Genomic DNA, 57,671 nt, shown 5'->3' with positions numbered 1-57,671 from the left:
CTCCACTGTTGGCACAGCTCCACCAACTATCACCCTGTCAACATGAGTGTAGACCATGTTTATCTTGCCATATTCAAAGAGGTTTTCAATCAAAAACTCTTTCCTTATCTGTTCTGTTGTAAGAGTTTTGAACTGATTTGGATGCATTGCAAATCGAACTTCCATATTTCAAATAACCCTCCCTTGTTTATCTTCTCATCATACCAGAGCCATCTTGTAAAAGTGCCTGTTTTATTTCATCCTCAGTCACAATCAAACTGTCGCCTTCAACTGTATGTTTTAGTGCACACATGTACGTTGCAACCTCAAGCATCTGAGTGCTTTCAAGGCCTCTTAAAATTCCATAAAGCACACCTGCCACAAAAGCATCGCCTGCTCCAACTCTGTCAACAATTTCTATCTCGCGCTTTTTAGAAAATACAATGTTGCCATTCTCGTCACTTGTATAGGCAAAAAAGATGTTTTTAGAAGCAGAGAGGCTTCTTCTTGCAGCAAGAACTACTTTGTTTAAGTTTTGGTACTTTGTTTGCAGCTTTTCAAACAAAACCTTTTGACCATCTGGGGTAAGGTCAATGCCTTGAAAATACTTTTCTTCCATATCAATTTTCAAAACTCTTCTCACATGCTCTTCGTTGGTAACCAGGATGTCCACATACGGCATAAGCTCTGAGATTACCTCGTTTGCCCTGTCATAGCTCCACAGTTTTGACCTATAATTGATGTCAAACGCCACCTTTGCACCTGCATTTTTTGCAGTTTTAAAAGCCATCTTTAGCTCATTTAGCACATTTTGTGATAAAGCAGCTGTAATTCCTGTTGAGAAAAATATCTTTGTTTTTTCCAAAATTTGCTTCCAGTTGATATCTCCAGGCTGTATTTCATTTATGGCAGAGTTTGATCTGTCGTATACAACAGAAGATGCTCTCTGCCCTACGCCTTTTTCAAGAAAATAAATTCCAAGCCTTTTACCTTTTCTTTTTATATAGCTTGTGTCAACTCCATATCTTCTCAAAAAGTTTACCGTAGTATCGCCAAGAGGATTCGGAGGAAGGAGTGTAACATAGCTTGTCTTTACCCCAACGTTTGACAGCGCAACAACAACGTTCGCCTCAGCACCACCAAAGTTGATGTCAAAACTTGTTGCCTGCACAATCCTTTGATATCCTGGTGGAGATAGCCGCAACATTATCTCGCCAAAACTCACAACCTCAAACATCCTACCTATACCTTCCCCTTTGCCATCTTTATTTTCTGGACAAACTGTCTGCAAACATCTTCTACCTTACTATAATCCTCATCCTTTGCATACTTTGTTATATTACTGCCCACACCTACAGCAAACGCACCTGCTTTTATCCACTCATCAACATTGTCAAGGTCAACGCCACCAGTTGGCATAAGCCTTGCCTGTGGAATTGGCCCTTTGTATGCTTTTATAATCTTTGGCCCGAAAAGCTCGCCAGGGAAAATCTTTATAACATCTGCGCCGCACTCAAGCGCCTCCACAACCTCTTTTATTGTCATAGCGCCGGGCATTGAAGCTATCCTGTACTTGTTACAAAGTTTTACCATTTCAGGATTGAGATATGGACTTACAACAAACTTTGCACCCGCCAAGATTGCAATTCGTGCTGTTTCGCTGTCAAGAACTGTACCTGCTCCTATTATAATCTCATCTTCCTTGTACGTGCTTGTAAGATACTTTATTATCTCGTCAGCGCCGGGCACGGTAAAGGTTATCTCAATTGCACTAGCACCACCTTTTATACATGCCTCTGTGATCTTGAGAGCCTTCTCTTTCGACTCTGCACGAACAACAACAACAAGTCCATTTTCGTTTATCCTTTGCAGAACCTGTTCCTTTTCCATCCTGTTACATCTCCTTTCCCCTATGTTTTTTTCTCCTCCACATGCCCAAGCCTGTGAGAAATCTTCTTTGCAGTCTCCACAACCTTTTGCGCATTCTCTTCATCCTTGTGAGGTGGTAGGACGCTCACAGGTGCTGAAATGCTAATAGCAGCAATCATCTCGCCTCTGTAGTCATATATGGGTGCTGCAATACACCTTACACCTTCTTGCAACTCTTCATTGTCAACTGCAAAGCCTCTCTCTCGAACACTTCTTATCTCATCGAGAAGCTTTTCTATATTTGTAATAGTGTTTTGTGTATATGATTGAAGAGAAATTGTAGATAGTATCTTTTCAACTTCTTGGTCTGAAAATTTGCTGAGCATCACTTTCCCCAGTGCTGTACAGTATGCTGGAACTCTTTTGCCAATTGAGGAGTAAAGCCTTATTGAGTTTACCTGCTCAATCTTGTCAATGTACACAACATCGCAACCATCAAGAATTGCTAAGTGCACGGTCACATTTAACATAGCCACAAGCTCACGCAAAAACGGATGTGCTTCGGTTCTGAGCTCAATGTTGTTAAGATAAAGGCTCGAAATCTCAACAAACTTTACACCAAGCTTGTAGCACAAGGTCTGTGGGTCTTTTTGAACATACCCTCTGTTAAGTAGTGTCTGCAAAATCCTGTGGACGGTAGTCTTGTGAAGTGAAAGTTTTTGAGAAAGCTGAGTAATTGAAAGCCCTTTTGGCTCAACAGCCAAAGCCTCGATTATTTCAAACGCTCTTTCAATTGACTGAACAGAATTTTGTGACATATCAGTCTCTCCTGTTTCGTATTGTGAAATACTGTTTCGTATTGTTCATAAAAATATTATAGCATTATTTTCTGGGCTTTAAAATTATCAATTTCGCTAATTTAAATGCTCCCTGCGGGAATAACTACCTTCCCGCAGGGAAATATTTACCAAAAGGAGATGCTTTATTACTTTTTGTTCAAAACCTCTTTATTGACAAGTGTTCTTGGAACTCTTCCTTCAATGAAATCTACTATATTGTTTGCCGCAAGCATTGCCATGTCAAGTCTTGACTCTTCTGTTGCAGAACCAATGTGAGGAAGCATTACAACATTGTCAAGTTCAGCCAGTTCTGGCTCAAACTCGGGTTCTCTCTCATACACGTCAAGCCCTGCAGCATAAATCTTCTTTTCTTTCAGCGCCTTTACAAGCGCCTTTTCATCGACAATTGGTCCGCGTGCTGTGTTAATCAATATTGCCGACGGCTTCATAAGAGAAAGCTCTCTTTCACCAATCATATGTCTTGTTTGTGGTGTGAGAGGCACGTGAATTGATATAAAATCTGCTTCTTTTAAAAGCTCATCTAATGCTACATACTGAGCGCCCATTTCCTTTTCAAAGTTTTCTTTTCTCTCAAAATCATAGTACAAAATCTTCATGTTAAAACCTTTTGACATCCTTGCAAAAGCCTGGCCAATCCTACCTGCACCAATTACACCAAGTGTTTTGCCTGTTATGCCCTTGCCTAAAAAGAGCATTGGACCCCAGCCTTTATAATGTCCGCCTCTCATGAACTTGTCAGCTTCAACTATTCTTCTTGCCGCAGCAAAGAGCAGCGCCCACGCAAGCTCAGCTGTTGCATTTGTCAGAACGTCTGGTGTGTTTGTTACATAAACTCCTCTTTTTGTTGCCTCTTCAATATCTATGTTATCGTACCCCACTGCATAGTTCGCAACAATCTTAACATTTGGGGCATGGTCGAAAAATTCTTTATCAACCTTGTCAACAAGCTGGGTCAAAACTGCGTCCTTGTCAGCTATAGCTTTCAAAAGCTGTTCTCTTGTCATCGGTCTGTCGTGCGGGTTTACTTCAACCTCACCATATTTTTTCAAAAGCTCAATTGCAGGTTCCATTATTCGTCTTGTCACAAGTATCTTCATGCAAAATTTCCCTCCCGTTACTTGCTAAGTATCTCTATTTTCCTAAATTATTTTGAAATAAAAACTTTTACAGTCTTGCCCATGCTTCGTTCAAAACCCTCTTTGAACTTGCAAGCACAATTTTGGGATCTTGACCTGGCATAGGTGATACCTCAAAGCTCAAGATAGGTCTTTTTTCTGGATTTAAAAATCCTATCTCTTTTAAGACTCTCAAAAATTCAATTACCTCTTCAACATCGTTCTCTCCGCCTTCAATTCCAAACATTGGATGCTTGTCACCATACGCAGGATGGTTTTTGTCTTTCACAACTGCATTTCCTATGTGAACATGTGTAAGATAGTCTTTTACTGGCAAAAGTGCCTGCTGTGCTGTTTCTCTTGTAAGTGGCAAATGGCTCAAATCCACAATCAACCCAAAGTTGTCGTATTCTTTTCTTATCTCGGCTGCGAATCTTGCTGCAAGCTCAGCAGGTCCAATCAAACTCATTTTGTCAATGTCAAAATCAAACACTTCAAGCTCTATCATAAAGTTACCTCTTGACTTTGCATACTCACAAAGCTCTTTTGTTGTTTCAACCAAAGCTTTATACGCTTCTTCCTTACGGTTTTCATCATACTGCCTTGATAAAAACCCAAGACCAACTGCTTCAAGTTCGCATGCTTCATCAATTCTCTCTTTTAAGAAGGCAACAACCTGTTTTCTCTTTTCACTGTCATAGTCATTCGGATTGAGCCCTGTTCTCAAAAGTGTTGGCTGTGCACCATACGCAACTGTTACATGTGCATCTTTTAACATATTCTTTACTCTTTTTCTTACTTCACTATCTTTTATCCATGTAATCTCTACTGCATTAAAGTAATCATCTTCAAGAACTGTTTTTAAAGTCTCCTCAATTGGCCCTTCTCCACCAATAACCTCTGGGAAAGACATGAAATGAATTGTCCCTATCTTAAGATATTTATAAATCGGCTCGTTCATCTAAAACACCTCCAAATAAGTTTATTAGTATCTATTATAATTGTTTTTAAATTATGTCATAGCTTCCAAAAACCTTTAACTTCTTCATGGCTTCCTCTTTGACAATCCTTCTAATTTCATCAAAGATTGCAGGGGTCAAATCACTTGTGGCTTTGACAAACTCAGGAAGTTTTTCATTTATCGCTAAAGTCAGATCAGTGAAAATATTCACCTTGTTAATTCCGTACTCTATACACTTTTTAAAATCATTATCTGAAAGCCCAGAGCCACCGTGCAAAACAAGATAACAATCAACTCTTTTTCTTATTTCCGCAAGTCTTTCAAAATCAAGCTTAGGCTCGCCCTTGTAGACACCGTGAACTGTACCAATTGAAACAGCTAAAGCATCAACACCTGTCTCATTTGCAAATACCTCTGCCTCTTCAGGTTTTGTATAAAACTCTGGATTTTTAAAATCCCACTCGCCTCTTCCAACAACGCCAAGTTCTCCCTCAACACTTACACCAACAGAATGCGCTATCTCAACAACTTCCTTGGTTTTCTTTATATTTTCCTCAAATGGCAAGTTTGATCCGTCAAACATGACAGATGTAAACCCGGCCTTTATTGCTCTGATGATATTTTTCAGGCTCTTTGCATGGTCAAGATGCACACACACAGGCACAGATGCCCTTTTTGCAAGGAAAATCATTACCTCTGCAAGCATTTCAAAGTCAAGCCTGTCGATGAATCTGTCTGCAATGCCAATTATAATAGGGGTTTTTAGCTCTTCTGCTGCGTCAATTAAGCCTTGATAAAACTCTGCAGAAAGGCCGTTGAACATCCCCACACCAAATTTTTTTACCTTTGTGTAACCCAAAACATCATTTAAATTTACAAGCAAAACAAAGACCTCCTAACCTTTTAGCTTGAAATCTTGGAAATCTTTGGATATATACTGGACACTGAATTATACAGTTCATTGTAAATTTCATACACCTTGTCATAAACTCGTTGGTTGTTTGGGTTTGGCATATATTCAAAGAGCACCTCGCGTTTTTCTTCAATAAGGCTTTCTCTTGCACCAATCGCCACTGCTGCTAAAAGCATTGCTCCTTTTGACGCAGCCTCTGACACCTTTTCAACAATCACTTTCTTCCCTAAAATATCAGCTTTTATCTTGCTCCACACAGTGCTCTTTGCCCCGCCACCCATTGAAACAACGTTTTCAACCTTCAAGCCCATACCTTCTAAAATCTCTATGCATGCACGAATCTCATATGATATTCCTTCCAATACACTTCTTGCTATATCTCCTCTTGAATGTGTAAGTGTCAGTCCAAACAATACACCTCTTGCATCAGGATTCCACCTTGTTGCACGTGACCCCATGAAAAATGGCAAAAGCACAATCCCATTTGCTCCAGGGCTTGAATTTTCTGCCTCTTTGTCAATTATCTCATAGGCGTTCTCGCCTTTTTCTTTTTCGCCTCTGTATAGGTTGTCCCGAACCCATCTTAGGATAGTGCCGCTTGTTGATATACCTTGTTCAATCAGGTAATAATCTCTTATTACATGACACGAACAAACAACCCTTGGATCAAGCAGCTCTGGAACCTTGTTTGATGACATTGACACGTTTGTTGCTGTGCCAGTCGACTCCATAACACGCGAACCAATAATGCCTGCACCAACTGCTTCTAAAGGCCTGTCTCCACCACCGCTTATAACAGGAATGCCACTTTTAAGTCCAAGCATCTTTGCAACATCATCTTTTAAGTACCCTATTATCTCATCTGCATAGCATAGCTTCGGAAACTGATTTTGTTTCACACCTACAAATTCAAAGATATCTTGCCACCACTGTCTTTTGTTTATATCAAACATCATTGTCCTGCTTGCCAGCGAATGGTCTGTTGCCGCCTCACCTGTTAGTTTATACCCGATAAACTCTTTTGGTTGCAAGAAAACTGTAGCCTTTTTTAAAACATCTGGCTCATACTTTTTAAACCACAAAAGCTTTGTTGCAGTAAAGGTTGAATCTGGAATAAGTCCTGTGATTTTATGTATAGTTTCTTTCCCAAATTCCTGTGAGATTTGTTCAGCTTCAAGCCGTGAGCGCCTGTCCATCCATGAAATAGCTCTGTACAAAATATTGCCGTCCTTATCAAGCGGAACAACTGTCTCTCTCTGAGATGAAAGACCTATGGCAACAATGCTACTGCCATCTGTCTGCTGAAGACACTCCTTAATCCCACTTACACACTCACTCCACCAATCGTTCGGGTCTTGTTCTGCCCATTCAATCTGGGGTGTGTAAGTGGGATATTCCCTATTTGACTTTGCCAAAATATTACCTTGTAAATCAAAAACTATTACCTTGCATGCTGTTGTACCTATGTCAATTGTAAGAATTTTGCTCATTGAATGTACTTTGCTCCTTTCAGAAAGACTCAAAGGTTATACAATGGTGAGCTTTACACCTTTTTGCCTAAACTTTTCAACAAGTTCACTGTCAATTTCTCCTGAGGTTATAATCTCTGTGACCTTGTTTAAACTGCAAAACGAAACCATAGCATTTTTCGAAAACTTACTACTGTCTGCAACAACTATTACCTCTCTGCTGCTTTCAATCATTGCCTTCTTTACCTCTGCTTCGAATATGTCAGAGGTGGTAAGCCCTTTTTCGAGTGAAATTCCACTTGTTCCAATAAACGCTATATCAGCACTAAATTGCGTAAAACTTTTTTGTGCCTCAGGACCTACTATGGAAAAATTTGAACTCTTTACTTTACCACCAACCAGAAAAAGGTTAATATTGCTGTTTGTTACAAGCTCGTTTATAATATTTACACCATTAGTAATTACAGTTATGTTTTGTGCTGTCTTTAAGTTCCTTGCTATTTGGTAGGTAGTTGTGCCTGTATCTAAGATTATTATCATCCCTTCTTTAATCCTCTTTACAGCTTCTTTTGCTATTTTTTCTTTTTCTTGTATAAATTCTTTTGCTCTTTGAGAAATAGGTGGAACAATTGTAAATCCTTCTTTTAGAATTGCTCCTCCATAATTCTTCTCGATTATTCCTTCCTGCTCAAGTTTTTTGAGGTCACGTCGGATAGTCTCATCTGATACATTGAAGATATTGCACAATTCTGTGACAGTCACACTCTTTTTTTCCATTAAGATTTCCTTTATCTTTTGCCTTCTTGTTGCAGAGAGCATACCTTTAATCACCTATTCTTCTATGTGGATTTGTGTGTCAACTTATATATATTCTACTCAATTTTTTGAGGAATTGCAATATGAAATTCAAAAGAATTACACAAGATTGGTCAAGACAAGTTGCTAAGATTGCAAATAAAAAAAGACTGCTTTCTTCTCTCGCAGCCTATTACAACAACTTCAATATTACTTAGCTCAAATTAGCATCAAAAATGATTTACTTCCTCTCTTTTAAGTCTTCGAAGAGCAACAATCTTGTTTCCTCTCTGATTCTGTTTTACCTTCTCACAAAGAGAAGAAACTATCATAAGTCCTCGTCCGAATTCATACAAATCCTCAATTTTCTCATCTTCCTCATAAGGTGTGTACTCTTTGAACACTTCTTCAATATCAAACCCTTCACCTTCATCTTCTACCACAATATAACTAAGTTTTTTGTCAACAACTCCTATCTTTACTTTCACGCTTTTTGAACTATCACCTTTGTTCCCATGAATAATGGCATTTATCAAAAGCTCATTTACTATAAGTTTGAATTCTAAAAGCTCTTCGGCAGTAATATCTGCCTCTCTCATCAAAAATGAAAGTATTTCCTTTTCAATTGTCTTGACAAGTTGAAGACTGCTACTAAAAACAAGCTGTAAAAACTTATTCTCCATTTCTTCCTCGCAACCTTTCTTCTTCTAAATTTTATTACTGCTTCTTTAAAACTACTTTTTTACACTACAACTACTTTTTTAACTTTTGAAGAATTCCTTCTATTACATATATACCCCTAAAAATTCAGCATTACACAACTTATCTTTTGAATTTCCACCTTTAAATCCTTCTTTTTTCAAAAAAACTCTTTAAAAGGGCTTTGCATTCTTCTTCGCATATTCCGCCTATTACTTCAACTTTATGATTTAGGTTTGGATCTTGAGAAAGCTTAAAACAAGATTCTGCAGCTCCCATTTTAAAGTCCCTTGCACCAAAGTAAAGCCTATCAATCTTACTTAGAACTATCGCACTCATACACATAGGACAAGGCTCTTTTGTCACAACCATCTCGCAGCCTCTTAAGTCCTTTGTAGATAGCTTTGATGTGGCATCAAGTATCGCAAGGATTTCTGCGTGAAATATGGCATTTTTGCTATCATTTTTTTGTATACTGATAATCTCACCATCTCTGAGCACTGCTGCCGCTATGGGAATGTCTTCCATAGAACTTACATAATCTATTAGTTTTTTCATTACATTATATATATACATCAACTTTTCACCCTTTTTCTTTATCAATTTTTAACAAATTTTTTTGAATTTTTTTGTAAGCCAAGTATGCAAAAACATGTTTATCCTACTTATCTTTAGTGATACTATTATTTATAGCAGTAAAAAGCTTATGGAGTGAATCAGATTGGAAAATGCAAATCAGTTTATAACAAAATATATATACCTTTTTGCAATAACAAGCTTAGTATTTCCAATTTTTATGATGTTTTCTTCGTTTGTCATGACCAAGAACCCATCTAATTTATTTATATCATTTTTGATAATGAATGCATTGTTTTTGTTGATTCCCTATCTTATCAAAAAAAGAAGCACAGGACTGTGGGAAAAGATCTTAAATATCTTGTTCATAATAATAATCCCGCAAGGCTTTGCTTTGATTGTCTTAAAACCTTATGGAATTTTGGAGATGTTCATAGGCCAAATCTTTTGTATGGGCCTTTATATTCACTCCTACTTAGTTTATGAAAAAGAAGAAGTTAACATTTCACTTGGCGCAATTTTAGCTGGGCTTTGGGCTATTATAATTGTCAGTGGACTTTCAACTTTTTTGAACGTCCCAAAAAATATTATAAACCAGTATTCTACCTACTCAATAATCTTTCTTGTTGCAAGTGTGTATCTTTCAAATAGGATAAACTTGGAAAATTTAATTAGCCGCAGATACAGACGTACAAACAGCATATCAACAAGTATAAGCTTTATAAATCTTTTTTTGAGTTTAGCATTTATTGTAATTTTACTTCTTTTATTCAAATTCAAAGGCTTTGCGCCCTATGTTGTTGCTTTCATTGTTGAGACAATAAAGTTTATCTTTAAAATAATAAAAAAGATATTAGAATTTCTAAATTCACTTTTTGCAACAACTAAACCTATGTCAAACTCTAACAATGACATTGCTGAACTTCTCAAAAACATGAAACCTGCTAAAAAGAGTTTGATTTCTCAAATACTTGATATAATCGGCTATCTTTTGGCCCTTGGAATACTTGGATTTCTCATTTACAAAGCACTTGGATTTATAAAGATTGCTATTGAAGAGATGATAAGAAATTTGCTTTTGTTTTTGGCAAAGGTTACAAATAACATTCAAATGGTAGAAAGAGGTCAAAACTATACTGATATTAAGACGTTTATACTTGCAAAAAAGAGGCCAAAAGCTAAACCGAAGCAGACAAAGATTAAAAAGATAAATCTAAAGAAAATTTCGGATTTGAACTTACGCCTAAGAATCATTTTCAAGCTTACAATGGAGTACTTTTATCAAAAGAAAAACTATAATCTAAAAACCTCTCTCACTCCACTTGAGATGGGAAGACTAATTGCAAGAGGTGAACTTGTAAACAATAGCACTATTGAAGATTTAATTGATGAATATAATAAAGTGAGATACCACAAAAAATATAGCGTTATCTCGACAGAGCAATTTGAAGAGTTTGTTAAAAATCTCAAATGACCATTTTTGGTGGTATATCAAAAAATCTGAATGAATAATCTATTATCAGAAACTAAAACTCTTTAAAAGTCATGAAATTAAGAAGATATATTCTCATTGTTATCAAGAAAGCAAAGCTAAGTCAATATTTCATCCCTTTACTTGCAATTTTTTGTTTTATTGTGCTTACACTTGTTTACATTTTTTACAATCCAAAACCACAAGCTGTTGAAACCTCGGCACAATCTCAAGCTTATGTAGCGTTGATATTCGAAGATGCAGGAATGGATGAGCAAGAGATTCAAAAACTTTTGGAGATTAATCTTCCATTTGATGTTGCAATCATTCCTTTCTTGCCTTTTTCCAATAAGATTGCTCTTATGTGCAGCAAAAATAATAAAGAGGTTCTGATGCACCTTTCAATGGAACCAGAAGACCAGAATACTGTTTGGCTAACTCCGCGCAGTATAATGAATAATACTCCTGATGATGAGGTGGAGAAAGTATTCAAAGATGCAATGTTAAATCTACCGCACAGCAAAGGCTTTAGTATTCATTTGGGAACACTTGTGTGTACAAATGAGAAAATAGTCAGCCACTTAGTGAACTTGGCAAAGGCAAACAATATGATAATTGTTGACTCAACATCATCACCAAGATCATTATTTCCAAAGATTGGAAAGCAAAAAGGTATTGATGTGATACCCCATGATGTCATCCTAGACTCAAAAAATGAGCTAAAGCCTATACAAGACAAATTTAGACTCCTTTTTAACAAAGCAAAGAAAAAAGGTTTTGCAGTGGGAATTGGACATTTGGGGCAGGAAGGTGGCCTTACAACTATTGAGGCATTTAAAGAAGTATTAAAAGATGCTCAAAGAGAAAACATAAAATTTGTATTTGTGTCAGATATTGCTAAATTAATTAAACAAACTGACTAAAATTTTTAATTGAATTTTAGAGAAGCTCAACATATAATTAATATTTGGAAACTACATGCGAAAAAAGAAGGGAGTCGGTAGCAGAAAAGATGACAAAAAGACTTGTAGCATTTGCAGTTATTATCATGTTTATATCAACTTTTTCTACAGCTATATTTGCAACAGGTATACAAAACCTTCCTGAAAAAGCACACTTTTCAATTGAACCAAAAGGAAATGCAGTTGAGATATTAAAAGGAAACCAGGTTGTGGCCAAGATTTTACCACCAGAACTTTTAAATAATACTTCAACAAAAAAATCGAAAGAGATTTTTACAATTGATATTCCTTTTATTGAAAATGGAGCTATCAAATGGAGGATTGAAAAGAGCGAACCTTCGGATATCTCGTTTTTAACAGAGGGCAAAAACAAAGTTTTAAAGCTTGATTTTCACACAATGAATGCCTTTTATAAAATAACTTCGCCTTATATTTCTCTTAAAGATGAATATCAATCTGTGATGCTATCGTTTGACTACAAAGTAGACTACCAAAACCTTATTCACTTTAAAGAAGAGGAAAATGTAAACGTCGAGATAGCAATCTTTGGTGAAAATAAAACAAAGATATTGTCATTGCCTGAAAAGCTAAAATTAACACCTGGTTGGGGAACGTTTAAGACATCATTTTCTCTGCCAATTGATGCAAGGTATATAACATTTGAAGTTTCTCAAAATGGCAAGAATGTTAAAACTGTGCAGTTTAGAAATTTCAAAATAGGTTTTGTAAAACCGTCAAAGTACTCCTTTGCGCTAAAGCGCGTTGATAAGTACAATAACTTAATAGAACAGGTGTTTGAAAATGGTTTCCAGAAGATAACCAGAAAAGTTTTTGTATCATCATCAGAGGATGTGATAAATGTTGAAGAGATTTTGAAGTCAAAAGAGGATCACCAAGTTTTTAAGGAATACTCACCTGTTGTGTTTGAGTCAAAGCCGCTTTTTATTCTAAAGCGTGATTATTCAATTTCAAAATTTACAAGCCCAATGTATGTAACAGATTCCCTTTCTGACTTTTATCTTAAGCTTTACAACTGTGCAATGGGCTATACTAATAATTACGATTCTATTGAAACTTATAACTTAAAAAATAAGGCAAATGTATTCCTGTTTTTTTCAAACTCTGATGATATAAAGTATTTCTTAATTGGGAAAAACAAAGAGCATATCTGGACAACAACACAGCTTTTCAAAAAGGGTTTTGAAAAAAGCTTCACTTATTCTATCTTTCCAGCAGACTTCGGTTATGCTATAAAATCACGCGCGCCTGATGGTAGAAAAGGTATTTTAGTATTTTCCAACCATGCTGATTCAAATATGATTTCAATTATAAAAGCTATAATGTTTGGCACAACAGATACAAAAGATAGCTCATATATGAAAAAAGGATTTGTGGGGTATAAAATCCCAATAACATGGGGATTTTTCTACAAATCTATAAAAGGAATACCTGGTTTTGACAATCCTGAGTACAAGAAACTCATTGAATTTCTTGCTCAAAAAGGCATAGAGGTTGTGCTTCACACAGCATCGCCTATTGCAAAAGAAAACACCCCGCAGCTTATCGAAAAGGCATTAAATGCTACAAGTTATTTAAAACTTGATGACTGGATTGACCACAGTTTATCTGATGGTACTCGTTGTGGAGATTTGAAAAGCGAAGGAGCTATAAAAACAAGCAAAAACTACACATTTAATCTTTTTTTAAAGCATGGTTATAAATACTGCTGGTCTTATTTGGATGTGAAGTTAGATGACCTCAATATGCTCGAACCAAACCAGGTAAACAAACATCCACAAATTTTCTTTAAAAATTATAATTTTGGTGAAGGTGATTCTTTATACCAATGGAATTCTGTAAGGTACAGAAATCTTTTGTCAATGCTGACAAAGCCGCGGCTTGAAAAGTTTGTAAACGAAAACGGAGTCTGTATTATACACGATTATTTTGCTCATCCTATGCAGAAAAGAAAATTTTTTATTGTGAAAAACAAAAATGTATATATAAGTCGGCAACTTGACAATAACCTGAAACTCGTAGCAATATTTAGAGACAAAAAACTTTTGTGGGTACCCACCGTAAAGCAGTTTATCAATTATGAAATCGCACTGAAAAATGTAATAATTACTCCCCTTGACAAATCAGCTTTGCTTGTTGACAACAAAAATGGCTTTGATATAAAGGGCTTTACGCTCATTACCATCTTACAAAATGGTCAAGAAAGAAGAATTGTAACAACACTTGTACCAGGAATAAATATAATTTCACTGCCACAATAACAAAAAAGGTTTCTACCTTTCTTTCTGTTACGGGTAGAAACCTTTTCTTTTTAAATCTTTATTCTCCAGCTGAAATAACAGCTTCATATTTTTCAATTACAGCTTTTTGAACCATATCGCGCATCTCTTGGTTTATGGGATGTGCAATGTCTTTGAATTCACCCTCTGGTGTCTTTCTGCTCGGCATTGCAATAAATAATCCATTTTGCCCCTCGATAATCTTAATGTCATGCACAACAAAACAGTTGTCAAATGTCACAGATACAATAGCCTTCATCCTGCCCTCATTTGTAATCTTTCTAATCCTAACATCTGTCACCTGCATAAGCCCATCCTCCATGTTAATTTTACTTTCTGTTTAGTTTATATAATTCTACATTTTTCTATCTTTCCCTTTAGTATTTCCAACAAATTTTCCTTTCAATTTAGTGCATTTTATATAAATTTTATGAAATTACTTGATTATTTATCGAAAATTCAATCTTTTTGTTTTCTGCATCAAGGGTATCTAAAATCAAAAGGCTTTTATAATCTATATCAATGCTTTTTTTATCCTTTGTGGCAATCAAAACCCCAACTCCCACCAATGTAGACTCAAATTCACTGAGCAAGTCTCTCATCCCACGAACAGTACCACCGCCGCGCATAAAATCGTCTATAAAAAGCACCCTTGAGCCTCTTTTTATAGCCTTTTTTGCCATTGTCATTGTCTCAATCTTCCCTGTTGTTCCTGAGATGTATGAGATATTGACTGTTGAGCCTTCTGTAAACTTGCTTCCACTTCGCGCAACAACCAATGGTTTGTTAAAATACTGTGCAACATAAGATGCAAGTGCAATTCCTTTTGCCTCAACAGTGGCAATATAGTCTATTTCTTTTTCTAAAAAAAGCCTCAAAAAAATCTTTGCAGCCTTTTTAATTATCTCTGGGCTGAATACAATGTCGTTTATATATACAAATCCCCCAGATACAATTCTCTCTGGGTTTTGAAGCTCATTTTTCAAAAAGTTCAAAAATTCTATCTCATCCTCTTTCTTCATAACCGGAATATAATAAACACCGCCAGCAGCACCGCTTATTGTCTCAAGCCTGCCTTGTCCTGTCTCAACAAATACCTTTGATATGAGGTCAATATCTTCACTCAAAGTAGATTTAGCACAGTTCAATTTCTCACAAAAAAAACTTAAACTAAAAATCTTCATTGGATTTTGCGTTAAGATATTAGTAATATATATAAGCCTTTCGGCCTTTCCTGCCTTTTCCATTCTAAACTTTGCACCTCCAAAATAAAAAGCCCCAATATTGAGAATAATTATATCACACTTGCCGAATGATATAAAGAAAAATTAAATTAACGTTCGATAAGTTAAAATTATTTTAACAATTCAAACAAAAAAGAAGTATAATATAAAATGTATGATAGTTTCAATATTGAAAAAATTTCTGTTGTTGGAGGTAAGTTTTTTAATGAATAAATTTTTTTTAATCGGCATTGGTGGAATATCGATGAGTGCAATCGCACTCATTCTTAAAAATCATGGACATATTGTAGAAGGTTCTGATATGCAAGAGAGTATAACCACCAGAATGCTTAGGGAAAAGGGAATTAACGTATATATAGGACATGATGAAAACCACATAAAAGGCGATGAGATAGTAATTTTCACAGCGGCCATTCCAAAAGACAATCCAGAACTTGTAAAGGCAAAAAGGCTGGGACTTAAAGTTTATGAAAGAGCTGAATTTTTAGGAATGCTCATGAAAGATTATAAAAATGTTATAGCGGTTTCTGGCACACATGGAAAAACCACTACTACTTCAATGATAGGATACATTTTAAAAAAAGCTCTTTTAAATCCTACAGTCTTGGTTGGGGCATTTGTAAAACAGCTTGGTGGAAATTTCTGTATTGGTTCCAGTGAGTATTTAGTTGTTGAGGCATGTGAATACGTCGATAGTTTTTTAAATTTCAATCCCAGCATTGGTGTAATTTTGAACATTGACAATGACCATTTGGACTATTTTAAGGATATAGAGTCAATCAAAGACTCCTTCAGAAAGTTTGCTCTCAAAATTCCCCAAAACGGATTTATTGTTGCAAATCTTGACGATGAGAATGTTTATTCAGTTGCAAGTTATTTAAAGCAAAATGTAATATATTTTTCCACCAAAACAAAGGCAGATTTTTGGGCAGACAATATAACTTCATGCAATGGCTATTATGAATTTGATGTTGTTAACAAAGATTTTAAACATCTTTGCCATATTAAACTTAATATCCCTGGATTTCACAATGTGTATAATAGCTTAGCAGCTTTTTCAGTTGCATACACATTGGGAATTGATAAAAATACTATCAAAGAAGCTATTTTTGAATTTTGTGGCGCATCTCGAAGACTCGAGAAATTAGGTAAAATTGACGGCATAGTCCTTTATGATGACTATGCTCACCACCCTACTGAAATAGAAGCAACACTTAGGACGTTGAAAAAATTAGCCAAAGAAAAAGTTATTGTAATCTTTCAGCCACATACATTTAGTAGACTCAAAAGTCTCATGGAAGGGTTTGTAAAAAGTCTTTCTTTAGCAGACAAAGTTATTGTCACTGATGTCTATGCTGCGCGGGAAAAGAACGTGTACGGTGTTAGCTCAAAAGATTTATATGAAAAGCTCAAAAAAGCAGGTGTTGACTGCGAGTATATAGATCAATTTGAAAAAATAGCAGAATATGTATTGAATACTGCTCAAAAGGGTGACATTGTTGCAACAATCGGTGCGGGTGATGTAAACAAGTGTATAGAGTTAATACTTGACAAATCACCTGTGAAATCATAAGAAAAAAGCTGCCTCAAAAACCCAAGAAAGTAAATGACCATGTGAGGCAGCTTTTTTATCTTACTATCAAAAGTTTTTGACCAGGAAAAATTTCAGCATTTTCTAATTGATTAAAACTCATTAGCTTTTCAACTGTTGTTTTATACTTTTTGGCAATTTTCCAGAGGGTATCACCTTTCTGGACCGTATAGATATACATTGAGGCAAGTCTCTCTTCTTCTTTTTCTATCTTTTCGAGCATCTGTACATCACTTATGATCTCCACATTTACAGAGCGTTTTGCCCAAAGTTCAGCCACCAGATGTGCCCTTATTTCAACTTCGTTTGCTGACAAGATAGAAAATGACAGGTTTTCAATATCAATGTCATCATAGACCTTGTCTTGTTCTTCAGTTCCATCCAAGTCAATCTTGATGGAAAATGGGATTTGGGTGGTTGCACTTTTTATAATGTCCTGCTCATCCTTTGAAATATAAATCAAAAAGACAACAAGTACACCTTTTACTTGAGCTGCATTCTTTTCAGCCTTTACCATGTCAATTTCAACTCTACCAGACAACGAAAAAATCTGCTCTGGTTCACTTGGAAGAACTACTACCTCTTTGATTGTGTGTACCTGCCGAGTTTTTCCAACAAACTGTTCTATGTTCAAAAACTTCTTAGACTCTTTTAGTTCATGCATTGTGGAATAAACATCTACAATAGGTTCAATTGTTTCAAGCTGATTGAATGCTATCTCTGCCTCAACCACAATGTCATATTCAATTCTCCTTAGCTCCCCTACCTCATCTGTCTTGGGAGAAACTTTAAAGCTCTTTATATAAAACTTCACAATAGGTTCTAAGTCATCTGGAATATTCGAAAGTTCAACAAAATGTTCAGCAAACATTTCATGTTCAACCGTCTCAAGAGGATTTTGACCTATGTCAGGAGAATAAAGAGTCTTGATATCAATCTTCAAATCAATAGCAAGCTTCTTTCTGTCAAACTTGATATTCTTATCAGATAGTCTTGCAAATGAGCGCAAAATCTCTCTGATTGAAGATTTTCCTTGTGGAATCTCTAAGATTTCCTTTTTAGTAATTTGCTCTGTAAATGTAAGTGGGTTGGAAATAGTAATTCTTTCTTTTAGGAACCTTAACGATTCATCTTCAATATGGTCTAAATACTCAATTGAGGTTGACGATTTGACTAAAAGGCAAATCTCAACTATTGCTTTTGCTGAAAGTTTTCTTTGGCTAAGTGCCGAGCAATAGCTGTATATAAGGTCATCTTTTACCTCATATGCCATACCCGGTCTTACTCCCAACATATCAAACACCTTAGAAAACTCGGCACAGCTTGAAACAAAGGAGATTTTCTTAAGCGGGTCATTTGAAAGGTAAATTATTCTAAAATCCACTTCACCCTGAACCACCACCCTATCATTTAAAACCTCTACGCTTGTGATAAAAACATCTGCATCTGTCTGCAATACTTTTAGGACATCAGGCTTTATCTCAGGAAGTAAAATCTCCCCTTCCACAATAACTTTTTGCGAGTCTGACCCATACACGTTCATGTACTCAATCTTTTCATACCTTTTATCCAATTTTAAAGTTAACCTCCATATAAACTCATCTTTTCTCTAATAAAATATATGCAGGGACGTCCGGATAATATGTAAAATAAAAAAAGAGCTTATTCTCACAACCTCAGAATAAGCTCTTTTTTAAAGTGTTGACAAATTGATATTTTTGGTTATAATTAAAACGTACAAGTAAAATTGATAAAAAGCCGTTTTTTACATAACATTTACCTTTGTATTTGTCCTACAAAGAATTATTTCAACTGTATTTGTTATAAGGTCTGAATAGGTATAGGTCACACACCTGAACTGTTTGCACTCTCTGTCAATCGGGAACTTGACAACAAAGATATTTGAATAAGTGTTCTCCAAGATACCTTCTACTTCAATCATTTTTTTGCGTCCTTTGTTTGCACGCACAAGTACTTTTTCGCCTTTGAGGGCCTCAATGTCCTTTTTGATCTGCTGAAGGTGTAGCTTATCAACCACCTTAACATCACTGCCCCTCTTAAAAAATTATTTAATTTGAAAGCTACATTGACATTATTCACCATTTTGCTACATCTAAAAACATAATTATTATATCACTATTCTTTTTTTTTGTAAATAGAGGGGAATAAATATTATAAAGTGTTTTTTTAAATATGTCAATAAGCCAAATGAGGCAATTTTTCAAAAATACCGGTTAATAACTCACTATTTTAGAGTTTTGACTATTTTTCTTATGAATTCTCTTTAAAAAGCCTTTTAAGCTTTAGAAATAGAATTTGATCTTAGTGTAAAATATTTATAGGATTTGAGATGGCAAAAAGCTCCCTCCTCTTGGCACAATAGAAAGAAAGATGTAAAATATAAGGTTGAAAAAAACAAAAAAGAAAAGGAAAAACAAACCAAAGGAGGGAGCAAAATGACTAAAAATATTGTATCAAAAATAGAAGAACTTTTAAAGACTTTTGAGGACGGATTAGAGAAGATAGTGAGAAGGGAGAAAGATTTAACAGAATATTCAATTGAGCTTAAGAAGCAATTGGACCAGATAGGTAAGGGGATGATAGAGGAGGCATGTAAATTTATAGATGAAGGAGACTTGTCAAGAATTTTGTGTATCCAATTCATAGCGTAAATTGAAGAGTTGTAAGATTTCGTAAGTGTAGTGTCTAATAAGAGGTACTCCATTTTTCCATTTACCTCGCTTAAAGTTCTCTCTTTGAAAATAAATATTAATCTCAAGAATCTCTGTTGATTGAAAATATCCGCCCGATTTCATTCTTATCTTTTCAATTATACTATTTATGCTCTCTACTGCGTTAGTTGTGTAAATATGCTTTCTAATCTTCTCAGGATATCTTATATGAGCAGAGTAATACTTAGCTTTTTCTAAAAGTCCTTTTAAAAAGCGAGGATATTTAGGAAGGTATTCATTGCAAAGTTGATTGAATCCAGAGACAGCTTCATCAACATCAGAAGAAGATAATCTTATTTTATCTAATTCTTTATTGAATTTTGAACTATCCTCTTTTGTCATATGTCGTTTTACATTACGTTGCAGGTGAACAAAAGCAAACTTAAGGTCAGCATAAGGATAAGCGATTTTGACAGCATCTATTATACCAGGGAAGTCATCGCTTACAATTATTAAGACTTTTTTAAGACCTCTGTTGATTAAGTCTTCAAAGACTTTCATCCAATCAGCTTTGTTCTCTTTGCCAAAGAAGGTGTAAATGCCGAAGATATCTTTTTTGCCTTCTAAATCGATGGACAGAAACGACATAGCAGGTAGCCTGTTTGACTTTTGAATTGTCCCTGATTTCACAGTGGTAGCCATCAATTTAAAGTAGCGAAGGCATTTTCGGGCAATTCACGTTGTTTAAAGAGCTGGAGTTCGTTTTTAAGGTCATTTTTGATTTTAGATATTTCCTCCTCTGAGTAAGGTAAGTCAAGGTTTTTAAGGGTTTGGATTAGCAAGCTTTCGGAGTAACCATTAGCAACTAAGGACATAAGCAAATCGGTGTAAGACGGATCGACTCTTTTATATGGCCGAGGCAAGACAGAGGGACGGAAATTGCTGGTCCTTGTTCGTGGTACGGAAAGCTCAAGGTTACCTACTGGAGTACCAAGCATGCGTTTATAAAAGCCGTTGCCTTTATCATTTTGATTTTTTTCGAGGTAGATTCTTCGTTCTGATAACATAATGCAGTTTAACAAATGTTCTAATAGTTGTTTGAGAGCTGGGCGATTAGGATCATCTGGAGAGCAGTACATGTTGAGTACTTGCTCAATTGCCATGTTCTTAGCTGTTTCAAAAATGATATCTTTTTCTATTGCAATCGTCCTCCTTCTAATTTTCATTATATTTTCATTATACAGTGGACACAATTTTATTTTAACTCCCGCCAGTTGATTATTTGATTTTTTAAAACGTTCAGCTGTTTTTGAAGCCTTTCATATATGTTCATCGCTACTCTCATCTCAGCATATATACCCTCAGGTATATTTGGCTCTGTATATCTTCCATCCTTCACAAGCATCGCTATCGTCTTCGGATCCTTTATATCGCTCTTAGTTTGCGTACTATCATCAAGCTCCTTGCTCCTCTTCACGTGAAAAGGATTCACTAAAACCACTTTTATGCCATTCTCTCTCAGATACTGCTCAAAGCACAGCCAGTAATGCCCTGTAGGCTCTATCCCTACTATCATGTTGTCTTTGCCATTTGCTTTCATTATCTTATTTGCCCAATCCAAAAATTTCTCCATACCTTCTTTCCTATTCTCAAACTCTATTCTCTTGCCAAGCTCCACTCCTCTAAAATCAAATGCTCTGCCTACATGCCTTTCCTTTGCTATGTCTACTCCTACAACTAAAGTTCTCTCTGTTACTTGTAATATCTTTTCATTTTGTGTATACTTCAAAGAGGGTACCTCCTTTGTTGTGTTTTGTCGTAAGTTGTACAACTTACATTCTGTATTTTACCAGGAGGTACCTTATCTCTTCAAATCTCATTTCTCTTCATTTTCACTCATTTTCGTTCATTACAGGAATGCTCATAGTTCAGATAAGACTAAATACTACTATGGTTCGTGCGGCATTTGTGATGATGTTTACATCCCTCATAGTTCAGATAAGACAGGATTGCTATTATTGATACACAAGCTTTTATATTCGTTTACATCCCTCATAGTTCAGATAAGACGGTTTGACGACAGTTGCAACTTTTCTGTTCATAGCAGTTTACATCCCTCATAGTTCAGATAAGACAAAGAAATGAATGAGCTGGGCAAGGCTGCATTGAACAGTTTACATCCCTCATAGTTCAGATAAGACACAGTGTTGGTATCTGTGCTGAAGGAAATTACATGAGTTTACATCCCTCATAGTTCAGATAAGACGTGAATTGAAGAAAAGCGAAGCTGTAAGGTTTTTAAGTTTACATCCCTCATAGTTCAGATAAGACAGAGTTAGGTGAAAGGATAAGACAATGGCTCAACGGTTTACATCCCTCATAGTTCAGATAAGACCTTGCACGTGAGGACGTGAAGAGACTAAGGGAAGAAGTTTACATCCCTCATAGTTCAGATAAGACCTCTTCCATCTCTTAACCCTCCATGTCGCTATAGCATGTTTACATCCCTCATAGTTCAGATAAGACTTCATTTGCACAGCTTCACACAAGGGCAATTGAAATAGGTTTACATCCCTCATAGTTCAGATAAGACTCATCGTAGCTGATGTTTCTAAACCTCTTGTTCATTGTTTACATCCCTCATAGTTCAGATAAGACCAGAAACGAAGTTGCCGACATCAAAAATACTTTTCACGTTTACATCCCTCATAGTTCAGATAAGACTCAGCGTCAGCGTCCTTTCTCTCAAGTACTTCTACGTTTACATCCCTCATAGTTCAGATAAGACAGTATATCAAACAATCAGGCGTTTTAAGGATTACGAAAGTTTACATCCCTCATAGTTCAGATAAGACAATAACCACAATTTCGCCTTGGGCGGTCAAATAAAAAGTTTACATCCCTCATAGTTCAGATAAGACCGTGAGGCCGTGAAACAAGCGAGCTTTCGTAATTCGCGTTTACATCCCTCATAGTTCAGATAAGACCTCTATGCTACCTTCGCCTTGCTGGATAAGCGCAAGTTTACATCCCTCATAGTTCAGATAAGACAACAAGGAAGCTACTTTGATACATGAGATAATCGAACGTTTACATCCCTCATAGTTCAGATAAGACAAGGCTTTCCCCAGCAGGCTAACCCCACAAAACCTGCGTTTACATCCCTCATAGTTCAGATAAGACAAATTTACAGAGAAGATTTGTATTCTGTTCGTAATGTGGTTTACATCCCTCATAGTTCAGATAAGACCTCCTTATTTATTAAATTGAGCTTTGAATTCGCTAAGGTTTACATCCCTCATAGTTCAGATAAGACCGAAGAAGACTTACCTTTCTAATCTTCCAACACAGGTTTACATCCCTCATAGTTCAGATAAGACAAACCTTGCAATCAGTTCAATTTGCCCTTTTCGCATGTTTACATCCCTCATAGTTCAGATAAGACTGTACCCGACGGTGCAGCTATGCCGTACGTTGTCTTGTTTACATCCCTCATAGTTCAGATAAGACAATGTGCTATCTTGTTTATAGTGCTACACTGCACGCTGGTTTACATCCCTCATAGTTCAGATAAGACGAAGCAACAGATTATTGCCTGAGTTGGGAGGGAAGAAGTTTACATCCCTCATAGTTCAGATAAGACGCAGTCTAATTTCTTTGGTGATACAATTTCTATTTTGTTTACATCCCTCATAGTTCAGATAAGACAGCTATGCTGCAGGTAGTTCTGATAGTGGTAGTGAGTTTACATCCCTCATAGTTCAGATAAGACACACTCTGAACTGCAAGCCCTTTTGTATCTCCCGAAAGTTTACATCCCTCATAGTTCAGATAAGACTGAGGCTTGAAGTGCATGAACGTGGTAAAATCATTAACGTTTACATCCCTCATAGTTCAGATAAGACCCAAAGCCAAAACAAATACCCCAACAAACCATGCTAAGTTTACATCCCTCATAGTTCAGATAAGACAGATACTGTTTTGGCACCGTCGACAGATATTCCAAAGTTTACATCCCTCATAGTTCAGATAAGACTTCTGTTATAATCTGTCTTGATAATAAATTCATAAATGGTTTACATCCCTCATAGTTCAGATAAGACTACCAGCATTGATGAGAAGCTTAGCACAGTCTAAACAGTTTACATCCCTCATAGTTCAGATAAGACGCCAAGTGGCACGGTAAGCACGTGGATACGATAACCATGTTTACATCCCTCATAGTTCAGATAAGACGAATCTGTTGAAGAAGAAGATGAAGAGGAAATAGACAGTTTACATCCCTCATAGTTCAGATAAGACTGATGAAGAAAAACTACACTCAGCAAGATGAAATATTGGTTTACATCCCTCATAGTTCAGATAAGACGCACCTGCTGAGCCCGGTATCTTTCTGTTCCCCGGAGGTTTACATCCCTCATAGTTCAGATAAGACTCAGAGTGTAGATTTAGGAGTGTTGGAGCAATATAGTTTACATCCCTCATAGTTCAGATAAGACTTTTTGGCGCGCTTTCGGCAGTTGTATTGGTTGTAGGGTTTACATCCCTCATAGTTCAGATAAGACAACTGTGTTCCTGCACCCATGTAAGTATATGGTAGAAAGTTTACATCCCTCATAGTTCAGATAAGACTATCTCTGGTGTTTATCGGTATTGGCTTCAAGTAGAAGTTTACATCCCTCATAGTTCAGATAAGACAAGTTTTTGCGATAAGAAGATATAAAAAAGAATCACGTTTACATCCCTCATAGTTCAGATAAGACTTGCAATGGGAAGACCCGAGCTTGACAATCGAAAAAGCGTTTACATCCCTCATAGTTCAGATAAGACTAATAATGATATTAGTTTAGATTATGAAGATATAAAGTTTACATCCCTCATAGTTCAGATAAGACTCCAGAATGAACCTTTGATTCTCTTGGTCTTTTTGTCAGTTTACATCCCTCATAGTTCAGATAAGACTATATAGAACAATTCAAAAAAGAGTTAACGAAATTTGTTTACATCCCTCATAGTTCAGATAAGACAACAAAACAAACAATGTTATATCTTTCTTAATAATGAGTTTACATCCCTCATAGTTCAGATAAGACTTCGGTACATTTTCCTCTATCCACTTTGCAGCGTTTGTTTACATCCCTCATAGTTCAGATAAGACTAAAATCTTGTCAATCAAATTGTATCGAAATAAGAGCAGTTTACATCCCTCATAGTTCAGATAAGACATTGCCCGGCGCCCTGGTGGTTCGAGGATCCCATTGTTTACATCCCTCATAGTTCAGATAAGACACGCTATTGTCTGTGCCATGCTTAGCGTCTGCACAAGGTTTACATCCCTCATAGTTCAGATAAGACCGCCAAACTTCGGCACAAGCCAGTTGTTAAGCTCATCTGTTTACATCCCTCATAGTTCAGATAAGACATATAACTATCTCTAAATTCAATCCCTAATGAACATAGTTTACATCCCTCATAGTTCAGATAAGACCTGTCCCATCTTTTTGTGCAACCTTCCCTCTGAGCCTGGTTTACATCCCTCATAGTTCAGATAAGACGCAAATCTTATTCTTGTCAATCCAAACGCTGTCTCCGTGTTTACATCCCTCATAGTTCAGATAAGACTCAGACCGGCTGGGGCATTCTCAAATCTCAATTACGAGTTTACATCCCTCATAGTTCAGATAAGACCAGTGGCTTTGGAGCTTGCACAGGCTTATGCAGAACGTTTACATCCCTCATAGTTCAGATAAGACGCAAAAAGCATTATGGATATGTGAGATGTTTAAAGTGGTTTACATCCCTCATAGTTCAGATAAGACTTTTAACTCAGCACAAAACCATCGAGCTATACGTGTGTTTACATCCCTCATAGTTCAGATAAGACCTTACTGGCCAGCCAATTTTTGTTCAGTACTCCCGCGTTTACATCCCTCATAGTTCAGATAAGACAGACAGTGAAAGAAGCAGATTCTTTATAGTAAAAGACGGTTTACATCCCTCATAGTTCAGATAAGACAGTGATTTTGAGTTTATATTCGAGCCTAACTTGCTTGTTTACATCCCTCATAGTTCAGATAAGACCTTATCGTGACCACCGAAACGACCTACGCTTATAACGTTTACATCCCTCATAGTTCAGATAAGACTCGCCTGGATGCCATTTTCAATGAGAGCCTTTCTAAGTTTACATCCCTCATAGTTCAGATAAGACGCGCATTAAGGTCCGCTGCGGCGCAGGTGGAAAGCCGTTTACATCCCTCATAGTTCAGATAAGACTTAATGTTGCACTCGTGTTGAACACTACAAAATCATTGTTTACATCCCTCATAGTTCAGATAAGACGCTTCAATCTCAAGTTTGTCTTGTTCATAATTGTAAGTTTACATCCCTCATAGTTCAGATAAGACTCATTAGCTGTGGCCCCGGAAGTGGTCACCTGCAAGCGTTTACATCCCTCATAGTTCAGATAAGACCAAACGACTGAGCGAGGCATAAAACTTGTGTTTGACGTTTACATCCCTCATAGTTCAGATAAGACCGGACGATGAAGGTAGACTGCAAGGTCATCCTGCATGTTTACATCCCTCATAGTTCAGATAAGACAAAGTGGATTTGTAAGAAGTTTAAAGATTTTTTCATGTTTACATCCCTCATAGTTCAGATAAGACTTGACGCTAGCAAAAAAGTGACATACTTACAACTAAGTTTACATCCCTCATAGTTCAGATAAGACAAATAGTCGCAGCTTATGCTGTTGCACTATACAAAGAGTTTACATCCCTCATAGTTCAGATAAGACAATAATTTTCTTCTGATTTACACCAGCTATGCCACCTAGTTTACATCCCTCATAGTTCAGATAAGACCAGCATATTCAAAAAACCTATGCTCGATATAGCTATGACGTTTACATCCCTCATAGTTCAGATAAGACCAAAAACGTTGAATATTCAAGAGCTTGGGAGATTATAGGTTTACATCCCTCATAGTTCAGATAAGACTTTTGTAATAAAAATCATAAGCGGACATATACTGATTGTTTACATCCCTCATAGTTCAGATAAGACTGTAAGTAACATTCCTCAGCGTTCTGACTATCCAGAGTTTACATCCCTCATAGTTCAGATAAGACTTATAAATCAACCTCCTATTTTTTATAGTAGAGTTTTAGTTTACATCCCTCATAGTTCAGATAAGACACGTAATTGTTACTAATCCTCTTCTTTTGCTTTTTGTGTTTACATCCCTCATAGTTCAGATAAGACAAACGCTGCTGTAAATCGCTGTATTACTTGCTCCTCGTTTACATCCCTCATAGTTCAGATAAGACTTCGGTTGACTGTAACATAGACACGTTGACATAAACGCCAGTTTACATCCCTCATAGTTCAGATAAGACGTATTTTTGTGTAATATCTTGTACGGCATTGTATAGAGTTTACATCCCTCATAGTTCAGATAAGACTTTGCAGCTTCAATCTCAAGTTTGTCTTGTTCATAATTGTAAGTTTACATCCCTCATAGTTCAGATAAGACCCTGCTTTGCTGATTTTCACAAAATAACTGTTGTAAGCGTTTACATCCCTCATAGTTCAGATAAGACCGGAAAAACAAAAAGGAGGGGGACGAAATGAATGTTACGTTTACATCCCTCATAGTTCAGATAAGACATGCCATTTATCATCCCACCTTGCAAATATGTAACAAAGTTTACATCCCTCATAGTTCAGATAAGACTTCGAAAACAGAATTTGTATTCGATTCAAAACCAGAAGTTTACATCCCTCATAGTTCAGATAAGACCACTCTCCTTTTATGATTTCAAAGTTACAGACAAAAGGTTTACATCCCTCATAGTTCAGATAAGACGAATTGGCTGATGAGGTAATACAAATAAGAAGAGTAGTTTACATCCCTCATAGTTCAGATAAGACCTTCATTCATCTTTAAACACATCCCCAAATACCAGAAAGTTTACATCCCTCATAGTTCAGATAAGACCAAGGCTGTAAGTTTTCTAAAGCGAATGAACAAAAAAGTTTACATCCCTCATAGTTCAGATAAGACACGGTTGCAGTGGCAGGCTATCTATTTTTTACGAAAGTTTACATCCCTCATAGTTCAGATAAGACAATTTTACAAACTGTTTGGTATTGACAGTAAAATATTGAGTTTACATCCCTCATAGTTCAGATAAGACGAGCGAACATTTCTAAGTACATCGCTAAAAATGTTCAGAGTTTACATCCCTCATAGTTCAGATAAGACTTTCTTTTTCGAATGCTATTTTCTTTAGTTCTTTGTATGTTTACATCCCTCATAGTTCAGATAAGACAATTTTAGAAGTAACAAAAGAAAGACTCAAAACCTTGGTTTACATCCCTCATAGTTCAGATAAGACTCAAACCACCATGACGCCGGGCAAGAAATAATACATACGTTTACATCCCTCATAGTTCAGATAAGACAATGTACGCAACCCAATCCCCCCTAAAGAATTCTAAGTTTACATCCCTCATAGTTCAGATAAGACTTGGTGAATGGTGTAAATTTTGGTAGAACGTATTTCGTTTACATCCCTCATAGTTCAGATAAGACGAGTTTTGTGGATGGGCTGAAGTCAGAGAGTTCTATGTTTACATCCCTCATAGTTCAGATAAGACACCTAATCAATTCCACAATTGCTTGTTTTTGTGCTGCGTTTACATCCCTCATAGTTCAGATAAGACAGTCCTTTGGTTGTTACTACATCAGGTTTGAATACACGTTTACATCCCTCATAGTTCAGATAAGACTTTATTTATGTTTGTTTAAGCAATGCAATTAAACGTCGTTTACATCCCTCATAGTTCAGATAAGACGTATGAGGTCAGACATATTAATATGAGAAATTACTTCGTTTACATCCCTCATAGTTCAGATAAGACTGGCGAAGATAGGTAATGTTAGTGAGTTAAATAGACGTTTACATCCCTCATAGTTCAGATAAGACCAAGTTGGAGGAGTAATGGTTTTTTAGCATATACAAGGTTTACATCCCTCATAGTTCAGATAAGACTGGCTGGGCTGGAATAGGATATCACTTCTATGTCAGAAGTTTACATCCCTCATAGTTCAGATAAGACACGTGTGTCGAATTATAAAAATAAAAATTTTTAGCAGTTTACATCCCTCATAGTTCAGATAAGACCGATGCTTCTAAGGCAAGCGTCTATGATATTCACAGAGTTTACATCCCTCATAGTTCAGATAAGACATGTCTATCATCTCACCCCAAACTTTTTTCCAGACGTTTACATCCCTCATAGTTCAGATAAGACCTCTTACCTTCACAATACATCACCTCTTTTAAAACCAGTTTACATCCCTCATAGTTCAGATAAGACAGGGAGTAGAAGGTGCTTTAATATATGCTGTATCTAAGTTTACATCCCTCATAGTTCAGATAAGACTTGTCTGCAATAAAACCAATTCGTTCTGAAGACATTGTTTACATCCCTCATAGTTCAGATAAGACATAGCTTGCTATGAGATAAGCTAAAATTGCATAAACAAAGTTTACATCCCTCATAGTTCAGATAAGACTATATCTGTCGACGGTGCCAAAACAGTATCCCTCAAAGCGTTTACATCCCTCATAGTTCAGATAAGACCCATATTTCATAAGCAATATCTTTTTGACCTCTTCAATGTTTACATCCCTCATAGTTCAGATAAGACGACGAATGGAGCATCGAAGGAACGTACGAATATAACGAGTTTACATCCCTCATAGTTCAGATAAGACCAACGTCAAACTGGATACCAAGTTCTTGAGCAAGTTTCTGTTTACATCCCTCATAGTTCAGATAAGACCCCTGCGTGAGATTGCGTTGCTGTTGCCTGTTTCGTTGTTTACATCCCTCATAGTTCAGATAAGACTAGTGAAAGAAGAGGCTCCACGGCTGGGGGGCACCGGGTTTACATCCCTCATAGTTCAGATAAGACCGCTGTACAAAGACACAAGCCGTTATCTTGTGTTATAGTTTACATCCCTCATAGTTCAGATAAGACTGACTTGGTGGAATCGCACGTGCTATTTTCGCCTTGCGTTTACATCCCTCATAGTTCAGATAAGACACATAAATTCAAATTAAGTTATAGGGGGTGTTATCGTGTTTACATCCCTCATAGTTCAGATAAGACTTGCAAAGAAAAATAAAAAAAGACCAGCCAAAATAGTTTACATCCCTCATAGTTCAGATAAGACTCATTTGTAACCATTTGCTCAATTAGCTGTATATCAACGTTTACATCCCTCATAGTTCAGATAAGACCGTGGGCGGGGCGGCTGAGGAGAAAATAAACAGAAAAGTTTACATCCCTCATAGTTCAGATAAGACTCTGAATTTTTAAATAAAGTTAAAAATACAATTAAACCGTTTACATCCCTCATAGTTCAGATAAGACATAAACCTCCAATAAATCAATTGTCAAGAAACAAAAAGTTTACATCCCTCATAGTTCAGATAAGACAAAGATTCATTCATAGCACAAGTGATCGAATTCGTCAGTTTACATCCCTCATAGTTCAGATAAGACGAGTAGGACGTTGCCCTACTCCATAGCCTACCATTTGTTTACATCCCTCATAGTTCAGATAAGACTAAAAATAGAGTTTTTCGACAAAACAAGACAAGAAAGTTTACATCCCTCATAGTTCAGATAAGACTCTAAAGCCAAGTGCGACATATGGTGCTACATCATCTTGTTTACATCCCTCATAGTTCAGATAAGACCAAGCTTTATTTTTTGTTCTGTTTACGCAAGCGTAGATGTTTACATCCCTCATAGTTCAGATAAGACAGGCTCATACCCTAATTCTTTAGCTTCCTTTAATGTAAGTTTACATCCCTCATAGTTCAGATAAGACAGCCAAGAGATTTTATGCAACTGGACCTGAGACTAAGGTTTACATCCCTCATAGTTCAGATAAGACTTATAAAGGTTCTGTAGACATAACAAATATTAAAGATGTTTACATCCCTCATAGTTCAGATAAGACTGGCCCATATGCCATGCAGTATGCACCAGCTGCAGTTGTGTTTACATCCCTCATAGTTCAGATAAGACAAAATAGCACTTCAACACTAAGCTGAAGTTCTTTTTTGTTTACATCCCTCATAGTTCAGATAAGACCACACCAAGAAAGTTCTTGGCATTGTTAAGAGTTCACAGTTTACATCCCTCATAGTTCAGATAAGACTTTTGAATGTTTGCAAAACTTTTCTATAAATTCTATGTTTACATCCCTCATAGTTCAGATAAGACCTTGTTATAGCCTTGATTCATATAAATTCAAATTAAGAAGTTTACATCCCTCATAGTTCAGATAAGACGGTGATGTAGCACCAGCGGTTCTTGATTTCTTTAAGTTTACATCCCTCATAGTTCAGATAAGACATAATTATAGATGAAGCGGCTGTTTATCTCAATAATGTTTACATCCCTCATAGTTCAGATAAGACTTCCTGACAAAAAAGAAAAAATTCTTGTCTCAAAAATTTGTTTACATCCCTCATAGTTCAGATAAGACATTAATTTACTCGGTTTTAAACATAAAAACATACTGCAAGTTTACATCCCTCATAGTTCAGATAAGACGAAGGGCAATAATGATGCAATGGTTTACTGATTTAAAGTTTACATCCCTCATAGTTCAGATAAGACTATTCACTAACTTCTCTAAACTGCTGTTGATAATTTGCGTTTACATCCCTCATAGTTCAGATAAGACCGTGTCCTTCTGGTATACAAACCAAATGTGTATTCCACGTTTACATCCCTCATAGTTCAGATAAGACGCCCAATTGAGCGAAACTTGTAGAACTGTTGTAAAGTAGTTTACATCCCTCATAGTTCAGATAAGACGCATTGCGTCCTATTAGAATTGCCGCCGAAATATGTAGTTTACATCCCTCATAGTTCAGATAAGACACTTACTCTCTGCATACCATTATATAATCCAAACACGTTTACATCCCTCATAGTTCAGATAAGACGTTGGTAAGGAATTACCAAATATGTTTTATGAACCTGTTTACATCCCTCATAGTTCAGATAAGACCCGCAGTATGTAGTCAAAGATGAACAGGGCAGAATAAAGTTTACATCCCTCATAGTTCAGATAAGACTATCAGATTCAATTATCCCTTTTGTTTTTACAAATTCGTTTACATCCCTCATAGTTCAGATAAGACCTATCCCTCGCTTTCAATAATTACTAATTTTGACTTGTTTACATCCCTCATAGTTCAGATAAGACGAGATAGACAAAAAAGCTATTTTAGCAGCTCTAAAAGGTTTACATCCCTCATAGTTCAGATAAGACAGACGTAGATAAACCTTTAGCAACTACTGAAATAGTGTTTACATCCCTCATAGTTCAGATAAGACCTTTCTGTCAAAATCACGGGATTCAAACTTGTAATGGTGTTTACATCCCTCATAGTTCAGATAAGACACCAGACAGCACCGACTCCATGAACTTTGTGCCGTTGTTTACATCCCTCATAGTTCAGATAAGACCACATTCAGGGTTGCAAGGTTCACATACACAGACTTAGTTTACATCCCTCATAGTTCAGATAAGACACGTAGACGCTCTAAATGATTGGGCCGTCGTACAGAGAGTTTACATCCCTCATAGTTCAGATAAGACTCACTACCGTTTTTGACTTTCAAAAGTCCTTCCTGCAGTTTACATCCCTCATAGTTCAGATAAGACGCCTCCGTCAATTGCCCTTTGTAATGAGTCAAGATAGTTTACATCCCTCATAGTTCAGATAAGACGAGAGAATTAGAGAAGAAGAAGAGGTCTTAGGGAATAGTTTACATCCCTCATAGTTCAGATAAGACTGCTTAGTATTAATAATTTAAAGCGTGATGTATATAATGTTTACATCCCTCATAGTTCAGATAAGACCTAGAAGAGCTCATGGATAAATTTGATTACTTAAGAAGTTTACATCCCTCATAGTTCAGATAAGACAATCCTTACAGAATTGCTTAGACTCCAACAAATCACGTTTACATCCCTCATAGTTCAGATAAGACAGGAGAAGAAAAATATGAAGTTAGAGAGTATTGTGAGGTTTACATCCCTCATAGTTCAGATAAGACATATAGTGGTAAACCAGGAAGTGGTAAAAGTTATCATAGTTTACATCCCTCATAGTTCAGATAAGACTTGTAATTGATGAAGCAGCTGTTTACTTAAATAGTGTTTACATCCCTCATAGTTCAGATAAGACGTGCCGATTAAGGAAGACTGGGAAAAGCGTTTTGATTGTTTACATCCCTCATAGTTCAGATAAGACACAGGTGGTTGCTGATGTCGGTAAACAAGTTGATATAGTTTACATCCCTCATAGTTCAGATAAGACTAGGGCAGGATATAAAGCTGTATGAAAAACATAAAGGTTTACATCCCTCATAGTTCAGATAAGACCTCTTTTCTTATACCTTCATCCTGTGACATTATCTCGTTTACATCCCTCATAGTTCAGATAAGACGCAGTGCTTCCTTGCCATAACTTGTTGCATTGTTGTTGTTTACATCCCTCATAGTTCAGATAAGACTATACGTCAGTGTAAAGGATATATACGTCACAGAAACGTTTACATCCCTCATAGTTCAGATAAGACTTTTTGGTTTTAACTGTAACTAACCTCTCTCTAATAAGTTTACATCCCTCATAGTTCAGATAAGACCAACTTCATATGTTAACAAATTTATTGTAAAGTTTCGTTTACATCCCTCATAGTTCAGATAAGACAATGAGGAAAGGACTGATTTTGTCGACAGCTATTATAGTTTACATCCCTCATAGTTCAGATAAGACCAGAATTCAACCCATACGGAATCAAGATTTCTTCATTGTTTACATCCCTCATAGTTCAGATAAGACGAATTGTGCCCGTACACATGTGCACCAACTACATTCAGGTTTACATCCCTCATAGTTCAGATAAGACCACAAACAATGCTAAAAAATTTTCAGAGTACAATAACGTTTACATCCCTCATAGTTCAGATAAGACCGGCGTCGGCAAATACTTTGAGCCTTTAATCACAAGGGTTTACATCCCTCATAGTTCAGATAAGACGACTGCCATATTGCTATCAATGCTACCAACTATATACGTTTACATCCCTCATAGTTCAGATAAGACCGCAGTTTTAGTATGGTATGGATTACGCTGGATATTGGTTTACATCCCTCATAGTTCAGATAAGACGATGACTTCTAACTCTTTTGAACTCAAAGGAGAGAAGTTTACATCCCTCATAGTTCAGATAAGACGATTTATCGAACGCAAGATTACAATACCGAGTTACATGTTTACATCCCTCATAGTTCAGATAAGACTCATTTGTAAGAATAGGCTGAATGGAATTAATTGAAAAGTTTACATCCCTCATAGTTCAGATAAGACTCGTTTCTCTGACGTTAAAATCTTTTGTCAATACAGTGTTTACATCCCTCATAGTTCAGATAAGACAAGGAAACTCATCAAATACAACTACAGTTCAAGAAATGTTTACATCCCTCATAGTTCAGATAAGACTTAAAAATTATGTAAGAAAAAAGCCACTCCAAAGAGGTTTACATCCCTCATAGTTCAGATAAGACAATAAGGTAGAAAACCGCAACCTCTCCCCTCTGTCAAGTTTACATCCCTCATAGTTCAGATAAGACGAGTTGTGCCCATACACATGTGCTCCTATTGTGTTGATGTTTACATCCCTCATAGTTCAGATAAGACCGGTAGACTATAAGTCTGTATCCAATCCGCACTGGAGTTTACATCCCTCATAGTTCAGATAAGACTGAACCTGACTCAAGTAATTATTCTGATGATATACTGTTTACATCCCTCATAGTTCAGATAAGACATATTGAGGAGTGATAAAGGATGAAGGGTAGGGTAGGTTTACATCCCTCATAGTTCAGATAAGACTTAGGTTAATTGATTCTAATAAAATTGATTTGCTTAAGTTTACATCCCTCATAGTTCAGATAAGACTGAACCTGACTCAAGTAATTATTCTGATGATATACTGTTTACATCCCTCATAGTTCAGATAAGACCATTTCTAAAATCTCTCACAAGACTTTTAACCTCCTCAGTTTACATCCCTCATAGTTCAGATAAGACTTGTTAATTAACAATCAAAACAACATGATCATTAAAATGTTTACATCCCTCATAGTTCAGATAAGACTGACGCTTCTAAAGCAAGTGTCTATGACATACACCGCGTTTACATCCCTCATAGTTCAGATAAGACTTTTTAATAACGTTAATTACAAAGTTTTCAAGCAAGTCCGTTTACATCCCTCATAGTTCAGATAAGACTTTATAGGACTCATGATATTTTTTATTCATATGATTAGTTTACATCCCTCATAGTTCAGATAAGACTATGTTAGCAATACAGTGCAAATTAGCTAAGCTCTAGTTTACATCCCTCATAGTTCAGATAAGACCTGGTAAAACACGTTTCACAACAGTTAAAAAAATCAAGTTTACATCCCTCATAGTTCAGATAAGACCCTTTGCACCATACACAACAAGACCTTTTACAGCGTGTTTACATCCCTCATAGTTCAGATAAGACAACATCTTCGTAAACTTGATACCAGTTTCTATTAAATGTTTACATCCCTCATAGTTCAGATAAGACTTTCAAAAATGCTGCTAAATCACGAAATTTTGCTTTTAGTTTACATCCCTCATAGTTCAGATAAGACCTTGAACTATTAGAGACCAAAAAGATTCAATACGCTGTTTACATCCCTCATAGTTCAGATAAGACAACAAAAAAAGATTTTAGAACTGATTTGATTTTTAAGTTTACATCCCTCATAGTTCAGATAAGACTATATATTGGTGAGTATTTGAAGATTTATGATAAATGTTTACATCCCTCATAGTTCAGATAAGACGAATTACACAGCGAAAAACTTGCAACGTCCTTGATTTTGTTTACATCCCTCATAGTTCAGATAAGACCACCAAACCTCTGTAGATGTTTTTTTGCAGCACAACAAGTTTACATCCCTCATAGTTCAGATAAGACCTGTTTCATATTTTGCATTTCTTCAAGCACTTTATCGTTTACATCCCTCATAGTTCAGATAAGACCCACTTTTATAAAAAACCTTGTAACTCAGTTACTACCTACAATTATACCTTATCCCATATTACTTTGCAATCAATATTATTTGCAGCAAAGGGGTGATAGGTTGTTGGAATAAAATACTAAATCGACTTCTCTTGCAGAATTGACAAGCTAGTTGCTCAGCTTGTTACTTTTTTAGGTTTGCTGCAAATTGGTTGTTTCTTGCAATACTTACAGTATCACAGAATCATAGTTCTTCTCCTGTCCAAGTATCTTCTTGCTGCATACAATTTTATACTCCATCTCGTAAAAATACACTGAATCCTCATCCTTTTCTATCACAGAAAAAAGTTCCCGTTTGCATTTTTCAAGCTTGCCATATGTTATTTCACCCTCAAATACAGAGTTTTGTACCCAAGTGAGGTACTTTTTCAAAATTTTTCGAACTTTATTCACACGTTTTTCATTAACGTCGTATGTAACTATTACAAATATTTTGCATCACTCCCTCATAGGAAGATAACTTCCAATACCAAAGTCTCTTATAAGAATATTAAAAAATTTTTTGTGAATAAGTCTTACTTAAACTTAACTCCAATTAAGGATAAATCCAATTTGGTTAACACATTGTCCACGTGCTAAATTCGTTTTTAGATATCACCCATTTAACTACATTTAGCACGCTGTGCCCGTAAAAAATGTCCCATAATTTGCTTTTTAACTTCTGTCAGGTGTCTTTGCAAGAGTTCTCACCACCACGCTTTTAGAGGTGAGTAAACTTGATCTCCTATAAAATGCTTTATAAGCTTATAACACTCAAGCCTTATATATCCTTTGTAAGATACATTTCTGTTAAGCTGTCTGTGGCGAACTGTCGTCTCAAGCTTGTTCCTCAATTCATTTATAAATATCCTTCTTCCCTCTTGATTCAAATAGCAATAATTCAAATCCTCATCAAAGTGTTCAAGTGTAATCTGGCGATTATTTAAAAGTTTGAAAATTACGCTATCTACAACAAGAGGCTTAAAAATCTCTGAGATGTCAAGGCTGAGTGAAAACCTCTTTTCGCTTGGTTCATGCAAAAAACTTATGCTTGGGTCAAGCTGGGTGTGGTAAATCTCTGTTAAAACTGTGCTGTAAATTAGGCTGTTTCCAAATGAAATCAAAGCATTTATCGGATTTGTCGGTGGTCTTTTTTCACGCTTTTCCATATAGAAATCTTCCGGCAAAAACTGATTAAAAGATGAATAGTAAATATTCCTCACTCTTCCCTCAAGCCCCATAAGCTCTGATATGCTTGAAATGTTAAACCTGCCATTTTCCCATTCATCTTCAATTGCATTCAAAAAAGCCTCTGCTTCTTTTCTTTCTCTTAAATTCCTCATCATATGATAAACCGCTGATTCGACAAAACAGTATGCCAAGAAGATTCTCTTTTCCCTATCAAGGTAATGGAGTGCCTGCCGAACAACAACATCTCCAGAAATGTTTTTCTTTCGTGGCATAAAACTTCCTGCATAAAAGCCGTAATAGTTGTAAAAGTGAAGAATTATGCCGTATTGAGAGATATAATTCAAAGCCTTGGTATTCAAATCAACCTCACCAAAGATGTGTATCTGTTCAATGTTTTCGATATCAATTGACCTCTTTTCAGTCTCTGTCTCAAAGTAAAGTGTGTTGTCTTTTCTTCTGAGTCTTCCATTTGAGGTTATGTAAAGTGTTTTTTGCATCAGACTTACCCCCAGCAAAATTCAAAGTATGCACAGGATTTGCATATCTTTTGCTTTGTAACCGGCGGTGGAATAGACCTTGTTGTAATTTCTTCTATTTCTTTTAAAGCGTGCTTTACCTTTTCTTCATACTCAGGGGTCAGCCTCAGCACCTCTTTCCTTTTTTCCTTTGGATAATTGATTATTCCTTGTTTTTGAATTCCTCTTTGCTTTAGATAGTAAAGATAGTACATAACCTGCATAATATCAGCTTCTTTCATTTTGCTACTATATTTTACTTCTCTGATACTGCCGTCTGATAAAATATCTATCATGATAAGGTTGTCAATCAGGACTTCTTTTTTGTTTTCTTTTGGATATGAATGCTCATGTAAGACTTTGCCCAGAAGCACTTTGTCAGACCTATTTTCAAAAGTTATGTTTTTGCTAAATAGCCAAAGTTTTCTTTTGCAAACATAAAGGTAGTTGATTTTTATGCTCTGAAATTTTAGATCATTGAACTCTTGATAATTTTCCATATCTAATTTTCACTCTCTTTTTTTAAATAATAAAACTATCTTCTTTATCTTCCTTCTTTATCTTCGTCATTAATCTTTATTAGTCCTTTGTCATAGTTGTAGTCATGTTTATCACTCAAATATATACCTGATAACCATCGCTTAAATCTTTGTTTCCATTTATTATCCATTTCAACCTCGGCTATAAGTTTTTTATAAGCTAATTCGAAGTTTGCTGAATAAAAATACATAACAACATATTTAGATAACACACTTTTCTTAAATTGTGTAAAGAGCAATCTTTTATTTTTATCATCATGCTCTACTGACTTTATAAATTCTTCAGTATCCTTCTTAAAATCTTCAAACTTGTTTTTAGTAATAATTTGCACGTCAGAAATATCTCTGAATATTCTTTCTGCTTCAACCTTTCTTTCAGACATTAAGCCACTGTTCAAAATATAAAGCGTATTGTAAAAGTCTTTTAAATAATCACCATCTTCTTTCAGGCTCGAATAAAACAATGTTACCAAAATGTACTTATCATATTCTGACAATTCAATTTCCATTTTATCTAATGTTTTCAACCAATCGGAATTAGAAAGGAGATACTTATAAACACTTTCTTTATTCTCATCTTTACTCTTTTTACTTTTCTTGCCACTGCTTTGCCTATTTGAAATCAAATCAGTAAATTCATCTGTAAAAAGTTTTTCAATTTCATTATTATTAAATTTTTGTTTAGTAATCTTATTAAATAATTCCTCCAAACTATTTTGGGTATTCTTTAGCTTCCATAACCATGCAAGTGAAAGTATAATAAGTTCTCTTGAATAAACTCTGTGTCCCCCAGATTGTAAATTATTATTGTTAAATATAAATACATTTACATTTACTTCACTATGTTCTTTTTCAAAAGCTTTAAATGGTTTATCTAAATTAAACTTATTGTTGTTACCTTTATTAATAACTTCTCCATCTTTATAAAAATATCTTCTTAAAACTCTCCCCATTCTTTGTACCAGACAATCAAGAGGACACATTTCTGTATATAAAATATCAGCATCAATGTCTAGAGAAGCCTCAACTACTTGGGTTGCAACAAGTATTTTGCCAACATCTTCGGTTTTAGGATTCTTAAACTTGTTGTTTATATAGTCAAATTCTTTATTTTCTCTATCTTTTAACGTATATCTGGAATGAATAAGAAAAATTCTTTCTTTCAATTGTTCATCTGCACTATTTTTCAATTTATCATACACACTCTGCGCAAAACCTACAGTATTCAATATTACAAGCACTCTTTTGTTATCTTTTGCTTTTTGTAAAACCTCTCTAATTATTTCATCAGGAATATCAAATTGTTTATCTTTTGTTTCAATTAAGTTCAATCTTATCTTGTGTTTGTAAAGTTTACTGAATGCATCTTTTTCTTTTTCATAAATGTTTACAAAATTTACCTTTTTACAAAAGTCAGGAATTACATCTTTTAAATAATCTATTACAAACTTTGGCATAGTAGCAGTCATTAAAAGAAATTTCCCACCCATTTTGTGTATCCATTCTAAAAATTTTACAATTATAGCGCAGGCTTTTGGTGAATATGCCTGTATCTCATCAATTGCAATTCGTGAATAGGAAAGAGAAACAAATATCCTTTCAAATCCAGGAGGCCTCAATGCATATGGGAAAAACTGGTCGCCTGTTGAGACTATTACAGGATATGATAGTTGTTTTGCAAGTTCATACAACTTTATTGAACCAGTTTCATCAGAACTTTTATCCAGCAAATATACATCAGCATCCGAATGCAAAAGCCCTGTCTTATTACACCCAAATGCATTTTTAGCTCTTTCAAAAGTGTTATTTACTGAGGCTCTTAGTGGTAAAGTGTAAAAAAGCTTTTCTCCTGATGACCATAAAAACGCAAACTCTGTTTTGCCATAGCCTGTTGGTGCTATTAGAATAGTGTTTTTTTCTGAACACTTCTCTAATTCTTTGAATTGCCAAGCATTATCTCCAATTTTACTTGAAATAGTTTTAACTATATATTCCCTTTCTGGTGCATTAATTTCAACATTTTCTAACTCTTCTTCCGTTTCCTCTTCTTCACACCACGAAGCAAAATGGTCACAGCGTTGCAAAACTCCCGATATAAAAATCCATTCTTTTTTGACTTCACCCCTGAGTGGATGATAGTCAAATTTGTATGGAGGCACTGCTAAATTTACAAAAAGTCTATGACTTAAAATAGCTTTTAGCCATGTTATATTAACATCAATTAATTCTTTATATTCATCATAACTTGAAATTTTACCGAATTCTTTGTCAAGATTTTCCTTTAATTCATCTTTCCATTCATAAATTACCTTTTCACACACCTGTTTCAATTGCTTATTCTCTAAAGAAATTATTTCGTCAAAATTATCTTTCCAATGGTGGTACGCAATTGCTGAAATTATATAATTTAAATATTCTTCACTATTTAACTTTTCCTTTAGTTTGTCTATATTAATCCAAAAAACAGAAAATAATGAATGTGGAATTTCATAAACTACATCCCTTGGATAATATCCAATATTACCTAAAGCTTTTATTTGAAAAGATGGCAACACTTTCCCTAAATCATGAAAAAATATTGCAATTTCAGCCGCATTCAAGATAAATTGATTATCTGAAAATTTCTTTTTAAAAAACTCAAAAACCTTTAGCACATCAGAGACATGATTTGATAAAGTAACTCTTTTGTTATTATTTTTCTCATTCACTGACTTTGCCCAAATTTCACTCATCTTTATCCTCCTCAAAGTCAGCTAAAAATACAGGAATATTATCCTCTGTATCAAAATAAGCAACAATATCACCAAAATCTCCATTATTTAGTTTTGCTTTGATACACCTAAAGTTTCTAACTCCATTCTGAATTTTATAAAAAGAGGTCATGTTGTAAGCCAAACCATTAACCTTTTTAAAGTCAAAATTACCATCAAATCCGAAAACTTTTTCAGGAACCCAGAAGAAATTTTTATAGTTTCCATTAATTTTATCAATTATTAGATTAACATAACTTATATCTTCAATTACTATCCAGTCTTCAGCTCTGCCTAAATGCATAACAGAAGTTTTATTGACAGGATTTTCAAAACTACTTTTTATAACCTCCAAGAATTCTTTGTCACAATGATACAAATAAATTAAAATTCTTGCATTATGCAAAACATCGACAATACATGGCATCTGCCCACCTATGTGTTCAATGTGCCCACCAACATATCGATTTGTTATTGAACCAAACCTTCCAATATGACTTTCTGCCTTCAGGTTTCTCAACCAAAAGTATTCTTCAACTTTGGTTTCAAAGTTTCCACAAACTCCTATTTTAATTTGTTTCAATTTGTGATACAAACAGTTACAGTTGTCCTTTACACATGGTTCCTCTTGTCCTGGCAAATTTTTAATACCAAGAATATTCGCTATCAAACCTAATACCGTTGAATAAGGTGGAATAGGGTAAGTATGCCTTCTTTGATAACTAAATGGTATTCTAAAGTGTGCTTGCGGCTGATATATCTTTATTTTTAAAGCATAAATAGAATTTTTAGTTTCTTTCATTTCTCTTCCCTTCCTGATTATTCGCCTATGGATGGACTACTTGTGGTATATTCATCATCCAAGACTTTTAAAAACTCATCCCAATTTTCGGTTACCTCAAACTTGCCCAAATTGTTTTTATTGAAAATCAATTCTTCCTTTCTTTCTACCTGCATTCTTTCACAATCCATCAAAAATACTTTGTCTACTATCCAGCTATTTTTTAAACAATCATTAACACCTATAACTCTGCATTTTTTTACACCTGAAACTGGTTCTATCTCAATATATGGGTGAAATACTGGCGAAGGAACTTTTACATAACCTGCAATCAAAAATAGTGGCACTAAAGTATTTGCTTCTCCACTTGACTGAGCATAAAGTCCATCTTTAATAGCTTCAAGGATTTGTTTGATACGGGTTAGTTTTTCTTCTTTATTGATTTCAAAAACTATTTTATATTTTGGCCTTTTACCAACTAATTCTATTTTGTCATATCTAATAATACCTTTCTCAACCCTATATACTCTTTCATCAAGTTGTTCAATATATGATACTTGCTTTGTTTTATCTTCTGAAAGTATAATCTTTATAATTCCATCTTCAACTTTTGGCTCATTTTCAACAATCCATTCATCCTTACCCAATACATCTGCATCTATAGTAAAACTCAATTTATAAAAAGATATATGTTCTTCTTTGCTATATGGATTAGGTGACATATCATCAATACCTTGTTTAATTCCTCTATTAACAAGATCATGGTTTGCATAAAAAGACATATCTCCATAATATAAATTTAATCCTATAGCTTTTGTTATTCCCAAGGGTGCTTTTCGAGTAATTGAGGCTTGTCCTTTTATAGTATACATATATCCAAATGCGTCAAGCTCTGGACTTGACAAAATATCATCCTTTGTTACATCAAATTGGATAACTTTTGTTTCATCCTGTTGTTTAGTTACAGTTACAAAAGTCTCTTTCCATCCAAATCCTTTTTTTAATGTTTCAAAGAGATAATGTCTTATTCCAGGTTTGCCTATATAACTTACTGTTTCTAAATCTCTTTTTAATTTCTTAATGGATAATATATTACCACCAATTTTTTCGTCTCTGTTCAAAGCCCAAGCTTCAAAAATAGCTGTTACAGTTACATGCCTTATGTAACTTTTTTCATTAAAATACATCTCTTAACCCTCCTTATTTTTTTCCATTTCTTTACCTAACAGAGCACTTAAAAATGAATATACCATTACTTTAAAGCCTTCAACAGAATACTTTGGATTAAAAGCTTTAACAAAATTTTTGCCAACTTCTTCTTGTGCATTTACAAATTCTCTTAGAATAATATGAAAAACTTCTTCCCTCTTTCCTAACCTTGTTAATTCAAGGACTCTAAAAGTTATTGCTTTGGGAACTTTTTTTTCTTTATCAAAAAACCTCTCATAAACTTTGCTATTTCTTAAACTTTCTCCATACCATCTTAGCCATTCACAAAGCTCACTAATATTCTGTAAAGAGAATTCCTTATACAAACCCCAAAGCTTAATTTTATCTTCTCCTTTTGCGTTATTTACTGCCCATTCTAATATTTTTTCCAGCTCAAACCCAAGTTTTTTATAAGAGCTAACTGCCTGTGCAAATGTCTTAAATTCAATTTGATTTTGTAATATTGCTTCTTCTAAAGTTTTCTTAATCTCATCAAAATTAAATTTTTCATTCATATCAGAGCCTCCTTTTTTGTTTTTTCCATTATCAATAAATAAAGTTCAAAAAGTTTTTGAGATATTTTTACTAAATCACTCTTTTCTTTAACCAACTGAAAATAATGAGCAATAAACTTATCATCTTCATCTGACTTGTCATTTTTAGCTTTGTTACTTTCTTTTGATAGTTTTTTCAAGGCTATCTTAAAAACCTTTTCTCCAATTTCCATAATTCTTTCATAATTTTGACTTAAAACTAAATTTAAAATACTTGTTTCTCCGATTTCAGTCAGTATGCTTGAAATTTTGCGATTTAAAAGTAATGAAATTACCTCATGAGGTAAGCTATAAAACCCTATTTTATAATATTCTTTCTTTCCTTTAATCCTAATCTTTAATTTACTAACCACTTCTATGTTCATCATTGTCCATTTCCCAAGCTGAATATTTGTTTTTAATGCCATCTCCATTACAGACATTCCTAATAACCTTCTTACTCTATCTGTTTTTACTTTCTCGTTAATAGCTTTGATATACTTATTCAAATACCACATAACTTGAAATGATGGGGCATTTATAAAAATTTCCCAACCATCTTCAAGTTGAGTAAGCGCTAAATGATGATGAATGATAAAATATGAACATATGGGACAGATTCTTAACGATGCACTATTATTCCAGAATGAGTTTGGAAATTCTCCTGCCGAAGCTCCTAATAATGAAGAATGCATTAAGTCAAATTTGAAAAGTCTTTTTTCTAGTTTGCTGGTTTCCCTTGGTTCTATGGCTCTTTCAATTCCGCAAAAATCACATCTATAAGTAATTTTATTATTAGTCACAGAAAATAAATTTAGTAAAAAAGTTATAAATTCTTTTCTATCTCCTTGTTGCACTAAGTTCTGGTAGGGCATGTTTTTCGAAAATAATTTATTAAAAGCTCTCACAAGTTTATATCCAAATTCACCCATCCTATCATAATATTCTTTTAACTTCTCACTATTACTATTTTTCCCCAACCACTCTTCAATATCTTCATGTTCAGTTAAATACTCTACATAGTAAACCAAAGATTTAGGTATATCTTCTTTAACTATTTTGACAGGGTCAAAAATTGCTTTATCTATAGTTAAGCCACCATCTTCATTTAACCAACTTTCAATTACATCTTCACCTAATCTCCTTGAAATAACATTTAAAAATCCAATCACCGAAGCATTATAAAGCCAATTTCCTGGATACAATATGAGCTTATCCATTTTTTCTCACCTCGCCACCTCAATAAACCCAAAACCTTGTGCACGCTTAAATCCCATGCCGTTTTGATACAGTTCTTTTAAATCTTCTGGGGCTCCTGATAGTTCAAATAACCCAGAAAATCCTGTCAAAAACATTATATCTTTGCCCGTTTTTTTCAACAAATTCAGAAATTCTATGTTTTACAACAGTCTTTTGAATATTTATTGGTCTGAAAACCAACCGTTTTTGCAGTCCTTTGTTTTGTCCTCTCAAAAGACGAATATTTCTTATCTCAAAGTCAACAATATCGTTGAAAATCTCTTCAAATCCTTCATCAAAAGGCAAAACTGGCACCTTTTTGTTGCCTTCTTTTTTCTCAATTAAAATTGGAGCAAATGTTTTGAAGGTCATTTTTGAGTCAAACTTTTCTAGTTCCCTTACCAAATACGTTTGCTTAAGCGTAATCTTGCAGCTGTCTGTTAAAGGGTATGGATAGAGACGATTGTTGAGTAAGCTATTGTACATGTTTACAAAAAACTCATAGTCAGATGTGGAAAGATTAAGCAAAATTTCTCCTCTGAAAGAAACAGTATTATCTTGGAAGTTCATATTTGGAAGATTTATAACAAAGACAAAAGGTTTTTGCCACTTATTCTTTTTTTCACCCCACCACTAAATTCTATCAAAGTAGTCTTTGTCATACAGCGAAAGTGCTCTTTTTAAAAAGCTTATGAAAATAGTTCTGTAATAGACAGGAAGATTATGTACCTCACTTTGATTTTTACTCACTTCAAAAATGAACTTTGCTCTCACGTGTAATATCCTACCTTTTTTTAATATTCGCATCAGTTTTTTATTAAATATTATATTTCAACATTAATTGTTAAAATCCTTCTTTATTTTCGAAAAATTTTTAAATTTTTAGACGCTTGACAGATAGTTTATTGCTTCAAGAAACAATAAAAAAGCTGCCGTATCAAGGCAGTATTAGTTTGAATTGTATTTAGTTCTGCAAAATCTTCTTTTCAACCTTTTTAAAATACTTCAAAAGCTCCTTTTCATACTCCTTATATTCCTTTTTTGTATTAGAATCTTAGCTTTTTGCAAAAACGCTCAAGATGAGCGTTATCAAGCTCTTAAAAATCTTTAAAAAAGTCTTCCTTCCTCTTCATAGATAGTGTAAAATAAACTGCGCAAAAACATACTTTCTATAAGGAGGAAGATAAAATGTTCAAAAACCATAACAAACAATTATCTTTTCTTGACCTCTACGAGCATGTTAAAAACATTGCTCTCAACAATCCACAAAATTTACTGGGCTTTTTCAGCAACTTCATTGACTTAAACCAGTTCATACCTCAGTCCTTCTTCAAAGTCTACTACAAACACTTCGGAAAACAAAGAGATTTCTCTTTGCAATCTATGCTCTGCGCTCACTTCAACCAAAAAATCTTCAAGCTCTCTACACTAATACAACTGCGCGCTATATTATTCAATTCCTACGAACTCAGAATCTTCTGCAACTTTAATAAAATTCCTTCCATCTCCACTTTCTCAAGATTCAGAGAGACTTGTCAAGAATTTTGTGTATCCAATTCATAGCGTAAATTGAAGAGTTGTAAGATTTCGTAAGTGTAGTGTCTAATAAGAGGTACTCCATTTTTCCATTTACCTCGCTTAAAGTTCTCTCTTTGAAAATAAATATTAATCTCAAGAATCTCTGTTGATTGAAAATATCCGCCCGATTTCATTCCTATCTTTTCAATTATACTATTTATGCTCTCTACTGCCTCAGTTGTGTAAATATGCTTTCTAATCTCCTCAGGATAATTTATATGAGCAAAGTAAAACTCAGCTTTTTCTAAAAGTCCTTTTAAAAAGCGAGGATATTTAGGAAGGTATTCATTGCAAAGTTGATTGAATCCAGAGACAGCTTCATCAACATCAGAAGAAGATAATCTTATTTTATCTAATTCTTTATTGAATTTTGAACTATCCTCTTTTGTCATATGTCGTTTTACATTACGTTGCAGGTGGACAAAAGCAAACTTAAGGTCAGCTCAAGAGCAAGCGATTTTGACAGCATCTATTATACCAGGGAAGTCATCGCTTACAATTATTAAGACTTTTTTAAGACCTCTGTTGATTAAGTCTTCAAAGACTTTCATCCAATCAGCTTTGTTCTCTTTGCCAAAGAAGGTGTAAATGCCAAAGATATCTTTTTTGCTATCTAAAATCGATGCCGAGAACAACATAGCAGGTAGCCTGTTTGACTTTTGAATTGTCCCTGATTTCACAGTGGTAGCCATCAATTTAAAGTAGCGAAGGCATTTTCGAGCAACTCACGTTGTTTAAAGAGCTGGAGTTCGTTTTTAAGGTCATTTTTGATTTTAGATATTTCCTCCTCTGAGTAAGGTAAGTCAAGGTTTTTAAGGGTTTGGATTAGCAAGCTCTCGGAGTAACCATTAGCAACTAAGGACATAAGCAAATCGGTGTAAGACGGATCGACTCTTTTATATGGCTGAGGCAAGACAGAGGGACGGAAATTGCTGGTCCTTGTTCGTAGTACAGAAAGCTCAAGGTTACCTACTGGAGTACCAAGCATGCGTTTATAAAAGCCATTGCCTTTATCATTTTGATTTTTTTCGAGGTAGATTCTTCGTTCTGATAACATAATGCAGCTTAACAAATGTTCTAATAGTTGTTTGAGAGCTGGGCGATTAGGATCATCTGGAGAGCAGTACATGTTGAGTACTTGCTCAATTGCCATGTTCTTAGCTGTTTCAAAAATGATATCTTTTTCTATTGCAATCGTCCTCCTTCTAATTTTCATTATATTTTCATTATACAGTGGACACAATTTTATTTTAACTCCCTTTCACACTGGGATAATACAGTATTAGAAGCAGTGAATGTAAAGATAAAGGGATGCAGTACGGAAGGGCATGTAAGTCATGTATTAGCTGAGAGGATAAGTTCAAGACCAAGGGGATGAAGCGAAGATATAGCAGAGACCATGGTAAAGCTATTGAGTTTAAAATACAATGGTTTTAAGATTATGGATGTATATTTGGATAGGATAAAAGCAAAGAAGAGTGAAAGGAGAGAAGTTAAAGAAATAGCAGAAGGTATTATAAAGAACGTGAGGAAAGTAATAAAAGGCGTGGAAAAGTGGAATAATATACCAGTTATAGCAAATGGTAAAGTTAACCAGTTGCGAAGGACGTTAAAATCTTTGATTAGTTGTGACTTCTATAATGCAGGTGTATTCTAATAAAAAATTTTTCCTACAAACTCTTGACACTATCGAATTTGGTAACTGCCCTTGTCAAAACTCAAAATATGTCCTATAATAAATAAAGGTGAAAGCAAAACAAAGAGGCGGAGAGATGGCCGAGTGGTCGAAGGCGCACGACTGGAAATCGTGTGTACCCCCAAAAGGGGTACCGAGGGTTCAAATCCCTCTCTCTCCGCCATTTTTATTTTTATATCAGTAAACAAGAATGTATGTTTTGGTTTACTATTTATTTGTGGTGTGGTATCATATATAACATAGTGTCACTAACATTGTCATGATTGGAGATGAATACAAAATGCTAAACTTTCTTCAATCAGTTCAATTTGCAAAAGAAATTGAAAAGAAGATAATAGAATATGAGCAGGATATTGATATTAGTGAAGCAACTATGCTTTACGAAATTGCAAAGCATGACTTTGATCTTGTGAAAAACCTTGCAGATACAATTAAAAGGTATTATTTTAAAAACAATATTGAACTGTGTTCAATTTATCCTGCCAAGGTGGGAATGTGCACAGAAGATTGTAAATTTTGTTCTCAATCTATTTATCATAGTTGCAAGATTGAAATAAAAGACGTGGCATCAGTTGACGAGGTTATAGAATATTTGGAAGATATTATCGCTTTTCCTGTAAAAAGATTTTCCTTAGTCACAAGCGGTGGAGAGCTTAATGACTTTGAATTCAAAAGGATTATAGATATTATTTCTTACATTTCAAAAAATTACGATATCCACCTATGTGCTTCTTTAGGTTTTCTCACAAAAGAAAGAGCAAAAAAACTCATGTTAGCAGGGGGTACAAGGTACCACAACAATTTAGAGACATCAAGTACATATTTTAAAAATATATGCTCAACTCATACCCAAGCACAAAAGATTGAGACTTTAAAGATTGCAAAAGAGACAGGTCTCGAAATTTGCAGTGGTGGAATAATTTCAATGGGTGAGGATATGAGTGAGAGAATTAAGCTTGCATTTGAGCTGAGAGAATTAAAGGTTGATTCTGTTCCTATCAACATATTAAATCCAATAAAAGGCACACCTTTTGAAGATATGAAGATCATGGACCAAAATGAAATTTTTATCACCCTGGCACTATTTAGAATTGTACTACCAAGGAAGACCATTCTACTCGCAGGCGGGAAAGAAAATGCACTAAAGGATATGGAAAAGATAGCATACAAATGTGGTATAAACGGTTGCATGGTCGGAAACTACCTTACAACACAAGGGATGGGAATAAAAGAGAAGGTAGAGATGTTAGAGAGTTTAGGCTTAGAAGTTTAAAGTAATGTCCAAAAGCTTAACTATTAAGTATTGTTGTTTAAAGGGGCTATCCCTGTTCTTTTCGGATAGTCCCTTAAGTTTTGTTTTTATTTAGTACATCTACAGTCCAAAAAATTGATTTATTGCTTCAAGAGTATTCCTAACCATAAAATCAATTTCATCTTTTTCAATAACAAAGGGGGGCATAAAATATATGACATTTCCAAGAGGACGAATAAGCAACCCTTTCTTCAAAGCAGTTTTATAAATGTGGTATCCCACTCTCTTTCTCCAATCAAATTCCTTTTTAGTAGCCTTATCTTCAATAAGCTCAATTGCTCCGACAAATCCAAATTGCCTATACTCACCCACAAACCTATGGTTATCAAAAGTTTTTCTGGCAACTTCTTCAAGGTAGGTCGCTTTTTCATTTATTTTCTTGAGGATATTGTATTCCTCAAAGATCTTTAATGATTCTAAAGCAACGGCACAAGCAAGAGGATTTCCGGTATAGCTATGACTATGCAAAAATGCTTTTAGTTCCACATAATCAGCATAAAACGCATCAAAAATTTCTTGAGTTGTAAGTGTTACTGCCAACGGCATATACCCAGCAGTCAAGCCTTTTGACAAACATAAAAAGTCTGGAGTTATCCCTGCATGTTCACATGCAAACATCTTTCCTGTTCTACCAAATCCAACAGCTACCTCATCTGCAATGAGATGAACATCATAGCTGGTGCAGGCCTCTCGCAATAGCTTTAAAAATTTAGGTGGGTAAATTTTCATACTACCTGCACATTGGATAATTGGCTCAATTATCACAGCACAAATCTCTTTATGGTGCTTTTCTAAAACCTTTTCTACTTCTTCAAAACATTCTACATTACAATCATAACGTGTTTTGTTATATTTACATCTAAAACAATCAGGACCTTGAATTTTTATGGATTCCTTCATAATGGGTTTATATATCTTTGAATACAGATCTATACTTCCAACAGACAATGCCCCTAAGGTTTCTCCATGATATGAATTTGTAAAACATGCAAACTTGAGCTTTGTATAATTCCCCTTCTGTTGATGATATTGAAAACTCATCTTAAGAGCAACTTCAACAGAGGTTGAACCATCGTCAGAAAAGAATACTTTTTTCAATCCTTTTGGTGCTATCTCAATTAGCTTTTGAGATAATTTTATAGCAGGTTTGTGTGAAAAATTTGCAAATATTACATGCTCTAACCTATCAACTTGTGATTTGAGAGCATCATTTAATCTTTTGTTGCAATGCCCAAAAAGATTTGTCCACCATGAAGAAATTGCATCAAGGTATCTATTACCTTCAACATCGTATAGCCATACCCCCGAGCCCCTTTCTATAACGACAGGCGGTAGCTCTTCATAATCTTTCATTTGTGAACAGGGATGCCAAATATACTTTAAATCTCTTTGTTGCTATTCATTTAACATTCAAAAACCCCCATTATCTTCATTATTGCCCTATCATCAAAGCATTTTTTAAAAACATTTTTAAATTTATTCTCATCTACATCACTTGGAAAATTATTTATAAAGTCTACTTTGGCTAATATTGGAATATTGGTAAACTTTGCTATTGTATTTATTACTTTATCTTCATCAGGTTCATTCTCACACATATTCACTATAATCCCCTTTAAACAAAGTCCGTAAGCTTTTGCAAATTCAACTGTCAAGAGAGTGTGATTAATTGTTCCTAATTTTGTTGTGGTAACTAATATAACATTGTTGCAAATTTCCTTTATCAATTGATATTGCATATAAAATTGGTTTTTCTCTTCTTTCAGTGGCACTGCCAATCCACCACAACCTTCAATTACTACGAATTCATAGTTATGTGATAAATCTTCAAAGGTTTGTTTTATTTGATTAACATTAATATCAATATTTTCATCGCTTTCGGCTATATGAGGAGAGGTTGGTTTTTCAAATATAAATGGTGTGAGTCTGTAAATATCCCCCTCTATTTTTGCAAAATTAACTACAAATTCTGTATCTTGAGGTATTAGCTTCTTTCCACTTTTTTTAGCCCCACTTAGTACTGGCTTGAAATATCCTATGTTATATCCTTTTTCTTTTAAAGCCCAACAGAGTCCAGCACATATAAATGTCTTTCCGACATCAGTATCTGTTCCAATAATGTAAACAACCTTCATTCTCTCCCTCTCCTTGGATAAACTATTCTTTGATTTCTTGTAAATATCCTAGATTTATAAGTAAAATTTTTTCTAACATTGGTTTTAATCTTTTTGCAACAATGGAAGGAACAATGCATAAAAATATATCTCCAGGCACACATACTAAAAATCCCCAGTATAAAGCCCAACTAATTGTTTTCGGCATTTTTAGATAAAAGTTGTAAATCACATACAGATAACTAACACCTAAAGAGTATACAACAAACAAACCACTCAGCGAACCTATAAGGTTTAAGCTTATACTTCTACCCTGTTTCAAATGAGATATATAACCAGCTATATATGCACACAATATAAACCCAATAAGATAACCAAAGGTCGGCTTAAAAATATACAATGGACCTCCACCCTCTGCAAAGATTGGAATACCAATAAGCCCCGTTGCTACATAAACAACCTGTGACAGTGCTCCAAGTTTAGGACCTAAGAGAAGTCCTGCTAATACACAAAACAGAAGCTGAAGAGTAAATGGTACATAAGGAATGGGAATTTTTATATAGGCTCCTACAGCAGTCAAAGCTGCAAAGAGAGAAACCAAGCAAATATTTTTTGTACTCACAGAATTGACCTCTCCTTTCTGTTTTGTCATTCAATGTCATCTTTCCTTTATTATATTTTTCGGATTGAGATTTGTCAACCAATTTTGAAATAATGGTTTACTAATCAGATAAAAAAATAGTCAAATAAAATATATACTGAACAATTTTCTACTTTCAATTATTTTAAAAGTTATAAAAACAAATCATTCTCCTTTGTAGCAATAAACTACTTGCACTTTTCCCAATTCCCTTACTTTCTCTTATACCATATCCTAATTCTGAAAGCTTTTCTATAACCCCTCTTTCTGCTTCACTTGAGCGTTTAAATCTTCTTCTCTTTGTGTTATTATCATCATAGACCAATAGCTTCAAACCTCCTGTGTATGGGTTTGTCTTTTCAACTAATATCACACATGGTTTGAAGCTATGGCTTTAATATTTTCTTATCCTGTTGCATTTAATTTTACAACAAACAAAGTTGACAAATATATTTAGTGAGAATATACTAAAGTTAGAAAGTACAACTTTCTAACTTTAAGAGGTGAGAAATGGTGATAGTTGAAATAAAGAAAAAGTCACAGGTGACAATTCCAGCTCAAATTCTGAAGAAGCTAAACTTGCGTGTAGGTGATTTATTACAAATAGAGGAGAAGGATGGTAGGATAATTTTAACCCCTGTAATAGCTATTCCAAAAGAGCAGGCGTGGTTTTATTCTGAGAAGTGGCAAAAAGAAGAAGCAACTGTAGAGAAGGAGATTCAGGAAGGCAAACTCTTGGTGGCTAATTCATTGGAAGAATTATTTGATGATTTGGGGTTGAGTGACGAATGAAGATTTACTACTCGCAACTTTTCAAAGAAAAAGTAAACAAATTGCCATCAGATGTAAAAAAGATACTAAAGAAAAAGTTAGAACTATTATTACAAAATCAATACCATCCTTTTTTGCGAACTAAAAAAATCCAAGGGACAAAAGATATATTTGAAACAAGCATTACGATGGGAATAAGACTGACATGGCAGTACAAAGAAGATGGAGTAATTATTAGAAATATTGGTGAACATGATAAAACTTTAAAAAATCCATAAACTTACCTGCTCATCTTCTATATAAAAATAACTTCAATATCGATGATCTTAAATGATTTTATATAAACAAAATAATTTATAGTCTCAATGAAGATAGCCCTGTTGTTTTTAAAGTTTAATCTGTTGTTGCAATCACAGGAATATATACCACTGATCTTTTATAATATATTGACAACTCCTAACTTTTCAATTAACATGTTTGATATAAAATTCATTGCATAAATGCAATCGTCAATTTTCATTGTAAATATGCAATACAAATAAAAAAACTAAATATTTGCAACAGGCCTTTTACCTATCAAGCAGGTGCTGCCATTTGGCGGCTTAATAGGGAAAGCGGTGAAAATCCGCTGCAGCCCCCGCTACTGTGAGCACTGACAAGCCCTCAATAAACCTTTGCCACTGGAAGGTTGGGTTCCTCTCCTGAAAAGTGGAGCTTGCCTTCTGGGAAGGCCAAAGAGGGCTTTGGATGAGGTGCGAGCCAGGAGACCTGCCTGCTTGAGATGCCTTGTGCTGTCTTCGGTGGGAAGTACAGTCAAGGTGGTAAAGACCAAAGGGGGTATTTTGTTCTTTTTAAAGCCCCTGCCATACCTTATTTTTAAAAGCTTTTCTGCTTCTTTAAAAAAGAATCTTAAAAGCACAAGCTTTTTGAAAATGGTAGTAATGGGTCTTTACTGCCTTGACGCAATTTGTGCCTTTTTGACGGCAGTAAAGGCCCATTTTGTTTTTGGCAGAAGTAAAAATTTTTAGTTAGGAGGTTGAAAGTGTAAGATGATTTCAGTTATTGGTTTTCCAAGAATAGGCCAGAATAGAGAACTTAAAAAATGGGTTGAGAGCTATCTTGACAAAAAGCTTTCAACACAAGAGCTTATCCAAAATTCAAAAGAGTTGAAAAAGACTCACTGGCAAATTCAAAAAGAGTATGGGGTGGACTTCATACCATCAAATGATTTTTCATTTTATGACACCTTTTTAGACCATGCAATGCTGGTAGGCTCAATACCTGAGGAATACAAAGCAGTTTTTTCTGATGAGCTTGAGCTCTACTTTGCACTTGCAAAGGGATATCAAGACCAGAACATTGACCTTAAAGCTTTGCCAATGAAAAAGTGGTTCTTTACAAACTACCATTATCTTGTGCCTGAAATCACTGAAAAGACCAAATTTGAGCTCTCGTCGACAAAACCTTTTGACGAATTTGTTGAAGCACTCTCTATAGGAATTAAGACAAAACCTGCAATACTTGGTGCTCTTACTTTTCTAAAACTTTCCAAAAAATCAAATGTTGATATGTATGACAAATCTTTCTGGAAAAAGCTGCTTGATGTATATATTCAAATACTAAAAAGGTTTGAAGATCTCGGCTGTGAGTTTGTTCAAATAGATGAACCGATACTTGTGGCAGACTTGAGTACAAAAGACATAGAGCTTTTTGAAAGTTTCTACCGAAGCCTTCTTTCTCACAAAGGAAATCTAAAGGTACTTCTTCAGACCTATTTTGGAGATGTCAGAGACTGCTTTGAAAAGATAATCTACCTTGATTTTGACGCAATTGGACTTGACTTTGTTGATGGAAAGTTCAATTTAGAACTGATTAAAAAATTTGGTTTCCCACAGGAAAAGCTCCTTTTTGCCGGGGTTGTAAATGGTAGAAATGTGTTTAAAAATAACTACAAAGATACACTTGAGCTTTTAAATATGCTCTCCTCCTTTGTTGACAAGAAAAACATTGTAATTTCAACATCGTGTTCTTTGCTCTTTGTGCCATACTCCTTGAAGTTTGAAACAAATCTTGACAGCAATAAAAAGAAGTTTTTAGCATTTGCTGAAGAAAAGCTAAAAGAGCTGTCTGAGCTAAAGCTTTTATTTTCTCAAGAAAACTTTACTGCAAGCAGCATCTATCTTCAAAATGCTCAGCTTTTCGAAGAGCTGAATAAAAATAAACTATCAGATGTCAGCACAGCTGTAAATAATCTTACAGACGATGACTTTGAAAGAAAACCATGTTTTGAGGAAAGAATCAAGCTTCAAAAAGAGGTTTTGAATCTTCCACAGCTTCCCACAACAACAATTGGGTCATTCCCACAAACCCAAGATGTAAGATCAGCTCGAAGCAAACTCAAAAAAGGCGAAATAACATTTGAAGAATATGACAGCTTTATAAAATCCAAAATTGAAAGGGTAATAAAGCTTCAAGAAGAAATCGGGCTTGATGTGCTTGTCCACGGCGAATACGAAAGAAATGATATGGTAGAGTTTTTCGGCGAAAACTTGGAAGGGTTTTTAATCACTCAAAACGGCTGGGTTCAGTCATACGGCACAAGATGTGTAAAACCTCCTATAATATTTTCTGATATTAAAAGAAAAAAGTCACTCACTGTGGAATATATAAAATACGCACAAAGCTTGACTTCAAAGCCTGTAAAAGGAATCTTGACAGGACCAGTTACAATTCTCAACTGGTCGTTTGTGCGTGAAGATATACCATTGAAAAATGTAGCTTTTCAGCTTGCTCTTGCAATAAAAGAAGAGGTTTTGGAGCTTGAAAAAGAAGGTGTAAAGATTATTCAGATTGACGAGGCAGCACTGATTGAAAAGCTTCCGCTCAGGCGCTGCCAGCACAGTGAGTATCTATCATGGGCAATAAAGGCATTTAAGCTCACATGTTCAAAGGTAAAACCACAGACGCAAATCCACACGCATATGTGTTACAGCAACTTTGACGAGCTTTTAGACGAAATAGCAAAGATGGATGTGGACGTTATAACTTTTGAGGCAGCTAAATCTGATTTTACCTTGCTTGACAGCATAAACAAAAGCAGTTTAAAAGCTGAGGTAGGTCCTGGCGTGTTTGATGTTCACTCTCCAAGGATTGTATCAAAGGAAGAGATGAAAAAGCTTATTTTAAAGATGATTGAAAAGGTTGGAAAAGACAGACTGTGGATAAATCCTGACTGTGGTCTTAAGACCAGAAAGGAAGAAGAAGTTTTGCCTACCTTGCAAAACATGGTTCTGGCAGTGTGGGAAGTTAGAAATAACTTATAGCAATCCTTCTTTCTCACATAAAAACATAAGAAGGCTGGGAAACGTTTTTTTAAAAAGTCCCAGCCTTCTTTTTTACACTTTTCTGCACTTTTTCCTGAACTGGTTGGGCGTCATATTGCAAAGTTTTGTGAAGCACTGGATAAAATAGTCAGTGTCGTTGTACCCAACTGCCTGTGAGATTTCGTATATCTTCATGTTGGTAGACATTAAAAGCTTTTTTGCTTCTTCTACGCGTACCTTTTGCAGATAAGTGTTGAAATACATACCATAATGTTTTTTGAAAAGTTGACCCAAGTACACAGGGTTTATATAAAACCTTTGTGCAACAGATTTTAATGTCAGGTTCTTGTTATAGTTTTCCTTTATATACTTTTCAAGCTCACTCATGATACCGTTAGATAGGCTAGTTTTCCAATGCCTAAACTTGTTTAGTATCCCTTCACAAAACTTTAGCATACTTTTTTCTATTTCCTCAACGTTTGAAAATCCCAGCCTCAAGTCTGAAAAGTACTCTATCTCATCTTCTAAATTGAGTCCTATCCTGCTAAAATAAGAGCTTATAGATACCACTACAAAGCTCAAATACGTCCTCAAAAAGTCAAGCTGATATTTTCCTTTCTTAATATCTTCCATCATTTCTTCAACTATCTTTTGTAAGTTTTGGTTATCCTCTTCGATAGCTAAAATAAGTTTTTTGTCATATTCTTTTGAATACAAAAGCTCTTTTGAATTGGGCAGGCTGCTACTATAAAATGTAATTCCTGTCTGATTGTAAAAAAGTACAAAGTTTAGAGAGTATGCTGCCTCGTAAATGGCATCAAAAAATTGAGTCCATTTTGAAATCTTTCTTGAAAAAGCAAACACAATCTCTGTTGCAAAGTCCACCATCTTTTTTATGCTCTGATATGCCTTTTTTATGTCTTCTTCAGATGTTGCAACTACGTAGTACTTGCCTTCAACCTCTGAAAATTCATACATAAGTCCTTCTTTTTTTAGCTGCTCAAAACACTCTTTTATCCTTGACAATATATTTTCTATTCTCTCATCAAAATAAAGACTAAGCCAGCTCGACATTTCTTTAAAATAGACTATTCCAACATAAACTCCATTTTCTATCTTGATGTTGCTACTTTCTATCGTTTCTTTAAAGCTTCTCTCAAGTGCAAGCAGGCTTCTGTCTTCTTTAATTAGCTCATTTTTTGAGATTTGATTTCACTTTAAGGAGCGTGTCAACAAGTTCTTCTTCTTCAACGGGCTTTAATATATAATTTACAACTCCATGCTGGATAGCTTTTTTTGCATACTCAAAATCTGCATACCCGCTGATGATTATCACTTCAGGCGGGTTTTTTATTTCCCTTTTAACCTTCTCGATAAGGTCAAGGCCACTTAAAAGCGGAATCTTGATGTCGCTGATGAGCACGTCAACCTGCATCTTTTTCATAAACTCAAAAGCAGAAGGACCATCTTCTGCCTCGCCCACTATTTCAAACCCAAGTTCTTTCCAGTCAATCAAGTTTTTTAGCCCTTCTCTCATAAATACCTCATCTTCAACTATCAACACTTTGTACAGCATCTTCAAAGTCCCTCTTGTTAGGAATTTTTATCACAACTTTTAATCCCCCAAGCTGCCCTCTTAATATGTCAAAGCTAAAATTTTTGCCATAAAACAGCTCAAGTCTTCTAAAAACATTTTTAAGCCCCACACTGCTTGCCTTGTCAGATGAAAGTCCTTTTATAGAACGCAGCAGTTCTGTTATTCTATCATCCTCTAAGCCTTTGCCATTGTCCTCAATG

Annotated in this window: 38 protein-coding genes, 1 tRNA gene, 7 pseudogenes, 1 CRISPR repeat array and 1 riboswitch (1 of these 48 running past the window's edge); of the genes and pseudogenes, 12 read left to right on the top strand and 34 right to left on the bottom strand. The window is 35.1% G+C overall.

Annotated elements, in window-relative coordinates; all coding sequences use genetic code 11:
- The 11 genes from kduI to PGC14_RS00270 form a co-directional block, all read right to left on the bottom strand.
- Positions 1–165, bottom strand: partial view of a 5-dehydro-4-deoxy-D-glucuronate isomerase gene (kduI, locus tag PGC14_RS00320; RefSeq protein ID WP_271629209.1) — the start only. 666 nt of this gene lie to the left of the window's left edge; the window shows 165 of its 831 coding nt (coding positions 1–165); the start codon lies at positions 163–165; its stop codon lies beyond the left edge, outside the window.
- A 22-nt stretch (positions 166–187) separates the two neighbouring features.
- The gene (locus tag PGC14_RS00315; RefSeq protein ID WP_271629208.1) at positions 188–1,216 is read right to left on the bottom strand and encodes a sugar kinase; all 1,029 of its coding nucleotides are present in this window, start codon (positions 1,214–1,216) and stop codon (positions 188–190) included.
- 5 nt (positions 1,217–1,221) lie between these two features.
- Complete coding sequence (locus PGC14_RS00310; protein ID WP_039766144.1) at positions 1,222–1,869, bottom strand: bifunctional 2-keto-4-hydroxyglutarate aldolase/2-keto-3-deoxy-6-phosphogluconate aldolase; 648 nt, start codon at positions 1,867–1,869, stop codon at positions 1,222–1,224.
- A 20-nt stretch (positions 1,870–1,889) separates the two neighbouring features.
- Positions 1,890–2,666, bottom strand: a complete 777-nt coding sequence (locus PGC14_RS00305) for an IclR family transcriptional regulator (RefSeq protein ID WP_271629207.1) — start codon at positions 2,664–2,666, stop codon at positions 1,890–1,892.
- A 167-nt stretch (positions 2,667–2,833) separates the two neighbouring features.
- Positions 2,834–3,805, bottom strand: a complete 972-nt coding sequence (gene gyaR, locus PGC14_RS00300) for a glyoxylate reductase (protein ID WP_271629206.1) — start codon at positions 3,803–3,805, stop codon at positions 2,834–2,836.
- 67 nt (positions 3,806–3,872) lie between these two features.
- Positions 3,873–4,784: a sugar phosphate isomerase/epimerase family protein gene (locus PGC14_RS00295; RefSeq protein WP_271629205.1), complete on the bottom strand. Its 912-nt coding sequence runs from the start codon at positions 4,782–4,784 to the stop codon at positions 3,873–3,875.
- A 46-nt stretch (positions 4,785–4,830) separates the two neighbouring features.
- Complete coding sequence (locus tag PGC14_RS00290) at positions 4,831–5,667, bottom strand: class II fructose-bisphosphate aldolase (protein WP_271629204.1); 837 nt, start codon at positions 5,665–5,667, stop codon at positions 4,831–4,833.
- Between the two features lie 20 nt (positions 5,668–5,687).
- Positions 5,688–7,187, bottom strand: a complete 1,500-nt coding sequence (gene xylB / locus PGC14_RS00285; RefSeq protein ID WP_271629203.1) for a xylulokinase — start codon at positions 7,185–7,187, stop codon at positions 5,688–5,690.
- 36 nt (positions 7,188–7,223) lie between these two features.
- On the bottom strand, positions 7,224–7,985 hold the full coding sequence (locus PGC14_RS00280) for a DeoR/GlpR family DNA-binding transcription regulator (RefSeq protein WP_039766188.1): 762 nt from the start codon (positions 7,983–7,985) through the stop codon (positions 7,224–7,226).
- A 206-nt stretch (positions 7,986–8,191) separates the two neighbouring features.
- Entirely contained in the window at positions 8,192–8,644 is a 453-nt protein-coding gene (locus tag PGC14_RS00275; RefSeq protein WP_039766128.1) for an ATP-binding protein, read from the bottom strand.
- A 160-nt stretch (positions 8,645–8,804) separates the two neighbouring features.
- Positions 8,805–9,236, bottom strand: coding sequence for a nucleoside deaminase (locus PGC14_RS00270; protein WP_039766126.1), 432 nt, complete (start codon positions 9,234–9,236; stop codon positions 8,805–8,807).
- Between the two features lie 145 nt (positions 9,237–9,381).
- Between PGC14_RS00270 and PGC14_RS00265 the strand changes: the two genes are divergently transcribed.
- The 3 genes from PGC14_RS00265 (at position 9,382) to PGC14_RS00255 (ending at position 13,948) form a co-directional block, all read left to right on the top strand.
- On the top strand, positions 9,382–10,710 hold the full coding sequence (locus tag PGC14_RS00265; protein ID WP_271629202.1) for a hypothetical protein: 1,329 nt from the start codon (positions 9,382–9,384) through the stop codon (positions 10,708–10,710).
- Between the two features lie 71 nt (positions 10,711–10,781).
- Entirely contained in the window at positions 10,782–11,630 is an 849-nt protein-coding gene (locus PGC14_RS00260) for a divergent polysaccharide deacetylase family protein (protein WP_039766122.1), read from the top strand.
- An 89-nt stretch (positions 11,631–11,719) separates the two neighbouring features.
- Positions 11,720–13,948 carry a hypothetical protein gene (locus PGC14_RS00255; protein ID WP_271629201.1) on the top strand — a complete coding sequence of 743 codons (2,229 nt, stop codon included), beginning with the start codon at positions 11,720–11,722 and terminating at the stop codon, positions 13,946–13,948.
- Positions 13,949–14,006: 58 nt separating this feature from the next.
- Here PGC14_RS00255 and spoVG read toward each other — a convergent pair whose 3' ends face one another.
- Both spoVG and purR read right to left on the bottom strand, forming a co-directional pair.
- A complete protein-coding gene (spoVG, locus tag PGC14_RS00250) occupies positions 14,007–14,273 on the bottom strand; it encodes a septation regulator SpoVG (RefSeq protein WP_011915937.1) in 267 nt (88 codons plus the stop codon).
- Between the two features lie 121 nt (positions 14,274–14,394).
- Complete coding sequence (gene purR, locus PGC14_RS00245; RefSeq protein ID WP_011915936.1) at positions 14,395–15,213, bottom strand: pur operon repressor; 819 nt, start codon at positions 15,211–15,213, stop codon at positions 14,395–14,397.
- A 202-nt stretch (positions 15,214–15,415) separates the two neighbouring features.
- On the opposite strand from purR, the gene murC reads away from it, so the two are divergent.
- Positions 15,416–16,783 carry a UDP-N-acetylmuramate--L-alanine ligase gene (gene murC, locus PGC14_RS00240; protein WP_011915935.1) on the top strand — a complete coding sequence of 456 codons (1,368 nt, stop codon included), beginning with the start codon at positions 15,416–15,418 and terminating at the stop codon, positions 16,781–16,783.
- 55 nt (positions 16,784–16,838) lie between these two features.
- Here murC and PGC14_RS00235 read toward each other — a convergent pair whose 3' ends face one another.
- Both PGC14_RS00235 and PGC14_RS00230 read right to left on the bottom strand, forming a co-directional pair.
- Complete coding sequence (locus PGC14_RS00235) at positions 16,839–18,374, bottom strand: DUF3794 and LysM peptidoglycan-binding domain-containing protein (RefSeq protein WP_011915934.1); 1,536 nt, start codon at positions 18,372–18,374, stop codon at positions 16,839–16,841.
- Positions 18,375–18,566: 192 nt separating this feature from the next.
- Entirely contained in the window at positions 18,567–18,839 is a 273-nt protein-coding gene (locus tag PGC14_RS00230) for a Veg family protein (protein ID WP_011915933.1), read from the bottom strand.
- A 418-nt stretch (positions 18,840–19,257) separates the two neighbouring features.
- Here PGC14_RS00230 and PGC14_RS00225 point away from each other — a divergent pair.
- Positions 19,258–19,431 (top strand): annotated as a pseudogene (locus PGC14_RS00225) (ISLre2 family transposase); the annotation flags it as partial.
- Positions 19,432–19,440: 9 nt separating this feature from the next.
- Here the strand turns inward: PGC14_RS00225 and PGC14_RS00220 are convergent.
- From PGC14_RS00220 to cas6, 11 genes and pseudogenes are all read right to left on the bottom strand, one after another.
- Positions 19,441–20,672 (bottom strand): annotated as a pseudogene (locus PGC14_RS00220) (IS256 family transposase).
- A gap of 62 nt (positions 20,673–20,734) precedes the next feature.
- A pseudogene (locus PGC14_RS00215) lies at positions 20,735–21,262 on the bottom strand (IS110 family transposase); the annotation flags it as partial.
- A gap of 187 nt (positions 21,263–21,449) precedes the next feature.
- Positions 21,450–35,664: a CRISPR direct-repeat array (repeat unit 29 nt; unit sequence GTTTACATCCCTCATAGTTCAGATAAGAC).
- Between the two features lie 208 nt (positions 35,665–35,872).
- A complete protein-coding gene (gene cas2, locus PGC14_RS00210) occupies positions 35,873–36,136 on the bottom strand; it encodes a CRISPR-associated endonuclease Cas2 (RefSeq protein WP_041722450.1) in 264 nt (87 codons plus the stop codon).
- Positions 36,137–36,390: 254 nt separating this feature from the next.
- Positions 36,391–37,371 carry a type I-B CRISPR-associated endonuclease Cas1b gene (cas1b, locus tag PGC14_RS00205; RefSeq protein ID WP_271629200.1) on the bottom strand — a complete coding sequence of 327 codons (981 nt, stop codon included), beginning with the start codon at positions 37,369–37,371 and terminating at the stop codon, positions 36,391–36,393.
- A 5-nt stretch (positions 37,372–37,376) separates the two neighbouring features.
- Positions 37,377–37,889 carry a CRISPR-associated protein Cas4 gene (gene cas4, locus PGC14_RS00200; RefSeq protein ID WP_271629199.1) on the bottom strand — a complete coding sequence of 171 codons (513 nt, stop codon included), beginning with the start codon at positions 37,887–37,889 and terminating at the stop codon, positions 37,377–37,379.
- Between the two features lie 44 nt (positions 37,890–37,933).
- Complete coding sequence (locus tag PGC14_RS00195) at positions 37,934–40,660, bottom strand: CRISPR-associated helicase/endonuclease Cas3 (RefSeq protein ID WP_039767260.1); 2,727 nt, start codon at positions 40,658–40,660, stop codon at positions 37,934–37,936.
- A complete protein-coding gene (gene cas5b / locus PGC14_RS00190) occupies positions 40,653–41,480 on the bottom strand; it encodes a type I-B CRISPR-associated protein Cas5b (protein ID WP_011915922.1) in 828 nt (275 codons plus the stop codon). Before cas5b ends, PGC14_RS00195 begins: the two co-directional genes overlap by 8 nt.
- A gap of 17 nt (positions 41,481–41,497) precedes the next feature.
- A complete protein-coding gene (gene cas7i, locus PGC14_RS00185) occupies positions 41,498–42,646 on the bottom strand; it encodes a type I-B CRISPR-associated protein Cas7/Cst2/DevR (protein WP_039767263.1) in 1,149 nt (382 codons plus the stop codon).
- Positions 42,647–42,649: 3 nt separating this feature from the next.
- Positions 42,650–43,183, bottom strand: coding sequence for a hypothetical protein (locus PGC14_RS00180; RefSeq protein ID WP_011915920.1), 534 nt, complete (start codon positions 43,181–43,183; stop codon positions 42,650–42,652).
- On the bottom strand, positions 43,180–44,421 hold the full coding sequence (gene cas8a1, locus PGC14_RS00175) for a type I-B CRISPR-associated protein Cas8b1/Cst1 (protein WP_011915919.1): 1,242 nt from the start codon (positions 44,419–44,421) through the stop codon (positions 43,180–43,182). Before cas8a1 ends, PGC14_RS00180 begins: the two co-directional genes overlap by 4 nt.
- Before the next feature lie 6 nt (positions 44,422–44,427).
- A pseudogene (cas6, locus tag PGC14_RS13420) lies at positions 44,428–45,214 on the bottom strand (CRISPR-associated endoribonuclease Cas6).
- Between the two features lie 414 nt (positions 45,215–45,628).
- Here cas6 and PGC14_RS00160 point away from each other — a divergent pair.
- Positions 45,629–46,003 (top strand): transposase, encoded by a 375-nt coding sequence (locus PGC14_RS00160; RefSeq protein WP_408605205.1) that lies wholly within the window; start codon positions 45,629–45,631, stop codon positions 46,001–46,003.
- Here PGC14_RS00160 and PGC14_RS00155 read toward each other — a convergent pair.
- Positions 45,976–47,207 (bottom strand): annotated as a pseudogene (locus PGC14_RS00155) (IS256 family transposase). The gene PGC14_RS00160 and the pseudogene PGC14_RS00155 sit on opposite strands and share 28 nt — an antisense overlap.
- A 69-nt stretch (positions 47,208–47,276) precedes the next feature.
- Here PGC14_RS00155 and PGC14_RS00150 point away from each other — a divergent pair.
- The 3 genes and pseudogenes from PGC14_RS00150 to bioB all read left to right on the top strand — a co-directional run.
- Positions 47,277–47,675, top strand: a pseudogene (locus PGC14_RS00150) (ISLre2 family transposase); the annotation flags it as partial.
- Positions 47,676–47,784: 109 nt separating this feature from the next.
- A tRNA-Ser gene (locus tag PGC14_RS00145) sits at positions 47,785–47,877 on the top strand.
- Between the two features lie 117 nt (positions 47,878–47,994).
- Complete coding sequence (bioB, locus tag PGC14_RS00140; RefSeq protein WP_271629198.1) at positions 47,995–48,987, top strand: biotin synthase BioB; 993 nt, start codon at positions 47,995–47,997, stop codon at positions 48,985–48,987.
- Between the two features lie 99 nt (positions 48,988–49,086).
- Here bioB and bioA read toward each other — a convergent pair.
- The 4 genes and pseudogenes from bioA to PGC14_RS00120 form a co-directional block, all read right to left on the bottom strand.
- A pseudogene (gene bioA / locus PGC14_RS00135) lies at positions 49,087–50,436 on the bottom strand (adenosylmethionine--8-amino-7-oxononanoate transaminase).
- On the bottom strand, positions 50,430–51,161 hold the full coding sequence (bioD, locus tag PGC14_RS00130) for a dethiobiotin synthase (protein WP_039766060.1): 732 nt from the start codon (positions 51,159–51,161) through the stop codon (positions 50,430–50,432). The pseudogene bioA and the gene bioD overlap by 7 nt, the downstream one beginning before the upstream one ends.
- A gap of 22 nt (positions 51,162–51,183) precedes the next feature.
- The gene (locus PGC14_RS00125) at positions 51,184–51,762 is read right to left on the bottom strand and encodes a biotin transporter BioY (protein WP_271629197.1); all 579 of its coding nucleotides are present in this window, start codon (positions 51,760–51,762) and stop codon (positions 51,184–51,186) included.
- A 163-nt stretch (positions 51,763–51,925) separates the two neighbouring features.
- Complete coding sequence (locus PGC14_RS00120) at positions 51,926–52,114, bottom strand: integrase (RefSeq protein ID WP_271629196.1); 189 nt, start codon at positions 52,112–52,114, stop codon at positions 51,926–51,928.
- Positions 52,115–52,290: 176 nt separating this feature from the next.
- On the opposite strand from PGC14_RS00120, the gene PGC14_RS00115 reads away from it, so the two are divergent.
- From PGC14_RS00115 to metE, 3 genes are all read left to right on the top strand, one after another.
- Positions 52,291–52,572, top strand: coding sequence for an AbrB/MazE/SpoVT family DNA-binding domain-containing protein (locus PGC14_RS00115; protein WP_271629195.1), 282 nt, complete (start codon positions 52,291–52,293; stop codon positions 52,570–52,572).
- The gene (locus tag PGC14_RS00110; protein WP_271629194.1) at positions 52,569–52,829 is read left to right on the top strand and encodes a hypothetical protein; all 261 of its coding nucleotides are present in this window, start codon (positions 52,569–52,571) and stop codon (positions 52,827–52,829) included. The genes PGC14_RS00115 and PGC14_RS00110 overlap by 4 nt, the downstream gene beginning before the upstream one ends.
- A gap of 287 nt (positions 52,830–53,116) precedes the next feature.
- Positions 53,117–53,341, top strand: a riboswitch (cobalamin riboswitch).
- A gap of 259 nt (positions 53,342–53,600) precedes the next feature.
- Positions 53,601–55,874: a 5-methyltetrahydropteroyltriglutamate--homocysteine S-methyltransferase gene (gene metE, locus PGC14_RS00105; protein ID WP_271629193.1), complete on the top strand. Its 2,274-nt coding sequence runs from the start codon at positions 53,601–53,603 to the stop codon at positions 55,872–55,874.
- A 72-nt stretch (positions 55,875–55,946) separates the two neighbouring features.
- On the opposite strand, the gene PGC14_RS00100 is transcribed toward metE, so the two are convergent.
- The 3 genes from PGC14_RS00100 to PGC14_RS00090 all read right to left on the bottom strand — a co-directional run.
- The gene (locus tag PGC14_RS00100; RefSeq protein WP_271629192.1) at positions 55,947–56,900 is read right to left on the bottom strand and encodes a helix-turn-helix domain-containing protein; all 954 of its coding nucleotides are present in this window, start codon (positions 56,898–56,900) and stop codon (positions 55,947–55,949) included.
- A gap of 166 nt (positions 56,901–57,066) precedes the next feature.
- Positions 57,067–57,450 carry a response regulator gene (locus tag PGC14_RS00095; protein WP_271629191.1) on the bottom strand — a complete coding sequence of 128 codons (384 nt, stop codon included), beginning with the start codon at positions 57,448–57,450 and terminating at the stop codon, positions 57,067–57,069.
- A partial coding sequence (locus PGC14_RS00090; protein ID WP_422653031.1) for a sensor histidine kinase occupies positions 57,425–57,671 on the bottom strand: 247 nt, incomplete at its 5' end. The genes PGC14_RS00095 and PGC14_RS00090, both read right to left, overlap by 26 nt.

It is taken from the genome of Caldicellulosiruptor sp. DIB 104C (genome assembly GCF_028198085.1).
Lineage (GTDB): Bacteria > Bacillota > Thermoanaerobacteria > Caldicellulosiruptorales > Caldicellulosiruptoraceae > Caldicellulosiruptor > Caldicellulosiruptor saccharolyticus.
Note: the sequence above shows the minus strand (reverse complement) of the source record. Positions and strands in the feature narration are given on the sequence as shown.

Excerpts from the sequence above, each read along its gene's own strand:
- PGC14_RS00195 (WP_039767260.1), bottom strand. The coding sequence starts at position 40,660 with ATGAGTGAAATTTGGGCAAAGTCAGTGAATGAGAAAAATAATAACAAA.
- purR (WP_011915936.1), bottom strand. The coding sequence starts at position 15,213 with ATGGAAAAGGCAGGAAAGGCCGAAAGGCTTATATATATTACTAATATC.
- PGC14_RS00310 (WP_039766144.1), bottom strand. The coding sequence starts at position 1,869 with ATGGAAAAGGAACAGGTTCTGCAAAGGATAAACGAAAATGGACTTGTT.
- xylB (WP_271629203.1), bottom strand. The coding sequence starts at position 7,187 with ATGAGCAAAATTCTTACAATTGACATAGGTACAACAGCATGCAAGGTA.
- bioD (WP_039766060.1), bottom strand. The coding sequence starts at position 51,161 with ATGAAGGTTGTTTACATTATTGGAACAGATACTGATGTCGGAAAGACA.
- PGC14_RS00280 (WP_039766188.1), bottom strand. The coding sequence starts at position 7,985 with ATGCTCTCTGCAACAAGAAGGCAAAAGATAAAGGAAATCTTAATGGAA.
- cas4 (WP_271629199.1), bottom strand. The coding sequence starts at position 37,889 with ATGGAAAATTATCAAGAGTTCAATGATCTAAAATTTCAGAGCATAAAA.
- PGC14_RS00095 (WP_271629191.1), bottom strand. The coding sequence starts at position 57,450 with ATGCTGTACAAAGTGTTGATAGTTGAAGATGAGGTATTTATGAGAGAA.
- PGC14_RS00180 (WP_011915920.1), bottom strand. The coding sequence starts at position 43,183 with ATGAATGAAAAATTTAATTTTGATGAGATTAAGAAAACTTTAGAAGAA.
- PGC14_RS00110 (WP_271629194.1), top strand. The coding sequence starts at position 52,569 with ATGAAGATTTACTACTCGCAACTTTTCAAAGAAAAAGTAAACAAATTG.
- PGC14_RS00270 (WP_039766126.1), bottom strand. The coding sequence starts at position 9,236 with ATGTATATATATAATGTAATGAAAAAACTAATAGATTATGTAAGTTCT.
- PGC14_RS00295 (WP_271629205.1), bottom strand. The coding sequence starts at position 4,784 with ATGAACGAGCCGATTTATAAATATCTTAAGATAGGGACAATTCATTTC.
- murC (WP_011915935.1), top strand. The coding sequence starts at position 15,416 with ATGAATAAATTTTTTTTAATCGGCATTGGTGGAATATCGATGAGTGCA.
- PGC14_RS00160 (WP_408605205.1), top strand. The coding sequence starts at position 45,629 with ATGTTCAAAAACCATAACAAACAATTATCTTTTCTTGACCTCTACGAG.
- PGC14_RS00260 (WP_039766122.1), top strand. The coding sequence starts at position 10,782 with ATGAAATTAAGAAGATATATTCTCATTGTTATCAAGAAAGCAAAGCTA.
- PGC14_RS00275 (WP_039766128.1), bottom strand. The coding sequence starts at position 8,644 with ATGGAGAATAAGTTTTTACAGCTTGTTTTTAGTAGCAGTCTTCAACTT.
- PGC14_RS00115 (WP_271629195.1), top strand. The coding sequence starts at position 52,291 with ATGGTGATAGTTGAAATAAAGAAAAAGTCACAGGTGACAATTCCAGCT.
- PGC14_RS00255 (WP_271629201.1), top strand. The coding sequence starts at position 11,720 with ATGACAAAAAGACTTGTAGCATTTGCAGTTATTATCATGTTTATATCA.
- metE (WP_271629193.1), top strand. The coding sequence starts at position 53,601 with ATGATTTCAGTTATTGGTTTTCCAAGAATAGGCCAGAATAGAGAACTT.
- cas7i (WP_039767263.1), bottom strand. The coding sequence starts at position 42,646 with ATGTATTTTAATGAAAAAAGTTACATAAGGCATGTAACTGTAACAGCT.
- bioB (WP_271629198.1), top strand. The coding sequence starts at position 47,995 with ATGCTAAACTTTCTTCAATCAGTTCAATTTGCAAAAGAAATTGAAAAG.
- PGC14_RS00305 (WP_271629207.1), bottom strand. The coding sequence starts at position 2,666 with ATGTCACAAAATTCTGTTCAGTCAATTGAAAGAGCGTTTGAAATAATC.
- PGC14_RS00315 (WP_271629208.1), bottom strand. The coding sequence starts at position 1,216 with ATGTTTGAGGTTGTGAGTTTTGGCGAGATAATGTTGCGGCTATCTCCA.
- gyaR (WP_271629206.1), bottom strand. The coding sequence starts at position 3,805 with ATGAAGATACTTGTGACAAGACGAATAATGGAACCTGCAATTGAGCTT.
- cas1b (WP_271629200.1), bottom strand. The coding sequence starts at position 37,371 with ATGCAAAAAACACTTTACATAACCTCAAATGGAAGACTCAGAAGAAAA.
- cas5b (WP_011915922.1), bottom strand. The coding sequence starts at position 41,480 with ATGAAAGAAACTAAAAATTCTATTTATGCTTTAAAAATAAAGATATAT.
- cas8a1 (WP_011915919.1), bottom strand. The coding sequence starts at position 44,421 with ATGGATAAGCTCATATTGTATCCAGGAAATTGGCTTTATAATGCTTCG.
- spoVG (WP_011915937.1), bottom strand. The coding sequence starts at position 14,273 with ATGCAGGTGACAGATGTTAGGATTAGAAAGATTACAAATGAGGGCAGG.